The sequence below is a fragment of the Winogradskyella haliclonae genome (assembly GCF_014635865.1).
GTDB lineage: Bacteria > Bacteroidota > Bacteroidia > Flavobacteriales > Flavobacteriaceae > Winogradskyella > Winogradskyella haliclonae.
Genome location: NZ_BMDQ01000001.1, coordinates 173,014 through 230,684, shown reverse-complemented (window position 1 = coordinate 230,684; position 57,671 = coordinate 173,014). Strand labels below are relative to the sequence as shown.

Genomic DNA, 57,671 nt, shown 5'->3' with positions numbered 1-57,671 from the left:
TTAGAGTAAGCTTGACTTAAGAGTTCTGTCATGCCATATTCGCTATGAATATGATTAACGCCAAAACTTTTCTTTAATATAGCATGTAACTCTGCGCGAATCATTTCTTTTCGACGTCCTTTCATGCCGCCAGTTTCCATGATAATGGTGTGCTTTAAATTGAAATTGTAGTTTTCTGCCAAATCCAATAATGCAAAAGAAACACCTATTAAAAGTGTTTTCTGACCTCTTGTTTCTAGACGTTTTATAGTGTTTGCTAATTCATCTAAATTATTTAAGTAAAATCCACTTTCAGTATGCTTTGAAGCTCTGATTAAATCTTCAGCCATGTATATTAGCGAAGATCCATTTCTTTCTAAATAAGATGGTAATAAAGCCAAAACAACATAATCTTCTATGTTTCCGTAAAAATGATTAAAGCCTTTTCTGAAACTGTTTTCGTAAATGCTTAGGTCAGTAACATGATGCTTGCTAGTTGTATTCCCTGTTGTACCAGAACTTGTAAATGTTTTTTCAATAACATGTCTAGAGCTTAAAATTTTATGAGATTTGAAAAACTGAATAGGTAAAAACGGAATATCTTCAATTTCTTTTACATCTGAAGGATGCTTAAAAAGCAAATCGCAAAACGAACGGTAGACAGGATTATTTACAAACTGAAATTTAAAGACGTCTAATGCTAAATCTTTGAATTCTTCATCATATGATATATTAAAAATTCTGTCTGTTTCTATCATGTTGTAAAATTAATCAAAACAAAAAGCGCTACCAATGGGTAGCGCTTTTTAGAATTAAATTTTTTATAGGCTTATCTGATAACAAGTTTCTTAGTACTTGTGGCTCCATCTTGAGTTAATCTCAATAAATAAATACCAGATTTTAAGTTAGAAACGTCTAATCTATTATTAGAAATGGTTTCGTTTTTAATTTGCTTACCTAATACATCAAATACAGTAACGGCTATTGGAGATACATTTACAGAAGAAATGTTTACCTCACCAGTATTAGTTGGGTTAGGAAAGACAGAGAATTCTCTTATCTGAAAATTATCTTCCGCCGAAAGGACTTGCAAAAAAGTTTGTCCAATAAGTAGATTATCAACTAAAACTCCTTCATTTTGCGAAGAATCAGATTGTCTTAACCCAAATTGAGAGATTGATCTAGCATTAGCGTCATCTAAATCAGCGCCCAATATAGAAGTATCTGTATCAGTTGTTGCGTTAATCCAAAGCTGTGAATCATTAGTAGATTGATTATATCTTACTATAGCTCTATATGTTGTTCCAAAAGATAAATCAGTGGCCCAAATAGCGTCTTCATTACTACTATCTGTTGCTATACCAACTGTAAAATCATTTCCAGGAGTATTAGCATCTGTAATACTTAATCTTCCGCTAAACCCAAAAGAATCGTCCTTAAAAAAAGCAAAGTACTCATAATCACCACCAGAAATAACAGCCCCTGGATCGACAACAGTGAAGTCAATACCAAAGTAAATATCACCAGCTACTGGTGTAAATGCAATACTAGCATCTTCACTTGGACTTCCATGTTGTACTAAAGCCTGTCCAGATACTACTTGCAGATCCTCATTTGTACCTGAGAAATTTGACCAATCAGGGTTACTAACTAAAGGCCCATCTGCATATGTGAAATCTTCAGATAGAGGAAGTGTAAGCGCAGGTATACAATCTACTGCGCTAACAGTGGTATCTATATCACATAGTCCACCATCTTCGATTGTAACAATAACATCTACACCCTCATTTACTCCATTTACAGTAATAGTACCTGAAGCATCCATAGAAGGATTGCCCATCGATAAATCAACAGTTCCTGAATCTGCACTCACTGTGTAAGTTGAAGTGCCTCCACCTGTAAATGCTATAGTAGCTGTATATGTGTCAGTGCCAGCTGTAATATTATCACATACTGCATTTACAGCACCAATAGATAAATCACAAACCGCACTATCATTTGAAGCTCTAAAAGTTATATTTTTAACGGTATAAGTTCCATCCATATTTCTTTGTACAGACTGAGTATCTTTAGACATGTTTTCATCCTCGTTGTATTGAATACCTCCAATGGCTGCAAGTAATCCTGAATCGTCTCCGTCATTAGTGTCGTAAACGACACCGCTTAGCAAAGTTGTTCCCATAGGAAGAGGGTCTATAGATGTGCCATTAGGAAAGTCAGTTCCATTACCGCTAAATATAGCTACAGCATCTGCTCCATTTTGTATTGCTCCAGATCCTCCAGGAGGAATTTCTAGGTCACCTGCAGATATTATTGCTGTATTTCCTAGAATAAAAAGACCATTTGCATCTGTAGAAAATCCGTCTAAATCAAAAGACAAATAGCTAGTGTCATTACTTCCATTAAAGAGTACAACAACAAGGCCGTTAAGTGATGTATTAGGAGTCCATAAAATTTCAATAAATTCAGCTGCATCTGTTCCTGGAGTATCTGCGTCAACTTCATTTATCACCTGCCCAAAAGAGGTAGCAGTCATTAAAATTGTAAAAAGTAAAAAGTAAAGTTTTTTCATAATTAATTAATTGTAGTTAAAAGAGTCTCAAATATAAGAAGAATATTGACTTTAATTAAATGATATTAAGCAATTAAGGTTCTATTTTACAATTATTTAAAATTAGCTATTCTTAATCCGATAAACTGTAGTTTTATCCGACAAATGTTAGGTAATTGTTACCAATTTGTAATCAGTAAATTTTATTTAGGAGTTATAATTATATTTACCGTAAGTTATAATTCTACTTTATTTTGAAAAAAAGAGATATTAAAATTTTGCTAGTAGATGATGAGGCTGATATTTTAGAAATCGTAGGCTACAATTTATCATCAGAAGGCTATCAAGTGACTACTGCAAAAAATGGTGTTGAAGCTATAGAAAAAGCAAAAAAGCATAAGCCACATCTAATAATATTAGATGTGATGATGCCAGAGATGGATGGTATAGAAGCTTGTGAGAAGCTCAGGGAAATTCCTGATTTAAGCAATACAGTTATTACATTTTTAACTGCTAGAGGCGAAGATTACTCTCAAGTTGCGGGGTTTGATGCTGGTGCCGACGATTATATTACAAAACCAATAAAACCTAAAGTGTTGGTAAGCAAGGTGAAAGCACTTTTAAGACGTCTTAAAGAATCAGAAAATCCATCAGATACCATTATCAAAATTGGCGAACTAATTATTAATAGAGAGGAATACAAAATCACTAATAAAGGAGAAGAAATTATTTTGCCAAGAAAAGAATTTGAATTACTATCTTTATTAGCAACCAAGCCAGGAAAAGTATTTAAGCGCGAAGAGATTTTAGACAAAGTTTGGGGTAATGAGGTCGTTGTTGGAGGAAGAACCATAGATGTACACATTAGAAAACTCAGAGAAAAAATTGGTGATAAATCTTTTAAAACTGTCAAAGGCGTTGGTTACAAGTTTGTTGACTAATGCAAAAAGCACTAAAAAAATCTTATAAATTTACGATTAGAACAGCAAGCTATGTGACCATAATAGCTACAGTTTTAATGGCTTTGTTTCTCAATGCTTTTCATACGATAGATTGGGAATTTCTAATTTTTCCATTTGCATGTTTTCTGGTTTGTTTTGTGGTTATTCAATACAGAATAGAACGTTTTATATATCGCCGTATAAAAAGAATATACGATGACCTTACACTTCTAGAGTCTACAGATTTGAGACAACAGCCTATCACTACGGATATGACGACACTTACTAAAGAGATTGATAAGTATGCTAGAGACAAAAAACTAGAAATAGAAACACTTAAAGTTAGAGAAGAATACAGGAAGGAGTTTTTAGGTAATGTGTCTCATGAGTTGAAGACACCTTTATTTACCGTTCAAGGTTATATTGAGACACTTCTAGATGGCGCAATGAATGATGAAAAAATTCGTAAAAAATATTTGAGCCGTGCCAGTAAAGGCGTAGAAAGATTGACTTATATCTTGAAAGATTTAGACATGATTACCAAATTAGAAGTTGGAGACTTAAGTTTAAATATCGAGAAATTTGATGTTGTAGAATTAATTCAAAATATATTTGATCTTTTTGAAATGAAAGCTTCAAAAAAGAATATTACATTGACTTTCGATACTGATTATCCTCAACCTATTTATGTTAATGCAGATAGAGAACGTATTCAGCAAATTGTAAGTAATCTAGTTGTAAATTCTATAAAATATGGTTCAGAGCACGGAACTACAGAAGTAAGTATTGAGAACTTAATTAAAAACAAGGTTATTGTTCGAGTAACTGACAACGGAGAAGGTATTGCGCAAGAGCATTTGAGTCGTCTGTTTGAGCGCTTTTATCGTGTGGATAAAAGTGGATCTAGAAAAGAAGGTGGTTCTGGTTTAGGATTGTCTATCGTTAAGCATATTATAGAAGCGCATAACGAAAAAATATATGTAGAAAGTGAACCTGGTGTAGGAAGTGAGTTTTCGTTTACGCTAGAAAAGGCCAAATAGTTTTTTGTAATTACACTCTGCCTCCATAGCCTTAAAGCCTGTGTAAGTAGTATTAAAGTTAAGATCTTTGAAACTAAAATTGTCTTGTTCTATAAAGGGAATACTAGAATTTTCGGATAACTTTTTGGCCAAATACAATTGTTCAAACTGACCAGGAGTTGGGATAAAAATTGCTTTTTTTCCGAGCTTAGCTAAATCCATAATCGTGGTGTATCCAGATCTCGAGACAATTAATTTACTAGAATTTATAGCTGTTTCAAGCTCGTTGCTTGTCATATAATTGTACATTTTAATGTTGTCAATTATGGTCATCTTCTGTTTACCTTCAACCAAGCCTCTTACAAAAACCACAGACTCTTTTTTGTTTTTAAGTTCAAATAATAATTTCTTTTCTAGTTGTGTACGTTGAGGTTCAGGACCAGATAAAATAACAAGAATGTCTATATTTTCTTCACTAGTCTGTTTTTTGAAACGGCTTAATGGACCAATGTATTTTACATTATTTAATTGGCGTTTTGTGTGACCTAACTCACCACTTAAATTAGGACTATGTTCAAAGTCTGGCACCCAACATTCGTCAAATTTCTTAATGATGTCTTGATGCCATTTACTACTCAACCAGGTTGTTTTTCCGCTAAGAACATTTAACTGATGCGTGATATATACAGATGGGATGGCTTTATGTCTAACGCCAAAACGATTATCAGAAATAATACCATCTATGTTTTCAGTTTCAACTAATTGTTCAATACGTTTTCTTTCGCGTTTAATTGTTTTCAAAATATGAGGAGATGCTTTTAAAAATTTCAATTTAAAACCATTACTTTTTTTGGAATACGAAATATTATAAGACGGAAGCTCAAAAGCAGATAATTTAGGAAACTCTTTTTTCAGTAGCTCCAATGCACCACCGTCCGAAGCAATAACAGGCTCAAGGCCTTGAGAAATTAAGGCATTAATAATGGGAATACAACGTGTAGCATGACCTAAACCCCAGCAAAGTGGCGCCACTAAAATTCGCTTTCTATTATGAGCTTGTTTTAGTATCTTTTTATTATACGTTGATGATAACTGAGTAGTAACCGTCATTTATTTTTTAAATGTCTATTATAGACCAAAGATAAACCTAAAATGTTTCCTTAATTTTGCCAAAAGATTAAATAATTGTGGGAAGCAAAAACAAATTAAAGCGCTTTAAGGAAAACGAAACATTCGAAAACGTTTTTCAGCCTAAGCGAGAAGAACTTACCGATGGTAATTTCAAAAATAAAGGCAATTGGAATAAAAATGTTTTCAAAAACGATAATCCAATTGTTTTAGAATTGGGATGTGGAAAAGGCGAGTATACTGTTGGTCTTGCTAAGCGCTACCCTAATAAAAATTTTATCGGTATAGATATCAAAGGTGCACGCTTTTGGAGAGGCGCAAAAACAGCGTTAGAAGAGAATATCCCTAATGCCATGTTTATAAGAACACAAATAGAATTAATTGATTTTGCTTTTACTGATAATGAAGTTGATGAAATCTGGATTACATTTCCTGATCCGCAAATAAAGTACAAGCGCACCAAGCATAGAATGACAAATCTTGAGTTTTTAGAACGCTATAAAAAGGTACTTAAGCCAAATGGGATAATGCATTTAAAAACAGATAGTGAGTTTATGCACGGATATACTTTAGGCTTACTGCATGGAGCAAAACATAAGGTGCTTTATGCCAATCATAATGTATATAAGCAAGAAGGTAGTCCTGAAGAAGTTACAGAAATACAAACCTTTTATGAGCGTCAATATTTAGAACAAGACAAACCAATTACGTATATTAGATTTCAAATCAACTAAATCTTGAGTATAACTATTGTCTTTTTTCTTGGTCTTTTTGTGGCCTTAATTGGTGTAATTCCACCTGGTTTACTTAATATGACAGCTGCAAAAATAAGCCTTAAAGAAGGCGCTGGGCGAGGCGTTATGTTTTCTACAGGAGTATGTTTAGTCGTTTTTATTCAGACGTATATCGCTGCAATTTTTTCAAGATATTTGAGTAATCGACCAGATGTGGTTGAGATTCTTCAACGCGTGGCGTTTGTTATTTTTGTTTTAATTACTATCTATTTTTTGGTTTTAGCGTCAAAACAAAAAGAAGAAACCAAGCCAGTAGAAGAAGATGATATTCGCAGTAAAAAAAGCCGTTTTTTCTATGGGATGTTTTTGTCTGCGCTAAATGTATTCCCCATTCCATATCAGGCTTACATGACAATTACTTTGGCATCTTTTGGTGTTATGGATTTTGAACGGGTGAGCATTATCACATATGTTACTGGAGCTGCAATGGGAACATTTGTAATGCTGTATTTTTATATTTTCTTTTTTGATAAGATAAAAGATAAAACATTTACGTCTCAAAAGAACATGAATTACATTATTGGTAGTGTTACAGGTTTGGTGGCGTTAATTACATTTATAAATATTCTCAGGGAGATTTAAGATGAAGCCAGAAACTGAAAGTTTTTTCGAACGGGTATATGAAGTCGCAAAACGTATCCCTTATGGGAGAGCAACAAGCTATGGGGCTATTGCTAAATACTTAGGAGCTGCAAGAAGTGCGCGAATTGTGGGTTATGCTATGAATGGTTCTTTTGGCAAAGACGTACCAGCGCATCGCGTGGTGAATAGAAAAGGCTTATTGACTGGCAAGCATCATTTTGAAGGCACAAATTTGATGCAACAACTTTTAGAAAACGAAGGCATTGAAGTTGTAGAGAATCAGATTCAGAATTTTGAAACTGTTTTTTGGGACCCTTCGAAGGAATTACAAGCCCATTTATAAAGCTTATCCACTCATTTTTCTTTTCAATTTTCTTAACGAATAATGTTAACTTTTAGCAGTATCTTTGCATTTAGAATTAATCTAGATAAAAAGTGAAATGCGCCGAAAATGAAAGTTTCTAGTTGTCCTAGAGACTAATGGCGAATTCCATCTGACAAACTAGTAACGTTGAATATTAACAGATGAAACTTAATAAACAAGATGTACTAAATGCGCTTAAAACCATAACTGTTCCTGGTGAAGGGCAGAACATGGTTGATAGTGGTGCAGTTACCAATGTGGTGACCTTTGCCGATGAAGTAATTGTGGATTTAACAATAAAAAATCCAAGTCTTCAGGCACGAAAGAAAGCAGAGGTAGAGATACTGCAAACCATTCATCGAGACGTTTACGAAAAAGCTAAAATAAAAGTCAATATAAAAGTTGAAGCACCAGCTAAAGCGCCTAAACAAACCAATGAAATAAAAGGAAAACCTATTCCAGGAATTTCTAATATTGTTGCTGTAGCCTCTGGGAAAGGTGGTGTTGGTAAATCAACTGTTACAGCAAATTTAGCAGTAACCTTAGCTAAAATGGGCTTTAAAGTAGGTGTTTTAGATGCAGATATTTATGGACCATCGATTCCTATAATGTTCGATGTTGCTTCAGAAAGACCATTGTCTGTCAATGTAGATGGAAAATCTAAAATGAAACCTATAGAAAACTACGGCGTAAAGGTTTTGTCAATAGGATTTTTCACAAAACCAGACCAAGCGGTTATTTGGCGTGGTCCAATGGCTTCGAAAGCATTAAATCAAATGATTTTTGATGCGGCTTGGGGCGAACTAGATTTCTTGTTATTAGATTTGCCTCCAGGAACAGGAGATATTCATTTGAGTATTATGCAAGCATTACCAATAACTGGTGCGGTTGTTGTGAGTACACCACAGAATGTCGCTTTAGCAGATGCAAAAAAAGGTGTAGCTATGTTTCAACAAGATAGCATTAATGTTCCTGTTTTAGGAATTATAGAAAACATGGCTTACTTTACACCAGCTGAATTGCCAGAGAATAAATATTATATCTTTGGGAAAGAAGGCGCAAAACATTTAGCAGAAGATTTAGAGGTGCCTTTCTTAGGAGAAGTGCCTTTAGTAAAAAGTATAAGAGAAGCGGGAGATGTTGGTAGGCCAGCTGCTTTGCAAACAGCTACGCCAATAGAAGAAGCTTTTGAAGCGTTAACAAAACGTGTTGTAGAGCAAGTGGTTTATAGAAATGAAGCGCTACCCGAAACAGAAGCAATAAAAATTACAACAATGGCAGGATGTTCTGCTGTTAAAAAGAAATAAAATGAATTCATAGGTTAATCTTGATATTATGAATTCCATTAAATAAAAATTATGACTGGTGAACAATTAAAAGAGAATGTTGAGAAAGCACTAGACGAAATTCGTCCATTTCTACAGAGTGATGGCGGTGATATTTCTTTACTTTCTATAGAGGATGATAAGTTTGTCAAAGTGCAGTTGCAAGGGGCTTGTATTGCCTGTAGTGTTAATCAAATGACTTTAAAGTCTGGTGTAGAAATGACGATTAAAAAGTATGCACCGCAGATAGAAAAAGTAATCAATGTCGAATAATTTAAAATGACTTTTATCACATTCTGAAAAGAAGCATAGTATTAGTTTTGCTTTTAATTATTACAATTCAATGATTACAACAGATATAATTATTATCGGTGCTGGCCCAACAGGGCTTTTTGCCGTTTTTGAGGCAGGTTTACTTAAACTTAAATGTCATCTTATTGATGCATTACCGCAACCAGGAGGACAGTGCTCTGAGATATATCCCAAAAAGCCGATTTACGATATCCCTGCATACCCAGAAATTTTAGCTGGGGATTTAACAGATAAGTTACTAGAGCAGTGCAAGCAGTTTGAGCCAGGATTTACATTAGGAGAACGTGCAGAAACCATAGATAAGCAAGACGACGGAACATTTATTGTTACAACCAATAAAGGGACCAAACATCAAGCACCTGTTGTTGCTATTGCAAGCGGATTGGGAAGTTTTGAGCCTCGCAAACCCTTACTAGATAATATTACAGATTTTGAAGATAAAGGTGTAGAATACATCATCAAAGAACCTGAACTCTATCGTGGTAAAAATGTCATCATTGCTGGTGGTGGCGATTCTGCATTAGATTGGAGTATCTTTTTAGCTGATGTCGCAAAAAGTGTCACTTTGGTACATAGACGTAATGAGTTTAGAGGACATTTAGATTCTGTTGAAAAAGTTCAAGAATTAAAAAATTCTGGAAAGATTAATCTAATTACACCTGCAGAAATCACTGCGATTATTGGTGATGATAAGGTTGAAGCACTAGAAATCACTAAAAAAGATGAAGCGCCATTTACTTTAGAGACAGATCATTTTATTCCACTTTTTGGGTTATCACCTAAATTAGGGCCAATAGCCAATTGGGGATTAGAGATTGAAAAAAATGCTATTAAAGTTAATAATGCGTTAGATTACCAAACTAATATTCCAGGTATTTTTGCCATTGGTGATGGAAATATATATCCTGGAAAATTAAAACTGATTCTTTGTGGTTTTCATGAAGCGACATTAATGTGTCAAGCAGCTTATAAAATTATAAATCCAGGAAAACGCTACGTTTTAAAGTACACAACTGTAGCTGGTATTGATGGTTTTGATGGTACGCGAAAAGAAGCACCTAAAGCTGTGGTAAAAACAATTGATTAATGGATAGTAGTGATATAAATATTACAATTATTGATCGTGATGGTGTAAAACATTATATCGAAGCACCTACAGATATGGCTATGAATTTGATGGAGGTGGTTCGTAGTTATGAGCTTGCTCCAGAAGGTACTATTGGTGTTTGCGGAGGTATGGCCATGTGCGCATCTTGCCAATGTTATGTCAATTCCGAACATAGCTTACCAGAAATGCTGGACGATGAAGAGGCGATGCTTTCTGAAGCGTTCTATGTAAAAGATAATAGTCGTTTAGGATGCCAAATACATATTTCACCAGAACTTGAAGGTTTAGAAGTAGAACTGGCGCCTGAGAGTTAATTACTCAGTTTTATAATCCATTAACTTTGTTGGTCCTTCTAAAAGGATTCGTACAATTTTTAGCGTACCATCATCGGCAGTAGCAATTTGCCATTTTATAAGTGAGATCGCGCCATTTTCGATTTCAAGACCAGTGATGCTTCTCGGATGGACACAGCTACCGTCATTAAAAAAAGCGATATCGCCAGGTTCAGGAAAACGCGGTCTATGTGTATGCCCAGCTATGGTAACTAAGTTGTTATTTTCTGTGATCCACTTTTTAGTACGCCGTTCAACTTTTATAAGTTCCTTATAATTTTTGGCTGGACTTGTAGGGTCTGCAATACCCATAACATTCAATGGTTTCCAGAGCACGCGTACCATAAAACGGCTGACTTTCCAAAACAAATAATTCCACCAATCTGCTTGATGACCATGACATAGAAATAATTCTTGACTAGTTTCAGAATGCTTTAAAACGATACCTTCATGGTATGTAATGTCGCAAAACAAGTCTTTGTTTTCGCCAGTTTTTGCATCAAAATAGGTGTTTAGGTGTTTGTTAACGTAATTCTGATTACGATACACCATATCATGATTCCCCCATATCATATGTAATCTGCCTTCATCATGAAATTGTTTCATGAGCATATAAACATTTTTGTGCGCATGCAGGATAGATTCAAATGAAAGATTTTCCCATAGTTCATCACCGTCACCTAATTCAGCATAATTAAAGCCTTCATTATAGTAATGTTTTAACGCATGAAAATAGATATTTCTGTTATTGGCAAAATCATCAGCAAAGCTATTATCGCCACGATGACAATCACTAAATAAGATATATTTACTAGAGTCATTAAAAAAAATGACTTTCGCTTCATTGTAAGCTTTATCTAATCGTTTTTTTGCTGAAAACATGGTAGTAAATGTAAATAAAAAAATGCTTCATGATGAGATGAAGCATTTTCAATATTATATTTTAAAAAATCGTTTAGAGACTTATTTAAATGCATTTAAACCCGTAACGTCTAAACCGGTAATTAGTAGATGTATATCGTGTGTGCCTTCGTAAGTAATTACACTTTCTAGATTCATCATATGGCGCATAATACTATATTCTCCACTGATGCCCATACCACCTAACATTTGTCTAGCTTCGCGAGCAATTTTAATGGCCATCTCCACATTATTACGCTTTGCCATAGAGATTTGTGCTGATGTGGCTCTATTTTCATTTTTTAATTGCCCTAAACGAAAAGCTAATAATTGCGCTTTGGTAATCTCAGTAATCATCTCGGCCAATTTCTTTTGCTGAAGCTGAAACTGTCCAATAGGTTTGCCAAATTGTATACGTTCTTTACTATATCTTAATGCCGTGTCATAACAATCCATAGCGGCACCAATTGCGCCCCAAGCAATACCATAACGCGCAGAGTCCAAACATCCAAGAGGTGCTCCCAAACCAGATTTGTTTGGCAATAAGTTCTCTTTTGGGACTTTGACATTATCGAAAATAAGCTCTCCAGTTGCAGAAGCTCTTAAAGACCATTTGTTATGTGTCTCAGGCGTAGAAAATCCTTCCATTCCGCGTTCTACAATAAGGCCGTGGATACGACCTTCTTCGTTCTTTGCCCAAACCACAGCTACATTGCAAAATGGCGAATTTGAAATCCACATTTTTGCACCATTTAAAAGATAATGATCTCCCATATCTTTAAAATTGGTGGTCATGCCACCAGGATTACTACCATGGTCAGGTTCTGTTAATCCAAAACTTCCCATCCATTCTCCAGTGGCCAATTTTGGCAGGTATTTTTTGCGTTGCTCTTCAGTGCCATATTTCCAAATAGGATACATGACTAAAGACGATTGTACAGAAGCTGTACTTCTTACACCAGAATCGCCACGCTCAATCTCCTGCATGATTAAGCCATAAGAAATTTGGTCTAATCCTGCGCCACCATATTCTTCGGGAATGTAAGGTCCAAAAGCACCTATTTCGGCCAATCCGCCAATAATGGATTTTGGAAATTCTGCTTTCTGAGCAGCATCTTCAATTATTGGAGATATGTCACGTTTTACCCATTCGCGAGCAGCGTCACGAACTAGTTTATGTTCTTCTGAGAATAAATCATCAAGATTATAATAATCTGGAGCTTCAAATACGTCTGGTTTCATTATAAAATACGTTTAAATACTTAGCTGAAAAATAGTAATGGATACTTAGATTTTTTTTAAATACCTATTATGGGTCAAATGTAACGAAAACGTTTGCAGTGGACAACCAATACATTACATTTTAAGGTAGAAATCTTTGGTAAGATTTATATAACCTTCTGTGTAATTGTGTCTTCCGTTTTCGATAATTAATTCTGAAGTTTCTATAGTTGTGTTTTGAAATGAGAATTCGATTAAACTACGTTTAATATCTGCTTCGGGATTTCCTCTTACATGAAGAATACGTTTTGGAAATAAATTTACTTTAGATGCAAGTTTAATAAAGTCTTTTTCCTCTTTATACGGAATGATAACAGAGAATAATCCACTTATAGATAGCAATTGAGAAGCAGCATATATTAAATGCTCAAAAGGCATAGCGTCTGTAAATCTGGCCAAATCTCTAGAAATAGTTTCTGTTTTATAGTTTTCAGAATAAAATGGCGGATTACAAATAATAGTGTCGTATTTATCATCAACTTCTTCAACATACTCTAATAGTGAAGCATGATAACAAAATAACCTGTCACCCCAAGGTGAATTTTCAAAATTATCTGCACATTGTTCAAATGCATCCGCATCTATTTCTATAGCTTCTATGAGTTGTGCATTGCTTCTTTGTGCCAACATTAATGATAAGATTCCTGTCCCAGTACCAATATCTAAAACTGAAAATGGACGATTCTCAATAGATGTCCATGCACCAAGTAAAACACCATCTGTACCAATTTTCATAGCACAACGGTCTTGATTAACGGTAAATTCTTTGAATTTGAAAGGCTTGGAGCTCACTATTAAGAAAGGTATAAATCTATTAATCCCTCAGGTGTATTTACCATAACAGTTTTATTGTCTTTGTCTATTTTGACGATAAATTCATCATTCATAGGAATAAGAATTTCAATACCGTTTCTGTCAACTTCAAATAAAGCTTGAGCGGTACTGTCATTGACGCCTACAATTTTCCCAACCTCACCAAAATTTTCATCATTCATTGTAAAACCAATAACCTCATGAAAATAAAATTTGTTGCCTTCAAGTTTTGGGAGTAAGTCTAAAGGAAGGTAAAGGTCAGATTTTAAAAGCGCATCTGCATCAGCTTCGTTATCAACATCTTCAAGCTTTAATCGTAATAAATCGGATTTATGTAATTGAGATGTTTCAATAAAAAAAGGCACAAGATTCCCTCTTAGGTCTATAAAAATAGCATCCAGATTATCATATAAATCAGGCTCATCCGTATCGAGTTTAGCTAAAAGCTCACCTTTAAAACTATATTTCTTTACTATTTTCCCTAAGTAAAAACAATCGTCTTTTTTCATAAGAATAATTGAAATAAAAAAACCCAGGCGTTTAAACGTCTGGGTTTAAAAGTATAAAAATAATTTTTTTATTCTTCTTCGTTAGATGCTGTAGTTTCTTCTGCAACTTCTTCTTCAACTACAGGAGTAGCCGCTGCGATACGTGCATCGTTAACTGCTTTTTCAGCTTCTAATGCTTTAGCTCTTGCCTCAGCATCTGCTTTAGATAAGCCATCCGCTTTTGCTTGAACTTTAGCTGCTTTTTCTTCTAACCAAGCATCAAACTTTGCTTGTGCTTGTTCTTCAGTTAAAGCTCCTTTTTTAACACCACCAGCTAAATGCTTCTTTAATAAAGCACCTTTATAAGATAAAATAGCTCTCGCTGTATCTGTTGGTTGTGCTCCGTTATCTAACCATTTAACAGCACCATCAACATCTAATTCGATAGTTGCCGGGTTACTATTTGGATTGTAAATTCCTAATTTCTCTAGGTATCTACCATCTCTTTTTGAGCGAGCATCTGCCGCTACAATCCAATAAAAAGGTTTTCCTTTTTTACCGTGTCTTTGTAATCTGATTTTTACAGGCATAATAATTAATTAGGTGAGGTTCTCGACCTCTGTTATTAATGAGGGCGCAAAGATAGTATATTTTTTTAATTTTCAAGACTTTATATTATATAAAGAAATCTCAAAAAAATAATATACTTTTGACGGCAATCAAACGTTGTAAACATAGATATTTTTAAAGTAATTAAAAATGAATAAGAATCTACTTTTAGTGTTACTGGTTTCTATATTTTTTGGCTGTGCTGATGATGTAGAGTTTAATAACCCTGCTGTACAAGCAAATTTTGAAAGTCAATCATGGAGAGGTGTTGCTTTTAGTGCTGCTACTCAAGATGGCGGATTAGTTATTAGAGCAATTAGAGGTACAGAAACACTTTTGCTTTTTACAACCAGAACAGATGCAGGAGATTATCCTTTAGGAGGCACTAATCAAAGTGAAGCAAGGTATACAGCAGCAGACGGAACAGTATACTCTACATTAAACAATCAAGCGCCAAATCCACCTCCAGTGCAATTTACTTCTGATGGTTTAATAACAATCACGAATGTAGATTTGGTGAATAATACAGCTACGGGAGAATTTTGGTTTAATGCATTTACAGCAGATGGATTAAATTCAGTAAACTTTATTGATGGTGTGTTTTTTCGGGTTCCAATACTTCAAAACATATCTGAAACAACAGGCGGAACAACTTGTGCACTAGCAACAGATGTTGTTGCAATGTTGCAGACCCAAGTTATGGGAGGAGCCCCAAGTACATCTTTATGTTCGCAATTGGAAGCAGCTCTAGAAATACAACTGTTATCATGCGGTGATGCCAGTGGCGATATTCAAGCAATTTTAGATACTATTGATTGTAATGACGATGATGGAGATGGTATACCAAACTCATTTGAAGATGTAGATATGGATGGTAATTTAGATAATGATGATACAGATATGGATGGTACTCCTAATTATTTAGATGATGATGATGACAATGATGGCCTACTAACAATTTTAGATATAGGTGATTCTGATGGTGATGGTATCCCAAATCATTTAGAAAGAGATGATGATAATGATGGTATTTTAACTCAATTTGAAGATCCATTTACACCACTTGATACTGATGGTGATGGCATTATAAATTCTTTAGATAATGACGATGACGGTGATGGTATTCTGACAATTAATGAAAACCCTGACCCAAATGGAGATGGTGACCCTAGTGATGCGCTAGATACAGATATGGATGGTACGCCAGATTATCTTCAGAATTAAAAAAAATAAGTATAGAAAAAGCCACGCATTGCGTGGCTTTTTTTGTTTACAAGTGTTTATAACTTTAGTTTAAAAAAGTAGAAATTCTATGTAAGTTTATATGCTAAATTTCTTTGGATTTTTTTAGAGGTTATAGCTCAATAAAAAACGATTTAACTGCACATGTATTTAATTTTTGATACTGAAACTACAGGTTTGCCCAAGCGTTGGAATGCACCAATAACGGATACAGATAACTGGCCAAGAGCTATACAAATTGCTTGGCAGTTGCATGACGAGCTAGGTAATTGTATTGAACATCAAGATTATTTGATAAAACCTGACGGATTTAATATTCCCTATGATGCCGAGAAAATACATGGTATTTCTACAGAGCTTGCTCAAGAGCAAGGTATCGCTTTAACCGAAGTTTTGGAGAAGTTCAACATTGCGATGTCTAAAACAAAATTTATTGTAGGGCAAAATGTTGGATTTGATATTAATATCATGGGCGCAGAATATGTTCGTGGTGATATAGCAAATCCGCTACAGGAATTACCTGTTTTAGATACCTGTACTGAGCATACAGCAACCTTGTGCCAAATCCCTGGAGGTCGTGGCGGGAAATATAAACTCCCGACCTTAACAGAATTACATCAATTTTTATTCGACACACCATTTGACGAAGCACATAATGCAACTGCAGATGTAGAAGCCACAACACGATGTTTTTTGGAGTTGGTAAGACGAAGAGAATATACCAAAGAGCAACTCGATGTTCAGTCAGATTATTTTGAAGAATTTACACAAGCAAATCCTTCGCGAATAGAAGGTATAAAGCTTAATCATGTTAATCTTAAACGTGAGAGCTCAAAGATTAACGAACGTATTCAGAAAGAACAAGCTGATAGTGTTCCTGTAGAAACTAATAAAGAGAGTGCAGCAAAACTTGCAGATGTAGATTTTGTGCATTTACACAATCACTCCCAGTTTTCTATTCTTCAATCCACAATAAGCATAAAGGATTTAGTAGCAGCTGCGGCTAATGAAAACATGCCAGCAGTAGCTTTGACGGATCACGGAAACATGATGGGCGCATTTCATTTTGTAAGTGCAGTCTCTAATCATAACAAAAGTGTAAAAGCACAACATGCCGAAGCAGAAGAAAAAGGAGAAGTCAAAAAAGGCAATATCATAAAACCAATTATTGGCTGTGAGTTTTTTGTTTGCGAGAATCATGAAGACAAAACCCGAAAAGACAACGGCTACCAAATTGTACTATTAGCCAAAAACAAAAATGGCTATCACAATCTGGCAAAGTTATCTTCAGCTGCATTTACAAATGGCTTTTACTATGTGCCAAGAATAGACAAAGCTCTTATTGAGACCTACAAACAAGATTTAATTTGTTTAACAGGTAATCTTTATGGCGAAGTGCCTAGTAAGGTTTTAAATATTGGAGAAAAACAAGCTGAAGAAGCTTTGATTTGGTGGAAAGAGACCTTTCAAGACGACTTGTATATCGAGTTGATGCGTCACAATCAAGAGGACGAAAATCGTGTCAACCAGGTCTTAATCCAATTTGCAAAAAAGCATGATGTAAAACTCATTGCTACAAATAACACCTATTATGTAGAGCAGGAAAATGCTAATGCCCATGATATTTTACTCTGTGTTAAAGATGGAGAAAAACAAGCCACACCAATAGGACGTGGTCGTGGTTACCGATATGGATTGCCAAATCAAGAATACTATTTTAAGTCTTCTGAAGAGATGAAGGCTTTGTTTAGAGATATACCTGAAGCTATTATCAATATCGACGAGGTTGTAGATAAGGTCGAAGCTTATGAACTCGCAAGAGATGTATTATTACCAGCTTTCGACATTCCGGATGAGTTTAAAGATGAAGAAGATAATTTAGATGGTGGGAAACGAGGAGAAAATGCATACTTAAAACATCTCACATATGAAGGTGCAAAAAAGCGTTATGGAGATATTACTCCAGAAATAAAAGAACGTTTAGACTTTGAGTTGAGTGTTATTCAGAATACAGGTTATCCGGGTTATTTCTTAATCGTAGAAGATTTTATTCGCGAAGCCAGAAATATGGATGTGTCTGTAGGTCCTGGGCGTGGTTCTGCGGCCGGTTCTGTAGTCGCTTATTGTCTTTGGATTACAAATATTGACCCTATTAAATACGATTTACTTTTTGAGCGTTTCTTAAATCCAGATCGTATAAGTATGCCAGATATTGATATCGATTTTGACGATGAAGGTCGTGGCCGGGTTATGCAATATGTTATTGATAAATATGGTGCCAACCAAGTAGCACAGATTATTACTTATGGTACTATGGCAGCTAAATCTTCAATAAGAGATACCGCTCGTGTATTGGACTTACCATTAAATGAAGCTGACCATATCGCAAAGCTGATACCAAATATGTCCAAACTTGGAAAAATATTTGGGAAAAGTGAAAAAGAACTTGCAGGAAAATTTAGAGCGGAAGAACTAGATAAGGTTAATCAACTCCTTAATATTTCTGATGGAGAAGATCTACAAGCCGAAACCGTAAATCAAGCAAGAGTTTTAGAAGGTTCAGTAAGAAATACAGGTATTCATGCCTGTGGCGTTATTATTACACCGGGAGATATTACCAATTACGTTCCTGTATCAGTTGCAAAAGATTCTGATTTATACGTGACGCAGTTTGACAACTCAGTCGTAGAAAGTGCAGGCTTGTTGAAAATGGATTTTTTGGGATTAAAGACCTTGACATTAATTAAAGATACCGTTAAGATTGTAAAAGCAAAACATGGTATTAAACTTGACCCAGAGAATTTTCCCTTAGATGATGAAGAGACTTATGCACTTTTCCAACGCGGAGAAACCGTAGGGATTTTTCAGTATGAATCTCCAGGAATGCAAAAACACATGAAGCATTTAAAACCAACGGTTTTTGATGATTTAATTGCAATGAATGCGCTCTATCGTCCTGGTCCTATGGAATACATTCCAAGTTTTATTAGACGTAAGCATGGTGAAGAAGAGATTATTTACGATTTACCCGAAACTGAAGAATATCTAAAAGAAACTTACGGTATTACGGTGTATCAAGAGCAAGTAATGTTGCTCTCTCAGAAGCTAGCGGATTTTACAAAAGGCGAAGCCGACGTATTGCGTAAAGCCATGGGTAAAAAACAAAAGGCTGTACTTGATAAAATGAAACCCAAGTTTATCTCTCAAGCGGCAGCAAAAGGTATGGATGAGCAAAAACTTGAGAAAATCTGGAAAGATTGGGAAGCTTTTGCAAGTTATGCCTTTAACAAATCGCACTCTACATGTTATGCATGGATTGCCTACCAAACCGCATATCTAAAAGCACATTACCCTGCCGAATATATGGCAGCAGTATTGTCCAATAACATGAATGATATTAAGTCCGTAACTTTCTTTATGGAAGAATGTAAGCGTATGCGATTGCCAGTTTTAGGACCAAGTGTTAATGAAAGCTATTATAAATTCTCAGTAAATAAAGATAATGCCGTTCGTTTTGGGATGGGAGCCATAAAAGGCGTAGGTCATGGCGCGGTAAAAACTATTGTACAGAACAGAAAAGAAGACGGTAACTACAAATCTATTTTTGATTTGGCAAAACGTATAGATTTACGAGCGGCAAACAAAAAATCTTTTGAAGGCTTAGCTAATGCTGGTGGATTTGATTGTTTTGAAGACACACATCGAGCTCAATATTTTGCTCATGATGCTGATGGGATTACTTTCTTAGAAAAAGCCATGAAGTATGGTGTAAAGCATCAAGAAAATGAAAATTCAGCGCAAGTCAGTTTATTCGGCGAGGCTAGTGGTGTTGAGATTGCAGAACCTCAAGTACCTCCATGTGAAGATTGGGGAACCATGGAAAAATTATCTCGTGAAAAAGAAGTTGTAGGGATCTATATTTCTGGTCATCCGTTAGACGATTTTAAAATAGAAATGAAGTCTTTTTGTAATAGTGTTGTTGCCGATTTTAATGATTTAGAAGCTGCCGTAAACCAAAACTTAAAGTTTGGAGGTGTGGTTACAGATGTGCAACATCGTATTAGTAAACAAGGCAAAGGATGGGCTATATTTACGATAGAAGATTATACAGATAGTTTCGATTTTAGAATTTTTGGAGAAGATTATTTAAAGTTTAGACACTTCTTAGTTCAAAATTCGTTTGTGCATGTGCAAGCTTTTGTAAAAGAAGGTTGGGTCAATAGAGATACTGGTAAAAAAGGAGAGCCTCGCATTCAGTTTAATAATTTTCAGTTGCTACATGATGTTATGGATACTTATGCTAAGAAGCTGTCTGTGCAATTAGATATTAATGAATTAAAGGAAAACACAGTTCAAGATTTAGAGGAGATGTTTAAGATGCATCAAGGTACTAATTCATTGAATTTTATAGTGTATGACAGCGAAGACAAGATAAAACTTAGTATGCCTAGTCGAAAACAGAAAGTTAAAATTTCTCAAGAATTATTGAATGCCTTAACTGAAAACGATATTAAGTATAAGTTAAATTGATACAACTAAAAACAATAACTCTAAGCAATAGAATCATAGTCAAATCAAATACTGCAACTGTAAGGTTTGGCAGAATTTTTGACTAATATTGCATATTAAACTGAAGTAGAATACAATTAAAATAAATATTATGGCATTAGAAATAACAGATGCAACTTTTGAAGAGCAAGTATTAAATAGTGATAAGCCAGTAATGGTAGATTTTTGGGCAGCTTGGTGTGGGCCTTGTCGTATGGTTGGACCAATCATTGATGAGATTAGTTCTGAATATGATGGTAAAGCTGTTGTAGGTAAAGTAGATGTAGATGCTAATCAAGAGTTTGCTGCTAAATATGGTGTACGAAACATCCCAACTGTTTTGGTGTTTCAAAACGGAGAGGTTGTTGGTCGCCAAGTTGGCGTAGCGCCAAAAAACGCATATGCTGAAGCACTAGACGCACTTTTATAATAAAGACATCTAAAAGAAATGATAAAAGGTTTGCCAATACGGCAAACCTTTTTTAGTTTCGGTAACTCATGGATTTACAAAAAGAACTTAATAAGGCAGGAGGCTTTAAAAATCTAGAATTGTTAGCTAAACAAGTTGTTGAAGGTTTTATAGCTGGGATGCATAAAAGTCCGTTTCATGGATTTTCGGCCGAATTCGCAGAACATAAAATTTATAACCAAGGCGAAAGCACAAAACATATAGATTGGAAGTTATACGCTAAGACAGATAGATTGTATACGAAGCGCTATGACGAAGAAACAAACCTACGCTGTCATCTTATTATAGATAATAGTCCCTCAATGCATTATCCTGAGTTGTCTCATAATTCGATAAATCATCTTAATAAAATAGGATTTTCGGTATTGGCATCGGCATCATTGATGCATATTCTTAAGAAGCAGAGAGATGCTGTTGGTCTAAGCATTTATAGTGATAAATACGATTTCTATTCACCAGAAAAAGGAAGTGAACGCCATCACCATATGCTATTGTCTAAGTTGAGTGATGTAGTTTCAAATAAGACAGCATCAAAAACAACAGAAACTTATAAATACCTGCATCAAATAGCAGAAAAAATTCATCGCCGCTCTTTAATTTTTGTGTTTACTGATATGTTTCAAACGTCTGAAGATGATGAAAAAATATTTGAAGCATTAAGACATTTAAAACATAATAAGCATGAAGTAGTTGTATTTCATGTTTTTGATAAGCAAAAAGAACTTGCTTTTGATTTTGATAACAGGCCTAAACGATTTGTGGATGTAGAGACAGGAGAGACCATAGATTTATATCCAGATACGATTAAAGAGAACTATGAAAAAGCTGTTTCTGAGTATTTTGATAATCTAAAATTACGTTGTGGTCAATACAGAATTAAGTATGTAGAAGCCGACATCAACAAAGGTTTTGACAAGATACTTACCACATATATGATTGAACGGCAAAAATTTATATAAATAAAGCAATATTTTTTTCCATTTAGTTTGCGGAATTAAAAATGCAATGTATATTTGCCCTCGCAATTAAGCAACGGTCTGGTAGTTCAGTTGGTTAGAATATCTGCCTGTCACGCAGGGGGTCGCGGGTTCGAGTCCCGTCCAGACCGCAAAAATTGCTAAGGCTCTAAGAAATTAGAGCTTTTTTTAGCAATAAAGATGTTGTGTTGTTCTAGGAGAAATCCTAGAGTAGTTGTAAGACTCCTAAGCGATTAGGATTTTACCAATGAGAAGCTTTCCTTTTTTCTTTACAGAAAATTGGGATGCTTTTTTGTTTTATGGTAATACACAGCTTAATAATTAAGAAATATTTACCATCTTTTTTTTAATGTTTTAGTTACTTTAGGAGCATATAGAAAACTTAAAATGAAGCAGCTAATAGTTTTTATAACCGGAATCTATTGTCTTAATATCAGTGGACAATCATTAAGAGAAGTATCATCGACACATTTGCCAGAAATAGCTAAAAAACCCTATAATTCTATGGATGCTAGCATAGCAGATATAGATACTGATGGCGATCTTGATATTGTTATTGCTGTAGAGTTTTATAAAAATATCATTTTGTTGAATGACGGTGAGGGCAACTTCAAAGATGGTTCAAGTAGGCTTCCAGATAAAATTGCAGTAGCAAATACAAAACCTTATCAATACTATCCGTATCACGATTCCGAAGATGTGACGCTAGAAGACATTGATAAAGATGGGTTGTTAGATATGCTTTTCGTTACTGAAGATGATAAAACCAACGAACTCTACCTCCAACAAAAGAATGGCACATTTAAAGATGTTTCAGATCAATTTCCCGTCGCTAATGTATCAAATGCTTTGATTAAAGGCGATTTTGATAGCGACGGTTGGGTAGATTTTATTGTTGGTAATAATGGTCAGAATAATTATCTAAAAAATAACAAAGGTGTTTTAGTGGATGACACTAATAAAAGATTGCCTATTATCTTTGATGTCACTCAAGATGTTGAAGTCGGAGATTATGATAATGATGGTGATTTGGATGTATTAGTTGGTAATGAGGATGATAATCGATTGTTGCAAAATAATGGTAAAGGTGTTTTTACTGATGTCACCGAACAACTTTTTAAGAGTGGTATTTCTGAAGAAACTCGGGAAGCTGATTTTGCAGACATAGATAATGATGGCGATTTAGATATTTATTTTGCAAATGTTATGATGTTTACAAAAAAGAGCCCGATACAACGCTTACTTATTAATGAGAACGGAAAATATACGGATAAAGGCGCTGAGCAATTAAAATTTAATGCTATCAGCGGCTTATTAGATGCTGATTTTTATGATATAGATAATGATGGCGACCAAGATTTATTACTTGGTAAACTAGATGGATTTTCTATAGGCATAAATAATGGCAAAGGCGTTTTTGAAGAGCGAACAAACACATTTCTTCAGCAGCCTATTAATACTATTATTGTAGATATTGAAGTCGCCGATTTTAATAAAGATGGAAAACCAGACATCTATTTGGCTTGTTTTCGAGGTCCGGATAAGTTATTATTAGGCCAATAATAATTGCAATTTTTTAAGTTTTTTGAGTGATTATTCATTAAAAATACGCATTTAATCGATAAAAATACGCATTTAATCGAATAAAAGAGGTTTTGCCATTAGGTTTTCTTTAGCTTGCAGGTTCTTAAGTAAGGCCCTAAATCACTTATTCAAGAAATTTTATTAATCCATTGACACTCTAACAGTTCTGTTAGATGAATTCTTTTTAGTACGGTTGTTTGGAAAATAACCCAAACATGACTGTGTCTTATAAGTTTAAGGCACCATTAAAAAAAGACCAATATTAAACTAAAAAGAATACTTATGAAAACTTTAAAAATTACCTTATTATTAGTTGCTGTTGTAGTACTTACTGTATCTGTAGTTTCAAAAGATGCTGTTGCTCAGGAAGAGAAAATTACATATAAGAAGGACAATTCAAATTATGATTTATTAGTTCTGAATAAAAAGAAGAGACAAGTAGAACAACAAGGATAAAAACAACAAGGATAAATTAATTCCTTAATATCATATTTTAGCTCTTATAATATACATAAGGGCTTAATTTGTAACAGTTAAATAAAATTATTCTAAATTTGAGATTATTAAATTAGTTTAAAATTTTGAATTTAAAATTTTGCTTACTCTTTTTTCTATTAATATATTTTAATGTAATTTCTTCACAAAGTAAATCATCCTATGATAGTATACTTAAATTAAGAAAATTATCTCAGAATAGTAATATTTCGTTTGACGAGCAAATTAAATTTGCTGAAGAGGCAATAAAACTTTCTTATGAATTAAATCAAGATTCAGTAATATTAAAAAGTGGAAGAATATTATCTCTTGCTTATTATAATGGCGGAAAAGATAGTTTATATTTAAGAATTAATTACCAAAATCTAAGTTTAGCTAATAAAATTAAAGACTCATCGTCATTAGAAATAGTTAATTCTAATTTAGGAGCATTTTTTCATAGTAAAGAACAAAACGATAGTGCGTTCTATTATTACTCTAAAGCACTTAAGTTATTTGATAAGTCTAGAAATATTGATGGTAAAGCTAGAACTTTACTTAACATAGCTGACATTCAAGAAACTGAGAAAGATTACATAGGGGCTGAAGAGAATGCTGTAGAAGCTATTCGTCTATTAAACTCTACTGAGATAGATGAAAATGCTAGAGAGCGCCTATGGATACTTAATAACTTAATAGGTATTATATCGTTAAAGCTCAAAAACTATGATAAAGCCATAGAATACCATAACAAGGCACAAAAGATTGCTAAGAAAATGGAATATGGTTATTATAATAATTTATATTCTATCAATAATAAAGCTATTGCTTACAGACATAAAGAAGAAATAGATAAATCTATTGAATTGTATGAGCAAGTTATTTCAGAAGACAGTTTAAATTACTACGACTCTTCTTTTTATGCAATTACATTAGGGAATCTTGCTTATACTAAATCATTTAAACTAGATAGAAATATAGATGAAATTAAGAATATATTCTATTTAGGAAAAAACATGAGTGATACTATAGCTGACCCTTTAACTAAACTAGGTATTGCAATAGATTTGTCAAGATTTTATTTGGATATAAAAGAATCTGATTCTGCTCTATATTATGCAGACAGAAGTTATAAAATTTCTGATGCTATTTCTAATAATGAACTTAAATTAGAATCATTATTGCTACTGTCTGAACTAGATAAAGAGGATAGAGCTAGTAGCTATTTAACAGAATATATTAAGCTTTCTGATAGTTTATTAAATGTAGAAAGAAACAAAAGAAACAAATTCGCTCGTATAGAACTTGAAACTGACCAACTCGAAGCTAAAAACAAACAAATATCTCGAGACAATTTTTACCTACTATTATTATCTGCTGGGCTTTTACTTACGGGGATATTGGTATATGTGGTTATTTCGCAACGTGCCAAAAACAAAGAGCTAAAATTGGTACAAGCACAACAAGAGGCCAATGAAGAGATTTATAATCTTATGCTTAATCAGCAAGACAATGTAGAAGAAGCCAGAGCACAAGAGAAGATTAGAGTGTCTAAAGAGTTGCATGATGGTGTTTTGGGCAGATTGTTTGGCGCAAGATTAAGCTTAGATAGCCTCAATTTTTCCGAAGGGAAAGAGGCCATGATGAACAGGGCTAATTACATTGGCCAGCTTAAAACCATAGAAGATGATATCCGTAAAATATCTCATGAGATGAATACCGATTTTGTTGCGGGTTCTGGGTTTATGGATATTGTCTCCGAACTTATAGATAACCAAACTAAAGCCTACGGTTTTACTTATGATTTTAATTACACAGATGATTTTAGTTGGGAGTTTGTACCCAATAAAACGAAGATAAATATCTATCGAATCATCCAAGAATCCATGCAAAACACCTACAAACACGCTGAGGCTAAGCATGTTAAAATTGATATTTTAAGACAAAAAGATGAAATAAATATCTATATTGTAGATGACGGTAAAGGTTTTGATACATCCAAATCTAAAAAAGGTATCGGTCTAAAAAATATGGCCTCTCGAGTTTCAGAAATCGGAGGTAAGATTTCATTTTCTTCAGAACCAGGAAATGGAACCACTGTCAAAGTAAAAATCCCCTATTCAGTCTAAATCAACCTACTAAACTAAAGATGCAAGAATTTAAAATCTTAATGGTAGACGATCATCCTATTATTATAGAAGGATACATGAACGTCTTAATGGCAACAAAAGCCGAAAATCAGAATCTAGAAATTGATACTGCTAATAATTGTGATATGGCAGAAATAATGATCAATAGAGCAGCAAAAGATGTGCATTATGACATCTGCTTTTTTGACATTAGCTTACCACCATCTCAAGATGGAAGATATACTTCAGGAGAAGATTTGGCAAAATTGGCTAAAAAGATGATGCCAGAAACAAAGGTTATTATTTTAACCATGTTTAATGAATCATTTAGAATACATAATATTATTAGAGAGATTAATCCTGACGGGTTTTTGATTAAGAGTGATTTAACGTCTATGGAATTAGCAGATGCTTTTCAGCACATCATAAAATCACCGCCATATTACAGTAGTACTGTACACAATTATGTAAAACAGACGCTTACAAGTGAAATATATGTCGATGATATTAATAGAAAAATACTGTATCTACTATCGCAAGGCATAAAAACAAAAAGCTTGCTTGACCATATTGCATTATCAATGAGTGCTATTGAAAAACGGAAAAAGCAACTCAAGTTATTGTTTTCTGTTGAAGACGGAAAAGATGAAACTTTGCTAGAAATGGCTAAAGAAAAAGGATTTATCTAAAAAAAATAGCACTTTTTTACAGCTTAAAAAATTTCCACAGCTACTGTCAATGTTGAAAACTACGGTTTTTCCGCATCAAGTCTACGGTTTTTCCGTAACATAAAGACAGAACGCTTCAGTAACTTTGTATGGTCAACAAGAATTAATTAATCCCTCTTAAGCAATTGTTGAATTAATAGCTTAAAAACCTGATAGGAAATCGACCGATGGTTCTTCTGTCAGGTTTTTTATTTGTATTAAACCCAACTTCCTGTGTGGTTTACAACTTTTACGATAAAAAGCCCTAGGTATACTACAGCAACAATAAATTTTAGAAATGTAGAAGTTATAAAGCCTAGAAAAGAACCAAAAGCAGCTTTTGTAGCTCTACTAACATCATTCTTGTGCATCAACTCTCCAATAAGTGCCCCAACAAATGGCCCAATAATTACACCAAAAGGAATTGGCGATAAAAGACCTATAATTAAACCTAGAGTTGTACCAATCATTCCAGATTTACTACCACCAAATCGTTTAGTACCAGCAGCAGGTATAATATAGTCGAGTATAAATATGAGTAAGGCCACAATAAATGTGACGATTAAGAATGCCTTACTTATTGCAATACCATTAGCATAGCTAAGTACAAATAAACCTGCCCAACTAGTTAACGGACCTGGCAGAACTGGTAAAAAGCTTCCTACTAATCCTAAAACCATTAAAAGTAAACCGGCAGTTATAATAATTAGTTCCATATACGTGTAAAAAATATACAGATATGACGCTAGTAGATGTTAAAAGTTACATTTTTTAAACTAAAAAATTAGTTGAAACTAAAATTTTAGTTATATTAGCGCTGTTATTCAACCAAATGCTTAGTTAAAAATGAAACAACTTACCAAAGCCGAGGAAGAAATTATGCAAACTCTTTGGCAGTTAAAAAAAGCCAATGTAAAATCTATTATAGATCTTTTACCAGAGCCAAAGCCTGCATATAACACTGTGTCAACAATTGTTAGAATCTTAGAATCTAAAGGTTTTGTAGATTATGAAAAGCAAGGCAAAGGCCATGTGTATTTTCCTATTGTTGATAAAGAACTGTATAGTAATCAATCGATTAACAAGTTGGTAGACAACTATTTTCAAGGATCATTTAAGAGTATGGTATCGTTTTTTGTTAAGAAGAATGATGTAGATGTTCAAGATATTGAAGCATTGCTTAAAGATATCAATAAACACGATTAGTATGTTACATTATATATTACAAGTAGTAGCGTTTCAGGTTGTATTTCTATTGGTTTACGATATGTTTTTAAAACGCGAAACATTTTTTAATTACAACAGAATGTATTTGTTGGGTACAGCAATACTTTCTTTTGTACTTCCTTTTATAAAGTTAGATACTATAAAAGCAGTAGTTCCAGAAGAGTTTGTAGTGGTATTGCCAGAAGTTATTATTGGTAATAGTAAGCAGCCAAGAGAATTAGATACTCAAATAGCTTTGCAAACAGGTGTTGTTTTAGATGAGCCTACTATGCCTATTTGGCAAATTGTTTTTTATTCAGGTGCGGTTTTAGCGACATTACTTTTTCTTTTTAAGTTTATAAAACTTTACTGGTTAAAATCAAACAATCCAAAGCGTTGGAGTGGTGACATACTTATTGTAAAGTTGCTTCAAAGTAATGCGGCATTTTCATTCTTCAATACCGTTTTTTTAGGCGAAAAAATTTCTGAAGAAGAACAACCTACTATCCTTAAACATGAGTTAGTTCATATAAAGCAATGGCATAGTGTAGACTTATTGTTATTTGAGATTATACGAATTGCATTTTGGTTTAATCCATTAGTTTATATGTATCAAAACAGAATTAGAGCACTACACGAATATATTGCGGATGAAACCGCTGTAAGACAAAACGGAAAAAAGAACTATTATCAGCAATTGCTAAATCAAGTATTTGAAACAAATAATATCTCTTTTACAAATACATTTTATAAAAAATCACTAATTAAAAAACGAATAAATATGTTAAGACAGTCAAAATCAAAACAAATAGCACTTATCAAGTACTCACTTTTAATTCCTGTAATTTTTTCAATGTTACTTTATGTATCATGTGAGAAAGGGGTCTCAGAAATTAATTCCGAACAAACATTAGATTTAGAGCAATATAGCTATACGCTATCTTTAGAAAGTCGTATGGATGCCGAAACAAAAAAAATTCATGATAATTATGAAAACTTTCTATATAACAATAAAGATTATGTGAGTTGGGCAGAAATAAATCATGAATCAGATGAAATTAGTTACTCAGTTCATCATAAAGATGAAAAGTTGCCAGAAGAATTTACTGAAACAGAAGTTGGTAATAAAGACGGTAATACTTATAAAATGTATATGAATGTTAAAAGTCCTTTTGACTTCTTTGCATCAAAGAAAAAGCGTGTTACAGAGATTGAGGAAATAGACCCAAGAGGTTTTGACGGGAAAACCGAAGTGCCATACGCTGTAATAGATAAAGCCCCTACATATGCTCAGTGTTCAAATCTAAGTGATGAAAAAGAAAAGAAAAGATGCACCTCACAAGCTATTGCTAAGTTTGTAAATAAAAACTTTAATATAAAGTTAGCATCCAGTCTTCAATTGGAAGGGCGTCAACGTATATCTGTATTTTTTAAGATAAATCAAGAAGGAGATATTACTGAAGTAAAAGCTAGAGCGCCTCACGAAGAACTTGAGGAAGAAGCAAAGAGAATTATTAATATGTTACCAAAGATGATTCCTGGAGAACATGCAGGTGAAGCTGTGACTGTGCCATATTCATTGCCAATAGTTTTTCAAATTCAGTCTTAATAAATAATCATAATAAATGGTAAAAAGACTTTTAGTACTAATTTTACTAATACAACTTAATGCCGAAGCTCAGTCTTCGGCATTGACTGTTGGAGATAGTTTATATGCCAATGGTAATTATTCAAAGGCAATAAAAGCTTATGAAAAGCATTCAAGTCAAAACCAAGTTTATGGTAAAATAGCAAAAGCATATCTCGCTATAGGTAACAATGGAAAAGCGTTAGAGAATTATAAAAAAGGAGTAGAAGCCAATCCTGAAGATGCTTTAATAAAGTTTGAATACGCAAAGTTGTTATTGCGCTCAAAACAATATAAAAATGCCTCAGACTTATTTGAAGAATTGATTTATATCGATTACAAAAATCCTAATTATCATTACCAAAAAGGTGTGGTATTAGAAAAGTTGAAGGATTCTACGTTTTTAAATCGGTATCTAACAGCATATCAATTAGACCAAACGCATCAAAACGCCATTTTCAAAATTGCAAAGTATTATCTTATAAGGCGTAAGCATCTAGCCTCGCATAAGTACATTGATAAAGGCTTAGAGAGTTATCCCGAAAATGTTGAATTAATTAGTCTTAAAGCTCAAAATTATTATCATCAAGACTACCAGAATGAAGCGAAGCTTTGGTTTAAAAAGTTGTTGGAGCTTGGTGAAGAATCTGAATTTATTCATGAAAAATTGAGCATACTCTTCGCTAAAAATTCTTATTATAAAGAGGCTATTTTTCATCGTAAAAAGGTACTAAACTATAACCCTTACGATGCAACTTCTATGTTTGTGATTGGGACCTATTATGAGCGATTAAATGACTTTAAAACTGCAGAGGAATTCATAAGAAAATCTTTAAAACTTCAGGATGTATCGCTAAATAAGGAATATGCTCAACTGGGCAGAATTCTCAATAGACAAGAAAAATATAAAGAAGCTATTAAAGCCTTTCAAAAAGCAGTAAAAGAAGACCCGACGGACACCTTTACTAGATTTAGCATCATATTTACTAAAGAACAATTTTATGCGGATAAAGAGGCCATAATAAAGCTTTATGAAGATTTTATAGCAAAGTATAAAGACGATAAGATTTCTAGATTTGCAGAAATGCATCTTAAAGAATTAAAAGAAAAAAACTTTTTAAAGAAAGATTAGTAAATACTTAAAACGAAGCCTCTCTAGTATCTTTTAACTAAAAATTGTACTTTTCCGTTTCAGAATTTTGTTGATGAAACGATTACTTGTTCTTATGACTCTGCTATTAATGTCTTGTGATTATTTCGAGAAGAAAAAAGTCAAAACCGAAGATATAGTTACGCAAGAATTAGAAACTATAGATTGGAATGCTGTAGATGAGTATCCAAGCTTTTCGGTATGTGACTCGGTTTCAGAAAAATTGGCTAGAAAATACTGTTTTGAAACCACGGTTTTAAATCACGTTAACAATTACCTCTCAAAACAAAGTATTGTGGTTTCTGAAGATGTGGAAGACACAATCTCAATAAAACTAGCTATTGACAAACTTGGAAACATTTCGGTTTTAGATATTAAAACAAAACCTGAAACTCGAGAAATTATTCCAGAAATAGATACGCTTTTAAGAGGTAGTATTTCTTCTTTACCCAAAATATTTGCCGCTATTAAAAGAAGGCAACATGTCAATACAGAATTTGTGTTACCAGTGATCGTTTCAATAAAATAAAGAATTACCTAAACCGTATCGCAAACTTCTGAAGTAATCTCAATGCTTCAACATATAACCAAATTAGTGTGGCTAATAAGCCCCAAGTGGCTAACCATTCTTTCTGTTTAGGCGCACGATTTTTATAGCGTTCTATATAATCAAAGTCTAAGAGTAAGGCAAAAGAAGCAACCAAAGCGGCAATAATATTAAAGCCAATGGCTAACCATGATGTTCCCCATATAAAAGTTCGTATACCAAAAAAACTAAGAATCCACGATACCAAATAAACCACCATAATACTAATGGTAGCCGTTATAATAACACTTCTCACTTTTTTAGTAACGACTATTATTCGTGTTTGGTAAAGCAATAACATTACAAAAAATGTAATGATAGTCACACCAATAGCTTGATAAGGCAATTCAGGAAAGTTTTTATGCGCATAAGCAGAAAATCCGCCAAGAAAAAATCCTTTAGCAATAATATAAAGAGGTACTAAAAAACCAGCCCACTGTGTCCTTACAGAGATAATAATACTAATGACTATTGATGCTAACATGCCGCCAAGGGTAAACCAACCTGTATCCCAGCCTTCGGTACTTAATTTCCAAATGTAAGATGTAATTGCAGCGATAACCAAAATCCCTAAAAGGGATTTGATAAACACTCCAAAAACAGTCATTTTTTTTGAAGAATCTCTACCATCATCCCAAAAATAGTCGTTAAAAATAGGATTTGAAGTACTCGAATTTCTTAAGCTCATAAATTATAAATTGAATTTGTAGCCTATCATAAAATCAGTTGGAAAGCTATCATTATTATCTAACCCAAAAGCATAAAAGCGGTCGTATAAAATAGAGATATAACTATTGTCCGAAATTTTAATATCTACACCAATTCCAAAAATAAAAGGTACATCAAATTCAGACTCTCTTTGGGTTTCAACTCCGATAGGAGTAGCAACATCATCAGTAAAAATAGGTCTATCCACCGAAAAACTATTTAATGTAGCAAATCGAGTTTGCGCATAAATATTAAACCCTTCTTTTCGTAAAAAACGCACCCGATAGCCTAATGAAAACTCAGTACTTTTATAATCGCCACTTGAGCCAAACGTCTGTCTAGCCTGTAGCATTCCGGAATGTATCGGATTGTCTGTGTCACCAAACAATTCTAATTCAGCAGCCAATTGCAAAGATGATTGGTCATCAATGTCTTCAACCAAAGGGTGGTTGGTTAAACCTCCGAAAAATGCTAGTCTAAAATTAACTTTGGAGTTGGTGTTTCTTACATTATAATCTATATCCACACTTTTGTTGTACTTATCTATAAAGCGTTTTAAGCTACCAGTAGTGAGTTTTACATTTTCAGCAGAAAGAGTACTTCCAGAAGTTAGATTATTTAATGCAGAGATGTATTCTTTGTTAAAAGCTCTTCCCTCACCTCTTGTATTTTTAAGTTCGGTTATTGTACCATCTTTAGTTTTTATAAAGTAGCGATATGTCCCGTTGGTTACTGTCCATAGTAAATCCAATTCACCATCAACTTCGGTTCGTAGTTCTAAGGTTTCTTCACCAACTTTATAGGTTTTTTGCGCATATCCAATAGCTATAAAGACTAAAAATAAACAAGAAAGAATAATCTTTTTCATGACGTTAGGTTTTTGGGACTTTTGTTAAATCTACCAAAAATATCTCTAATTCTTTATTTTTTAAACACTCTTCCCTTCCATTTATAGGATATAAAAGGTGAGATTATTGCAATATAAGACGTAAGGAAAGGATAAATGAGACTTACAAATTCATAAGATAGTAAAACTGGTTCTTGTCTATAAAAACGAGAAGCTTTAAAAACAAGCAATAGGTCAATGCTAAACTTAATTAGAAATAATAGAATAATGGTCTTTAAGGCTAATAGACTAAATAGGTAAAATGGGATTAGACATACCATGACTAGATTAGTAAGTAAAACGAGTAGGCCAATACATTTAGGAAACCAAGAGTTATAATGACTCGATTTTGAAGCCCAACGTATGCGTTGCTGAACATATGATTTAAGATTTTCTGACACTTTAGTGGTTACAATGGCGTTCTCAGATTTTAAAAAATGGACTTTTTCTGGATTCACTTTTATCAACTTTTGAAGTAAAAAGACATCATCTCCACTGGCCATGTTAGTATTGCCATAAAAACCCTTTACTTGGTGAAATGTATTTTTCGAATATGCAAAATTTGCACCATTACACATAAAAGGCTTTTTAATGCCAAAACTGCCAATAGTAACACCTTGCAAGCTCAAAGCATCAATAATTTGAAAGCGGTTAAAGAATGAAGATTGTCCAGCAAATCTAACGGGTCCAGCAATAGCTATTGTATCATTAGTTTGTATAAACTCATCATAGCAGTCTAGCCAGTACTTAGGCAGAATACAATCGGCATCAGTTGTTAAAATCCAATCATGTTTCGCAATCTTTATAGCGCTAGTAATTGCATCTTTTTTTGGAGAATTTGATGTTCTTTTATTTTTAATCACAGTTATAGAGTCAGTTCGAGTGTTTCGGCTTTTTTGCCGAAACGTATCGAGAACTTTAGAAATCACTTCAACAGAATCATCAACAGAATCATCATCAACAAAAATGATTTCGAAATGCGAATTGGGATAATTTAAATTTTGAATTGATTTTAGTATGCTTGGAAGGTTTTCAGCTTCATTCCTAAACGGAATAATCACTGAAAATTTAGTTTTAGGTTTTAAGTCTTGAAGTTTAAAGACTTCAATAGTATTAAAGCCATGGTTCAGCCAAGCAACTAAAATGATGTAGATAATAACAATGATAAAACAGGCTATAAACAGCATTAATCAGTGGCTTTTGGAAGTTTAAAATTGAGAACAAAGTAGCTGCCAAATACACTAGGTAAAATAAAATTAAGTAGCCACATCAAGTTAGATATAGAAAGTATTATTAAGTCATTTATGTCTAGAAAGCTAAATAAATAAACCGCTGCACTAGTTTTAATTAATACATCAAACACGGCCAAAGATGGTACGATAGATGCTAAAAGATACATGCTACTTATTGCAACCATAGCTGTTTTATAATCAATACCTACACCAAAAATTTGTAATAAAACATAAAACTGAAAAGAGAATATACCATACCTAATTAACGATAAACCAAAATTTAGAACATGTATACGTTGTGGTATGTTTTTTACAAAATCGATAACCCGTTCTATAGAAAAGCCTTTGATTTTAAAACGAGATTGTTGTAAACCAAAAGCAGCAAAAGATGTGACTATAACTACAATTATTAAGAAGCTTGAGACCTTGCGATAGTTTAATTCCAAGTCATAAGTCGAATAAAAAACTACCATTCCAATAAAGCCAATTATTGTAGTGATTGTCATTTGACTTACATTACCCATGAGATTCAATAAAACGATTTGCTTTCTATATGGTTTGGTATAATAGATCGCTTTTGCACCATAGTCACCAATGCGATTTGGTGTAATTAAGGATGCTGTTAATCCGCCAAGACTTTGCTCTAAAGCTTCAAAAAATGATATTTTTTTAATTGTACTGACTAAAATCTTCCATTTTGTGATTTCAAAAAACCAATTAAAAATGGTTAAAAAGAGTAAAAAAATGATGTTTTTAGTCGAAAAAGCATCCGTTTTGCTTAAAAATGACGCAAATTCAGAAAAATTAAGATTTTCATTTTTAAGTAATCTGTTGTAGATGTAATAAGACGCACCAACTATTATACTTAGTTTAATTATCGCAATAAAGAATTGCTTAGATTTGTATGGAAGCTGCTCTAGCACATTACAAATTAAACTAATTTATAAGATTATGCGATTACAATTTTTAAAATACATTTTAGCATTTTTTATTTTAGGTAATGCCCACGCACAACGTAAAGAAATTAGTACATGGAGTGCACAGATTTCATTAGGTGTTAATTCTCCTTCAAAATCAGGATTCATCAATTCTGCACCTGCTCAAGGCTTAAATTTCCCTACTGTGAATTTAGGTGTACAACGGATGTTTAGTAGAACTTTAGGCGCAAAGCTAGATTATGGATTTAACCGTTTTAAAAGCGAAAGTGGCATACAAGAATTTAAGGTAAATTATTCTAGGATAAACGCCCAGTTAGTTTATAATCCTTCTGAAGCATTAAATTTTTTACCGCAGCCCATGCAAGTTGTTTTACACACAGGTCCAGGTTTTTCTTTTGCAAGGCCTTTAGGAACACTAGACGATAACAAACAGTCTTATCTTAATTTTAATCTGGGTTTTGAAGTGCATTATGAAATCAATAAGAAAGTAAAACTTTATACCGATTTGTCTTACATCTATGGATTTACGAGTTTAGATAATTATAATCCGGAACTACTAGGTTTAGGTGCATTTAACGGAAGTGTTATGACACTCTCTTTTGGCGTTTCTATTGCCTTAAGTGGCTGCTATTATTGCGAATAATTTATGGCGACAGAAAAAATAATTTTAGGTATTGATCCAGGAACTACCATTATGGGGTTTGGTCTCATAAAAGTGGTAGGTAAAAAGATGGAGTTTTTGCAACTGAATGAGTTGCAACTCAAAAAATACGATGACCATTATCTAAAATTGAAACTCATTTTTGAACGTACCGTTGAGCTTATCGACACGCATCACCCAGATGAGATTGCTATTGAAGCGCCATTCTTTGGTAAAAATGTGCAGAGTATGTTGAAATTGGGTCGTGCACAAGGCGTCGCAATGGCAGCAGGTTTATCTCGCGAAGTGCCTATAACAGAGTATTCCCCTAAAAAAATAAAAATGGCAATTACAGGAAATGGTAATGCCTCTAAAGAGCAAGTGGCAAAAATGCTACAAAGTACTTTAGGATTAAAAACGCTACCAAAAAATTTAGATTCTACAGACGGCTTGGCTGCAGCAGTTTGCCATTTTTACAATCAAGGCCGTGTTAATGTGGGTAAAAGCTATTCTGGATGGGCGAGTTTTGTAAAGCAGAATGAAGACCGCGTTAAGAAATAATAATGTCTGGCATCTACATCCATATCCCATTTTGTAAACAAGCATGTCACTACTGTGATTTTCATTTTTCGACCTCTTTAAAAAAGCGAGACGAGATGCTTGAAGCTTTAGCTAAGGAGATTAGTCTCAGAAAAGAGGAGTTTAGCAATACTACTGTTAAGACTATTTACTTTGGAGGCGGAACACCAAGTATATTAACTACAGAAGAATTACTGTTTTTAATAGATACGGTCTATAAAAATTATAAAGTTTCAGGTAATCCAGAAATTACTATAGAAGCAAATCCAGATGATTTGTCTAAAGATAGAATTGTTGAGTTGTCTAAAAGTCCTGTAAATCGTTTAAGTATTGGCATTCAGTCTTTTTTTGAGGACGATTTAAGACTCATGAATCGCGCGCATAATGCTAAAGAAGCTAAAGAGTGTTTAGAGGAAACTACAAAACACTTCAGTAATATTTCAATCGATTTAATTTATGGGATTCAAAATTCAACCAATGAGAAATGGCTTCAAAATATTGAAACGGCATTGCACTATAACGTACCACATATATCCAGTTATGCGCTAACAGTAGAGCTTAAAACGGCACTAGCGTCTTTTATAGAAAAAGGTATTATCGATGATGTGGATGACGAGCAAGCCCATGAACAATTTCATCTTTTAAAAGACCGATTAGAACGTGAAGGTTTTGTGCATTATGAACTATCTAATTTTGGAAAAGAAGGTTACTTCAGTCGAAATAATACAGCGTATTGGCAAGGCAAAACGTATATAGGTATTGGTCCATCGGCACATTCGTTTAATGGTAAACAACGTGGTTGGAATATTAGGAATAATTCAAAATATATTAAGGCAATTTCAGAAAGTAAACTCCCAATAGAGATTGAAGATTTAACAATCACAGATAGATATAACGAATACGTCATGACAGGGTTGCGTACCATTTGGGGTGTGTCAATACAAAAGATTGAAAATGATTTTGGATTGCTATATAAAGACTACATTTTAAAAATGGCAGAATCATTGTTAAATCAAGATTTGTTGTATCTTGAAGCAGCGCATTTGCACGTGACCAAAAAAGGACAGTTTTTGAGTGATGGCATTGCTTCTGAATTATTTAAAGTCAACTTATCTTGATAGCAACAATACAACTCAAATCCAAAAAAATAAAGATAGACTTATCCCATCCATTGGATATTTCTATTCCAATTCGCCATGGTGAAAAAAATGTCAATGCTTGGTATATTGGACCGCCAAAAATAGAACCAGAACAATTTGATGGAGACATTGTAAGTGTTTCAGAAGGGGCATCAGTAAATTTTAATACCATTACTTTTAACCCGCATTCTCACGGAACACATACCGAAACTGTAGGACATGTTGTTGCAGAAAAACATTCCATAAATAAAGCTTTAAAACAGTTTTTCTTTTTGGCTGAGGTCATTACAGTAGCTCCAGAAAAGTCTAATGAAGATTTTGTAATTTCAGCAAAGCAATTACGCTTTGCCATAGGTAATAAGCTACGTGAAGCTATTGTTATTAGAACAATTCCAAACCAAAAGGATAAAAAAACCAAGCAGTATTCTAATACCAATTGGCCTTATTTAACCCAAGATGCCATAGAGTATTTAGTTAAAAAAGGGGTAAAACATTTATTAATCGATCAGCCTAGTGTAGATAGAGAACGTGATGAAGGTGAGTTGCGCTCGCATCATACATTTTGGAACACAAAGGGAACTATTAGAAAAAATGCTACAATAACAGAGTTTATTTATGTGTCTAATAAGATTGATGATGGGTGTTATATGCTTAATCTTCAAATCGCGCCATTTGAGAACGATGCTACGCCAAGTAAGCCTATTTTATACAAAATAATGGATTAACTAAATGGAAACGTTTTTAATTATAATCATAAGCATTTTAGTGACGCTAGGTGTTGTAACACTAGTCAAGCAATGGCTTAATAAAAAGAAAACAAATGAACAATCGATTATTTTACTTGATAAGATAAAACGCGTTTGTAAATTTATTACAGTCGAAGGCGATTTTGCAGAGATTTATCATTACGAAGATGTTAAAGAGAAGTTTTTAAAACTTATTTCGAGTAAGAAAAAAGCTTTAGTTGTAATTAATGCTAAAGCACATGTTGGGTTTGATTTAAGTAAGCTAAAAATGGATGCTAACGCAACAACTAAACGTGTGGTGTTGACGCATTTTCCTCAACCCGAAGTGTTATCAATTGAAACTAATATTAATTATTATGATAAGCAAGATGGTATGTTTAATAAGTTTGAGGCTTCAGATTTAACAGAGTTGCATACCAATGCCAAGTCTCATATTGAAGAAAAAATACCGGAAAGTGGTTTGTTCAATATTGCTCGAGGAGAAGCTTTAGAAGCCATTCAACTTATAGAATCTATTGTGGAAACTATTGGATGGAAATTAGATTATTCTGCATTGAAAATAGAAGATAATTCACTAAAAAAGTTAAATTAAAATATGGCTAAAACAAAACTATCGCTATCAAAAATTTTAATAAGTAATTGGTTTATTACATTGTTTTCTACAATGCTCGGCGTTATAGGCGGATTGTATTTGTCTAATCATTTTGAAAACAAAAAGCTTATCGATTCCAAACAGAATGCTATATTTATGATTAAGAAAGAGCTTGAAAATAATAATGAGCAATTGCACATTTTTGATTCAATTTCAAGACAAGCATATGATAAAACAAGTTATGTGTTTTCAAAAATGAACCCCAACTACAATATTTTCATCCATAAAGATTCTTTAAATCGATTCAAAGAAAAATCTCTTGGTATGGTTGATAATATCGAAACAAAACCCCACAAAATCAGTCGCGATAGCATTCAAATTAAAGGTGACATGAATTTAGAGATTGGCTCTAAATTAGCCGTTTTAGATTTAAATGATATTGTTTGGAATTCGTATAAGCAAACCAACTACATGGATGTAACAAGTTTTGATTGTGTGACAAGTTTAGAAGAATTATACAAATTACAACATAACAACAACACTGTTAATAATGATTTGATGGATTTATTAACGAAAGCCTATTTTTTAAAAGGTGAGGATCAATTGGCCGATTTTATGCTGCAGTGGCAAAAAGCATTGCAAATGAATTCATTTCTTCTAAACGCCTATTCATCTACTGAGGAAATATTGAGCAACTGTAATTAGAGATTATGAATATTGAAGATTATCGTAACTATTGCATGTCAAAACAACAGGTCACGGAGCACTTTCCTTTCGATGAAGACACTTTAGTTTTTAAAGTCTGTAATAAGATGTTTGCGCTAGCATCACTCTCAAAATGGGAACAAGGTTTAGGTGCAATAAATCTAAAGTGTGATCCAGAATATGCTCTAGAGCTTAGAGCAGAATATGATAGTATCGTTGAAGGCTGGCATATGAGCAAAAAACATTGGAATACGGTCAATGTTTATCAAGGAATTTCACCCAAATTATTATCTAGCTTAATTGACCATTCTTATGATATGGTGGTAAAAGGCTTGCCAAAAAAATTAAGAGATACCTTGCTTTGATTTTCTGAATTCTAAAGGACTCTGTTTTTTTAACTTTTTAAACTGTCTGTTAAAATTAGAGATGTTATTATAACCAGATAATTCTGCGGCTTCAGCCATAGAAAGCTCATTATTGTTTATAATGAGTTGACTTGCATTTTGTATACGCAGCTCATTTAAAAACTCTATGTATGTCTTATTTGTTCGTTTTTTAAAATACTTGCAGAAGGCATTTTTTGTCATATTAGCAATCCTAGCAATGTCATTTAGAGTGATATTATCTTTGTAATTGTCTAGGGTGAACTCAAAAATCTTTCGCATTCGGTCTCCTTCATTTGCACTGTAAGTTTTATGATATGTCAAAGAGGATAAAATTTCTAATTCTGAATTTGAGATAGCTTCAAGAATCTGTAATAGAATGATAAATCTATTTAGCTTTGAAGCATTTTTTAATTGATTAAAATAATTTTTAATCCCACTCGTATCTGAAATCACTTTAAAGCCTTGCTTTGCTTCTTCAAAAAAGCGACTTATGGTATTAAATTCTGGGAATTGAAAAAAATCAGCACCAAATGACGAGCTTGTAAAAAACAGACTTATCATGTGCGAGTTTTTAATGCCGTTATTGTCTGTTTTAAACACGTGAGGAAGGTTGCTTCCAATGACAATAATATCGCCTTGGCGGTATTGTTGTATGGCATCTCCAGCAAAGAGTTTTCCTGAGCCTTGAACGATAAAACTTATTTGTATCTCTTCATGTTGATGAAGCTTGTCATAAAATATAGGGACATCATCTACCTGATATATTAACCTGCTTAAATCAGGTTTAGGAATTACAAAAGGAAGTACTTTCATCGATTATACTACATTAATATTATTCAAATATCTCATTAAAATATAAAAAATGAATAATATAGTATCAATAATGAATAATATCACATTGAAATATTGCGACTGTCTGATTTACTTTTATCGAGTAAAATTTAAATTAATTATGAGTATAAATTGGGAAGGCGTAATGCCTGCAGTAACTACAAAATTTAATGAAAACGATGAGCTTGATTTAAAGGCTTTTAAAATTAATATTCAAGCGCAGTTAGATGCTGGCGTTCATGGAATTGTTCTGGGAGGGACTTTAGGAGAGGCCAGTACATTATCAGATGATGAAAAAAGAACGCTTACAAGAGAGACTGTAGCTTTTGTAAATGATAAAGTTCCTGTAATAATTAATATAGCTGAGCAAACAACTAAAGCCGCTATTGAAGCGGCAAAAAGAGCTGAGGAAGATGGTGCAAAAGGGCTAATGATGTTGCCTCCAATGCGATATAAATCTGGAGACAAAGAAACAGTAGAATACTTTAAAGCGGTTGCCAATAGTACAAAATTGCCAATAATGGTATATAACAATCCTGTAGATTATAAGGTAGAAGTCACACTAGATATGTTTGAAGACTTATTAAAAAATTGCCCAAATATTCAAGCAGTTAAAGAATCTACTAGAGATATTTCTAACATTACACGGATTATAAATAGATTTGGTAATCGCTTAAAAATAATGACGGGCGTAGATACCTTGGCATTAGAGAGTCTTCTTATGGGCGCTAATGGTTGGATTGCCGGTTTAGTTTGTGCGTTTCCCAAAGAGACAGTTGCCATTTATGAGCTACAAAAAGTAGGTAGAATTAAAGAAGCCCTTGAAATTTATCGTTGGTTTTTGCCTTTGTTAGAGTTGGATATTAATCCTAAATTGGTACAAAACATTAAGCTTGCCGAAGTTGCAACAGGTATTGGGACAGAAAATGTAAGAGCACCTCGTTTACCTTTATCAGGAGAAGAGCGTAAACATGTTCTTGATGTAATTGCGCAAGGCATAAAAACAAGACCATCTTTACCAGACTATAAAAATCTTTAGAATGATCACAGGAAAAAATTATATAGGCTTTCAGCAATCTGCAAAAGGTACTACAAGTTATAGGACTTTTAATCCACAATTAAATATTGAGAATCAAACGATATTTACTGAAGCTACTTCAGAAGAGATTGACGAAGCTGTGGCATTGGCAACGGTAGCATTTTCTTCATACAAGTCCATTTCAGGAAAAAAGAAGTCCGCATTTTTAAATGCTATTGCAGATGAGATTATAGCATTAGATGATAAACTGATAAAAACCTACTGTTCAGAAACAGGCTTACCAGAAGGAAGAGCCAAAGGTGAAAGAAGTAGAACGGTTGGTCAATTACGAAGCTTTGCAGATTTAGTAAGAGAAGGGTCTTGGGTTGAAGCAACAATAGATACAGCACAACCAAATAGAGAACCAATACCAAAATCAGATATTAGAAAATTATTAGTGCCATTAGGTCCTGTTGTTGTTTTTGGTGCGAGTAATTTTCCATTAGCATATTCAACAGCTGGAGGCGATACAGCCGCCGCATTAGCATCTGGCTGTCCAGTTATCGTAAAATCTCATCCCATGCATGCAGGTACAGGAGAACTTGTTGCTAGTGCCATAATAAAAGCAGCTAAAGATACTGGAATGCCAAATGGTGTGTTTTCAAATCTTAACAGTAGCGGAATTGAAGTAGGTACACATTTGGTAAAACATTCTCAAGTAAAAGCTGTTGGTTTTACAGGCAGTATTAAGGGTGGTCGTGCACTTTATGATTTAGCTGCTCAACGCGATGAGCCTATTCCCGTTTTTGCGGAAATGGGAAGTATTAACCCAGTAGTTATTTTGCCAAAAGCCTTAGAACATCGAGCTGAGAACCTTGCTAAAACTTATGCAGGTTCTATCACTTTAGGTACAGGACAGTTTTGTACAAACCCAGGATTAATTTTAGGGTTAAAAAGTCAAGCGCTTTCAAGCTTTGTAGAACAACTTTCGTTAGAAATCATGCAACTGGAACCAGCTTGTATGTTGCATCCCAATATTTTTCAAGCTTACAATAACAATAAAGAAAAAGCCCTATCTCATGATAGTATAAAGGTTGTTGCAAATTATAAGGATGAAGCACAGCCAAACTATGCCAGTCAAACTGTAATAAGTGTTAATGGAGATACATTTTTAAATAACACAACCTTACACCAAGAAGTTTTTGGCCCATTTTCTATGGTTATTCAATGTGAGAGCAAAGCACAATTAGAAGAGATCATCTCAAAATTAGAAGGACAATTAACAGGGACTCTAATTGCTGAAAAAAATGAGGCCTCTAACTATTCTGAAGTTGTTTCTGCATTGCAAAATAGAGTAGGAAGATTAATTTATAATGGTGTTCCGACTGGTGTTGAGGTTTGTCCATCGATGGTTCATGGTGGGCCATATCCTTCTTCAACGGATAGCCGTTTTACTGCTGTTGGTATTCACTCTATAAAGCGATGGGTAAGACCATTTAGCTATCAAGATTGGCCTAATAATTTATTACCAGATGAGTTAAAGAATGAAAACCCTTTAGGTCTTTCTAGGTTAGTAAATAATAATCAAACCAAAGCACCAATTGAGTAAATGGCTAAGAACACATTTGTTTGTATAGATGCCCATACTTGTGGCAATCCTGTTAGAGTTATTAAAAGTGGTGGCCCAAAACTTATAGGTAAAAATATGAGTGAAAAGCGTCAGCATTTTCTAAAAGAATTCGATTGGATTAGAAAGGGTTTAATGTTTGAACCTCGTGGGCATGATATGATGAGTGGAAGTATTTTATATCCACCACACAACCCTGAAAATGATTTTGCGATTTTATTTATAGAAACTTCGGGATGCCTGCCTATGTGCGGACATGGTACAATCGGAACGATAACAATAGCTATTGAAGAAGGTTTAGTGCGGCCAAAAACTCCTGGAAAAATACGAATGGAAGCGCCTGCTGGTTTGGTTGAAATAGATTATCAAAAAACAAATGATAAAGTAGATTGGGTAAAGCTAACCAATGTAAAAAGCTACCTCGCAGCAACGGATTTAACAGTTGATTGCCCTGAACTTGGTGAGATTGTTTTTGATGTCGCTTATGGCGGAAATTTTTATGTCATTATTGACCCACAAAAAAACTTTAACGGTATTCAAGATTATACTGCAAGCAAAATTGTTAGCTATTCACAGGTGTTAAGAGCGCGAATAAATGCCAAATACCCTAATCAATTTATTCATCCAGAAAATGAAACTATAAAGGATGTATCACACATGCTTTGGACAGGCAGCACAATTGATAAAAATTCATCAGGAAGAAATGCTGTATTCTATGGTGATAAAGCTATTGATAGAAGTCCATGTGGCACAGGAACATCTGCAAGATTAGCACAACTATACACTAAAGGGCAATTAAAAATTGGAGAACCTTTTGTTCATGAAAGTGTTATAGGTAGTACCTTTATTGGACGAGTTGAAAAGGAAGCGACCTTGGATGGTAAGCTAGCCATAGTGCCAAGTATTCAAGGTTGGGCAAAAATTTATGGACATAATACTATTACTATTGATGATGAAGATGACCCTTATGCATTTGGATTTCAAGTTATATAAAAATGAGTAAAAACGTAGTCATTATTGGAGGAGGAATAATAGGTCTAAGTTCGGCGTATTATTTATATAAATCAGGATGTAAAGTGACTGTTGTAGATAAATCTAACTTTAGCTCTGGTGCTTCTTATGTAAATTCGGGTTATATCACACCAAGCCATTTTGTACCATTATCTCAACCAGGAATTATCACAAAAGGCTTAAAATGGATGTTAAATCCTGCAAGTCCATTTTATGTTAAGCCAAGATTAGATATGGATTTTTTAAAATGGGTATACGCTTTTAAGAAATCTGCTAAAGCATCTAAAGTAGAAAAGGCTACACCAATACTTATAGACTTTAATGTTTTAAGTAGAGAACTTTACAAAGAGATGAATGGTTCTGGGGATTTTGATTTCCATTATGAGAGAAAAGGCTTATTGATGTGTTATCAATCTGATAAAGCAGGTGAAGAAGAATGGAAAGTTGGCCAACGCGCTATTAAAGAAGGTTTAAAAGTTGAAAACCTTTCGCCTTCAGAAGTAAAATCATTAGAGCCAAATGTAGATTTAAATATAAAAGGGGCTATTTATTTTCATTCTGATGCACATATGACACCTAATGATTTTATGAAGGATATGATAAAGTTTTTAAAATCTGAAGGTGTAGCGTTCTTTGCTAATGAAGAAGTTTTAGATATTGAAATCGCTGGGAATTCAATTTCAAAAATTATAACCAATAAACAAGAGTTAATTGCTGATGAAATAGTTATGGCAGCCGGAAGTTGGAGCCAAAAGTTGTCAAAAAAGTTAGGAATTAAAATTCCGCTTCAAGCAGGGAAAGGGTATTCTATTAATGTTGAAGAACCTACAGGAATTACCATTCCGGCAATATTGAGTGAAGCAAAAGTTGCGGTTACGCCAATGGATGGGTTTACCAGATTTGGAGGTACAATGGAGATAGCTGGTATCAACAATGCTATTAATCCGGTTAGAGTTAATGCCATTGCCAAAGCTGCTAAAAACTATTACTCTAGCCTTGATGATATAAAGCTAGAAACATTAAACAGCGCCAAGTGCGGACTAAGACCATGTTCGCCAGATGGATTGCCATACGTTGGAAAATCTTCAAAATGTAAAAATTTGACGATTGCTACTGGTCATGCTATGATGGGTTGGAGTTTAGGACCAGCAACTGGGAAAATAGTGTCCGAAATTATTCAAGATAAAAAGACAAGCTTAGATATGGATTTATTTCATCCTGATAGGAGGTTTTAGTTCATTCAATTTATGTAATAAAATTATCTTTGAGCTTTCAATATTAGATATGATTTCAGAAAAAGAAATAAAGCAACGTAGTAATAATCAATGCGAATTATGTGGCTCAGTAGAAAACTTATCCGTTTATAATGTGCCAAATGCCAAAGAAATGGCACTCTATGGTTGTAATACTTGTGTCGAACAAATGGAAGCTTCAGAAAAGATTGAAGCCAACCATTGGCGTTGCTTAAATGCTAGTATGTGGAGTGAACATGATGCTGTAAAAGTTATGGCTTGGCGTATGCTTAATAGAGTTAATCAAAGCTGGACAGAGGATATGTTGGGTATGATGTATATGGAAGATGATGTCTTAGAAATAGCCAAAGCTGCTGGAGATGGAGAAGTTGATGAGAACCAAATTATTCATCGTGATGTTAATGGCGTTGTATTGGATACAGGTGATTCTGTGGTTTTGATTAAAGATTTAAAAATTAAAGGTTCAAGCATGGTGGCAAAACAAGGGACTGCCGTTAGAAATATTCGATTAGATAGAAACAACTCCGAATATATTGAAGGTAAAGTTGGACCAACGCTTACAGTAATTGTAACTAAATATGTAAAGAAGTTATAATGCTACAAATTAGACCTACATGCGAGAATTGTAATAAAGCATTGCCTTTTGATGCTGAGGATGCAATGATATGTACTTTTGAATGTACGTTTTGCAAAGATTGTGTTGAGAAATTAAAAGAAGTTTGTCCCAATTGCGGTGGCGGTTTTGAGAAACGACCTATAAGATCTGAACATTTGCTGGAAAAATATCCTGTATCAAAAGTGATAGTGCACAAACCTGTCGATTTTGAGACGCATTATAGAGATATGAAGAAAGGAGATTAAATAAAGATTTCAACTTCTAAAAGGTTATCAATTTCGAGATTTAGTTTCTTTCTAATTACAGCTTTTATAGGAAGTAAATAGGTTTTTGTTTTAGTATCAAACCAGATAGCTGTTTCCCATTGTAAATTTTTAATTTTAGCATTGGCTTTAAGTCTTCCCCAACCTTCTTCTTGCCATTGAAGGTGAGTTCTAATTTCTTTAGACATTAATTCTGGCAGCGACATAAAATACCACCCTCCATTACCATTACTTTTCCAAAGTTTACTTGAGAATGTATATTTAATCTTAGCTTCGATAGTTGCAGTTTTAGTTATTTATGTTAACAACTCATATCAGCTACAATTTTCCATTCGCCATCAATACGTTTAAAGATGATGATAAAAACACCATCGGCATCACCAGCGTCACGTTTTAGATGATACTCTCCCATTACCCAGTAATTATCACCTTCAATATTAGAGATATCATTAATCACAAAGTTTAAAGTGCCTGTTTGCGCTTTTGTTGGGTAACCACGCTTATAATTGTCTAATGTGTTTTGCCAACCTTTAGTTAAGCCATTACTGCCATAGAACTTAAGTGAATCACTTCTCCAATACCCTTGCATAAAACCCTCAAGGTCTCCATTATTCCATGCGGTTTCTTGGTCTTTCATAACTTTAAGAATAGCTGATTTTGCAGTGTTGTAGTCAGTAGATTCTACAACATTGACGTCGCCAACATCAGCTCTAACACTAATACAATTGTAAGTAATCAAGCCTACGCTAAGGATAAATAAATACTTTTTCATCTGTTTAAATCTATTATTTTATATCGGGCAGATGTAATTCGCCATTAACATTTCCATGAATGTCAAGAATTGTTATGGCTCATTTCATAAGGTTAAATTTTATTCAACCTAAAAGTACTAACTAATTATTAAAGCGCACCTTTCTGATTCTTAAAAAAGGCATCAGCTTGTAGTTGCATAAGTTCTCGAGCTTTTTTGTGCTTGTAATTAATGACTTCTTCTTCATCAGCAATGTCATTGTAAACTCTGTTGTTGACATCGTTATCAGTTTTTAATAATAGTTTACGCTCATTAACTTTTTGCATCGTCCATGTTTTAATGTTAGTTTCTTGGTCTTGCAAACGGAAATCAAACTCGCCTTTAGGCGATAATAACTTTGCAAATATTGGAGAAGTTTCAATTGCTAAGAATAATAAGAATATAAAAAACGAAGGTAACCATGGTAATTTACCTAAGGCGTTGACACGCGCCATTAAGCCATCAAAGTTGTCTATCACCGGTTGTGAGTTTGCAACATTGGTTTTTTGAGTGGCCTGCAACTCAGCTATTTCAGATTCTAAACCTGTAATTTTTGCTTTATTATCTGTTTTTAGCTGTTGCAATTCTGCTAAAGCAACATCATGTTTTTCACGTTTTTCTTTATAAACAGGACCTTTGCCAAGTTTGTTGGTGCCAGAAGTACCTTCGGCTTCACCAATGTATACATCGTACAGCGCATTAACCTCAGCCTCTTTAGTATCAATTTCTGACTGATAAGCAGCAATATCATTCTGTAATTCTGTAATCTTTGGCGTAAATTGTTCTGCAATTTGATTTTGATTAGCAAGTGTTAAATCATTTTTTTGCTCTAACAAAACTTGATTGATTTCTTTTTCAAAAATCTTAAGCTCTAAAGGTTTTGAAATTACTACGGCTATGATTACTGCTAATAAAATTCGTGGAGACGCCTGAATAATTTCATCGATAACATTATCTCTCTTTTTTATTGTTGAAACAATATAACGGTCTAAGTTAAAAATAAGAAGGCCCCAAATCAATCCAAAAAAGATAGCAGAATACAGGGTGTCAAAAACAGTGTAAAGTGCATAGCTAGCAGCTATAGTTGCCATAACAGCTGTAAAAAATACAGTGGCACCTATACCAGCATATTTGTTTTGTTCGCCTATAGAACATTCTTTAAGAATATCGGTGTCAGCTCCAGAGCAGATGATAAAAAATTGCTTTAGCATAATGATTTGTTTTTTGATTGCGGTGGTTGTTGGTTTATTAGAACGCTAAATATTTGGTTTTGTTACAGTTTGAAGCTAAAAAAACCTCGAGAGGCTCGAGGTTTTGATTTTAGAATACAGTAATTAAAGTGTTGTATTAATCTCTTTATATTTTTTAAAGACTGTAGCAAGTTTTTGCAAATAAGGCTTTAGTTCACCAATACCATTATCATTTGCTAGTTGAAATATAGTATTACTTTTAGGGAAACTAATGTCTTTGACGATACTCCCATTTTTGAGCTCTGCTTTTACCAGCCATATTTCAATATCATTTTGATATTCTAGAGTTGAAGAAGGTTTATTACGATATTTTTTTAGATCGCTATAACTTGAAAATATAAAAGTGTTTTTTAGTTCTTCATCAGATAATTTAGATAATAGATGTTCTATCTCTGAGAGTGTTGTTGCCTCAAATAAGGTGTTATTAAACTCATTTTTTACAATGGCGAATTCTCCTGTTTTAGAAATTGAAATGTAAACTTTACGAGGTCCAGTATTATAGTATCTAAAATTTATATCATCTGCATTAGGGCCGCCTTTACTTTTGTTAACCTTTATACTTACGGGAGTTGGTGCAGGCACTGGAGGCGGAGGCGGTGGTATGACATTTCCTTTATCATCAGTAATATAACCGTCTTTGTTATAATAGATTTTTTTGCCTTTATTGATGATGTAATAATGCGATTCACCATTATCTAAAACTTCGTAACCAGACTCTACATTTTTAGGTGTTTCTTTTATAATCTGACTTAGTGTTTTCTTGCTACCTTTTTTGTATTGCTCTATCTTTATTGGCGGCGGTGGAGGTGGCGGTGGAATATTTGGAAATGCCTCCGATTTAGTACGCTGTGCTTCCGTCATTCTTTGATAGATAGACTTATACTTTTCTATTTCAACTTTTTTAATAATCGGATATGCAACATTTGTATTTGCCTTAGCATTGTTAATTTGAGTATTCATCTTTTTAGCCCAAGTATTGTATGAGGCAATTTCTTTTACTGTTGCTGGGCTTTGCTGGTATGTATTTGGCTCGATAGAAATTGATGTTTCAGTTCCTTTAATATTTTCAAATCCAGGAAATGGCATTTGCTCTGCATTTTTTTTCTGCTGTGCTGACATTCTGTTATAAATACCAGCATATTTTATTAATTTCTTTTCATCTACAATAGGAAGATGTTTTGTATTGCCAGAAATAATTTTTGTATCACTATTTATTTTTTTAGCCCAAATATTAAATTCTGCAACTTCTTTTGCTGTAGGTAGTTTTTGTTGGATTTTAGATTTTTTATTACTTCTAAAAGGTGTGTTTCCTTTACTTTTAATAACCTCTTGGTTTTTGGTTACCAATCGGTGAAAGCCATAATTCTTTAAGGCATTGTAGATAAACCAAACTTCATCTTCGGTTTCTTTGTCCGCAAAAGTGAGATGAATATTAATAATCTTATTCCGTACTTCTGATGTAACATCTTGATGTAATTGATTAACAGTAGAGACCAATGATTTTTTGCTGGCCTTCTTTCCATCAACTAAGTAACTACCATCATCTAAAACCTTTATGCTAATACTTCTTGCTGTATGCGAGATTTTTTTAGCAGGTACTGGAGGAGCGGTTCTTATATTATTAGTTTTTATTTCAGTGGAAGAAAACGTCTTATAAATATCGTCTGCTTTTGCTTTTAGGATTATTAACTCTGAATTATCTGTTTGATTTCCTTTCAAATAAGTCTTAATAGCATTAGAATATGTAGTTGTTGCTTCTTTATATCTTTTTAGTTGAGAATCTTGATATATAGCTTTAAATCCAGCTTTTGTATACAAATGATATTGGTTAGGTTGTGGAAATTTTTCACTACGAGCATTTTTATAAACATGTGATCCAGAAACATGTACAAAATCTTTAGATGTGTAATTGTCTAACTCTGTATTTGGTACATATTTCCCATCTATCCATATTGCATATTCTTTCCTGTTTTTAAAAGCTTCGAATTGTGAGGCTGTAGGGTTTTTAGCTTTTACTTTCGAAAGATTTGGCTTAGGAATTATCCGATCTGGATATTTCTCAACCGAGGCTCTCTGTTCATCAGACATTAATTGATTATAGATAATTATAGCACGTTCATATGCATCTCCATAAATAATCCTTGTCTCATTAAATTCTTTAATGAAATTTTTGTACTCATTCATCAGAGTTTCGGAGGCTCTATCATTCTCAGAAGATAAGGTTTGGGTTACTGTTTGCGCAGTTAAATTTTTTTCTGTAGTTTTTTCAATTTCAATGATTTCGCTATCACTAAAGCTGTAAAACAAGATGCCTAAGATAGAAAGAATGAAAAGGCTTAAAAGCCACTTTTTGTGTTTTGATGTTTGTGTTTTCATAACTGTAAATCGTTTTTTGATGGATGAATAATGTATAGCACTAGATAAGCTATAGTCTTGATTTGTTGAATAGGATAATAAGGTGTTTTGATAATTAGAAGGTTCAAAACCTTTGTCAACTACAGCTTGATCTGCTAAAAATTCATGATTAAGTTTTATACGTTTCTTATATAACCAAATAAAAGGTTGAAACCAAAAGATCATTTGCATTAACTCTATAAACAAGATGTCCAAACTGTGTTTTTGTTTAGCGTGCGTCTCTTCGTGAACTAGTACTTCTTTTGGTACATCATTGTTTTCAAACTTTGATTTATTCAGAAAAATATAGTTGAAAAAAGTATGTGGGCTAATCAATTGTTTGAGTAAGACCAAAGTGATGAAAGATTGCTTCTCTTTTTCGTTAACCTGAATCGTTTTTATAATCTTAAATAAGTTGCTTAAAAAGCGTATTCCAAAAACTAATACACCTAATGCGTAAACTGACCAGAGTAGGCGTTCTAAGGTCCAAAATTGAGTTTCAGTAATCTGTGACGAATCATCGATTATAAAAGGAATTATCTTTTTGCTGAAGTTAATACCATCAATAGGTTCTACATAAACATATTGTGTGATACTTAAAAGTGGAATGTAAAATGCAGCAACTATTGAGGTTAACAAATAAAAACGCTTAAAACGATGCATGTTTTCTTTTTCTAAAAGCAAAACATAGAGCACCCATAATATGGCTAGTATGGCTGTTGATTTTAAAAGATAGATGTCCATGATTACTTTTTCTTTATTTCGTTATCAATCAGCTTTTTTAGAGCTTCTAATTCAGACTTTGATAAATCTGTTTTAGTGGTAAAGAATGATGCAAATTGTGATGCGCTATCATTAAAAAAGTTTTTAATTAAACCATTTACATGCTTAGAGAAATAATCTTCTTTCTTTACAAGCGGGTAATATTCTCTCGATTTACCATAAGTTTTATAAGCAACAAAACCTTTGTCAATCATTCGTTTTAATAATGTAGCGACAGTTGTTGTGGCAGGTTTTGGCTCTGGATAGACCTCTAATAAATCCTTCATAAAGGCTTTGTTAAGCTTCCAAAGGTGTTGCATTAATTGTTCTTCGGTTTTTGAAAGTTGCATCTTCTACGTTTTTAGAATTAACTCTACAAATGTAGAATTAAAATTTGTATATTCAAAATAAAATTTAAAATCTACCTAACATTATTACTATATTTGAAAGCAATTACCCCAAAAAAGTCAATGATGAAAAGAATCTACGCACCCTTTTTAATTTTAATATTTACGTCCTTTTTTGCCAATGCCCAGTTTGTACAAGATGTGGTTAATGGCATTAGAATGGATAGTTTAGAACGAAAAGTTTCTGAACTTTCTGGAGAAACATCGTCATCAATTAATGGATCTAATGCGCTTATAACTACTCGGGTTCAAAGCAATAATGATTTAGCAGCAGAGTATATTAAGGACCATTTTGAAGCTTTAAGTAATATTACAATCAACGAACAAGCATTTAATACTAATGGTATTAATGTTATAGCAACACAATTAGGAACTGTAAATCCAGACGATATTTATATCATATGTGCGCATTACGATTCTGTAACAACATTTTGTGCAGATGACAATACTACCGGAACTTCTGCGGTATTAGAAATAGCAAGAATACTTTCTAGATATGAGATAGAAAATACAGTAGTATATGCTTTGTGGGATGAAGAAGAAATAGGTTTGAGAGGATCTAATTATTATGCAGAACTAGCCTCTGATGTCGCTAATGGAGGTGCAAATAGAGCAAATATTATTGGTGTTATAAATATGGATATGATGGGCTATCAAAACCAAATTGCTAACGATAACAACTTTGATATCGATTTGCGTAATATTGGGACCTCAGTACAAATTAAGGATGATTTATTGTTGCTTCAACCAACGTATGCGCCGAATTTGAATCCTATTGTTGTAAATCCAGGAACACCTGCAAGTGACCATAAACCTTTTTGGGACGAAGGTTATGGCGCAGTATTAGTAGGAGAATCTTGGCAAACTAGTGACCAGACTCCAAATTATCATCAAAATACGGATAGACTAGCAACTTTAGATATGGCTTATTTTCATGAGATTGCTAAATTAGTTGCTGCTTATACAGCGACTAAAGCTGGTATTGTTAGGTTGTTATCCGTAGATGCTTTTACAGATGACGAATTAAAGATTTTTCCCAATCCGGTTAAGTCTATATTAAATATAGAAACGGTGTTAAGTACTGACTTTAATTTAGAGTTTTTTGACGTTAAGGGTAAACTTATTAAGCAAGTAAAAATGGATGCAAATGCAAGTAGTATTGACCTTTCAGAATTTTCTAATGGCATCTATTTCTTAGAAATTACCAATAAAGAAAAGTCAAGAACTTTTAAATTTGTAAAGGAGTAATAACTTATTTGTTATAAGGGCGCTCATTTATCCATCGGAATCCTCTAGATTTTAAAGGAAACTTATTTACATCTTTTTTTGTCAGTGTAATAACAAGACTGTCATTTTCTAGAATACCAAACAGTTTTAAGTATTTAGAATTCTCTAAAGTATACTTAAAGTTAAGACTATCCTTAATACCATATTGACTGTATATTGAAATTTTATTTTGGGTAGTATCTGTAATAAAAGTATGCTTCACTAAATTATCTGTCATCGTTTTAACAATAGCATTTCCTTTTCGTTCAATTAAGAGATAACGCCAACGATATGAGTCAGTCACTAAAGGAGGAATGGTGTCATTGTTTCTAACAAAAGATTTAGTTTCCCATATGCCATAAAGTTTTGGTCTATGGTTAATATCACTTATGTTTAGTTGACCTAAATAACTTAATACGCAACCAGCAATAAGCACTATAGGAAGTAGTATTATTTTACTATTACGTATAATTTTATGATAGCTTTTTGAAGTAATTGGATGGTAAAAATTATAACTTTCGGTAGATGTATTTTTTATAAAAACAGAAGTAAAACGCTTAGTGTCTGTCATAAAGATTACGCCAGCCATAAGAATTAGGTGAATTGAAAAAAGCTTAACAGGAATATCAAACATTAAATTCATCATGGCAACTTGGGTCATTACACCTATGACAATAAAAGCACCTAAAGTGGCTGTTCGTCTCCAAATGAGTAACACACCCCCAATAATCTCCATTATGCCAGCAAACATTCCAAAACCTTTGGAGTAACCCATGTATGTCCAAGCTAATCCCATAGGAGAAAACTCTCCCAATGGTTGAAGTAACCTAACAAATGATGGTGGTTGAAACTGAATCTGAAATACCTTCACAAAACCATACAATAACATAGCGGCGATAATAAAAAATCGAAGCACAACTAAAAACCAATAGAAAAATTTATTGTATTCTTCTTTTTTACCTTGTAATAGTGACCAGAGAATAGTCACAGCTAATGCAAGTATTATATTTACAAAAAGTGTGATGTATGCATAAGTATTGTCACCACTTCCGTAACCACTAACATCAAACTCATAATTAAACCCTAAAATAGTTTTCCCAACCCATCTAAAAGGAGCTTCAAACAAACCGCTTGAAAACATTAAAAAAATGTACAATAAAAAATAAGAGCAGATAAATCTGAAAAACAGTTTACTCTTATTAGACCATTTAGGGATGTACGTTTGACTTAGTATCATTTATTTTTTAAATTCTGTAAAGTATTTATAAAAATATGGAATTGTTTCTATGCCTTTGAAGTAATTCCATATCCCAAAATGTTCATTTGGAGAGTGGATAGCATCACTGTCTAAGCCAAAGCCCATAAGTATAGTTTTACTCTTTAATTCTTCTTCAAATAATGATACAATAGGAATACTTCCACCACTACGTTGAGGTATTGGTGTCTTTCCAAACGTCTGCTTATATGCTTTTGCGGCAGCTTTATAGCCTAAACTATCAATAGGTGTTACATAGCCTTGACCGCCATGATGAGGTGTAACCTTAACGCGTACACCTTTTGGTGCGATATTCTCAAAATGTGTTTTAAATAAATCTGTAACTTCCTCCCAATCTTGATTTGGGACTAAACGCATAGAGATTTTTGCATAGGCTTTACTAGCAATTACGGTTTTGGCACCTTCTCCTGTGTAACCGCCCCAAATTCCATTGACATCTAGAGTTGGTCTAATAGAGTTACGCTCGTTCGTCGTATAGCCTTCTTCACCATATACGGCATCGATGTCCAAGGCTTTTTTATAGTTTTCTAATGAGAAAGGTGCTTTAGCCATTTCTGTGCGTTCTGCATCTGATAAGTTTTCAACCTTATCATAAAAACCTGGAATAGTAATATGGTTGTTTTTGTCATGAAGCGAAGCAATCATCTTTGTTAAAACATTTATTGGATTTGCAACTGCGCCTCCATATAACCCAGAATGTAAATCGCGATTTGGGCCAGTCACTTCAACTTCTACATAACTTAAGCCTCTTAAACCTGTTGTAATTGACGGAACATCTTTTGCAATCATTCCCGTGTCAGAAATTAAAATCACATCATTCTTTAATTTTTCACGATTGGCTTTTACAAAATGACCTAAATTTTCACTACCTACTTCTTCTTCTCCTTCAATCATAAACTTTAAGTTACATGGCAATTCACCATTCGAAGTCATATATTCTAAAGCTTTTACATGCATATACATCTGGCCTTTATCATCACAAGCACCACGAGCAAAAATTGCACCTTCAGGATGCAACTCAGTAGTTTTAATTACAGGCTCAAAAGGAGGTGAGTCCCACAAATCTAATGGATCTGGTGGTTGTACATCATAGTGACCATAAACCAAAACAGTAGGTAGATTAGGATTAATAATTTTCTCGCCATATACAATTGGATAACCATCTGTTTGGCATACTTCTACATGGTCACAGCCAGCATTAGCTAAGCTGTCTTTAATGACTTTAGCCGTCTTTAAAACATCATCTTTATATGCTGAATCTGCACTGATTGATGGAATTTTGAGAAGCTCTATAAGTTCATTAAGAAAACGACTTTTATGTGCTGTTATGTAAGATTGAATTTTGGACATATTATGAGTTTTATTAGTAACAAAAATAAGAAAAGCGATATGATTTTTTATTGTTTTAAATCGGTTTGATTATTGAAAACATTGTTTATATTTGCATCCCGATTTAAATACAAATCGGTCGTATTGCGGGCGTGGTGGAATTGGTAGACACGCTAGACTTAGGATCTAGTGCCGCGAGGTGTGGGAGTTCGAGTCTCCCCGCCCGCACAAAAAAAGCTTCTCATTATGAGAAGCTTTTTTTATTGAAACTAATTCAAAGTTTAATCTCTAACGAAATTATAGCTTTATCAGTTTTGAAGTACTAGTTTGGTTATTTTGGTTTTTAGCTCTAAGAATATAGATTCCAGATTTTAAACTAGAAATATCAAAGATATCAGTAGTGGTAAAACTTCCTTTATACCCTTTGACTAACTTTCCAGTAATGTCATAGACTTCTACATCAGATATATTTGCATTAACTTGAAAAGAAGTATTTGCAGGATTAGGGTATATACTAAAAGTATTTAACAACACATCATTTGTACTTAATGCTGCTACAGATTGATTACCAAAAATCCTGAATTCACCTGCAGGAATACTAATAGAAGTGGTAGAACCGGTAACTGTTGTACTTCCTGTTTCATCCATTAAATCGTACCATGTACCTACTCCAGCTGTAAATTGAGGATTTACATTTTGAGCAATAACATCAAAGTTTGCGATTACAATAACATCATTTAATTCAGTATTTGATATGCTTGTATCAAATACACGAATTCTTGGAGTAATACTCGTATTAATGGTATAATCGCCTTCAAAAACATCTTCAGTTATTTTTAAAGCATTTAGGCGTGACCAATCATGATAAACTTGGCCTCTATTAGCATCTGATAGCCAGTTATTAGCCCATTGAGGTTGGGGTTTTGTGTCAAGTTTACTATCTCCAGGAATTGCACCTCCATCCTCAAACGCACAAGAACCATCAGGAGAATTTACGACACCATCTTGTCTTGTGAAAATTGAGTTTTCCATTGCTAAGTCTCCAAAATGCCAAATCATTTTTGGACCAGGGATGGTTAGTAGTATAGCTCCTATTGATGACATCGTTCTTGCTCTAGATTCAAAAGTGGTAGCATCTGTTCCAGAAGTATTACCATTAACCATGGCTTGATAAAGTATACGTTCTTCATCATGACTTTCTGCATAGCCTATGAGACGTTTCCCTTGAAAAGAAGGTCTGCTTTTGTGTCCAACACCTGAAATATTACCATTACCCATATCACAACCCGTTGCAGGGTTTGTTGGATCATCATAATAACCACGTGCTAGAACAGAATATGGACTTGTCATTTTTCCCCACATCATAACACCTTTTCCTTCACCAAGGCGATAGTTTGCCCATTCTTTTTCTTCGTTTTCATTACCTAGATGCTCAAAAATTGAATAGTGATCAGGGTCTATTGCCCATACATGGTCAATATATTCTTTTAATACATCTATTCGGTCTTGTTGATAGTTTTGAGTACAGCCAAAATCTCCGCCATCTGTTCCATTACCGCAGTTTTGAGTGAAACCTTTAGTGAGATCCCATCGGTAACCATCTATTTTATACTCTTCAACCCAGTATTCAATTACATGTTTTACATAATCTCTTGTCAACGATGAGCTGTGGTCAAAATCACTACCAACATTGAAAGCATGTTGTGGTGTTGTATTAAAAAATGGATTTTCTGTAGAAGGGCCACCCCATCCATCTCCATCTGGGTCATCCATCCACATACGTACAAGCGGATTTCTTCCGA

57 protein-coding genes and 2 tRNA genes (2 of these 59 only partly in view) are annotated in these 57,671 nt (G+C 33.7%); 37 read left to right on the top strand and 22 right to left on the bottom strand.

Going from position 1 to position 57,671, the window contains the following annotated elements; translation table 11 throughout:
- A protein-coding gene (locus tag IEV10_RS01035; protein ID WP_188372836.1) for a LuxE/PaaK family acyltransferase crosses the window boundary here: on the bottom strand, window positions 1–737 show its 5' portion. It extends 244 nt beyond the left edge of the window; 737 of the gene's 981 nt are visible here — the first part of the coding sequence; the start codon lies at window positions 735–737; its stop codon lies off the left edge, out of view.
- A 71-nt stretch (window positions 738–808) separates the two neighbouring features.
- On the bottom strand, window positions 809–2,551 hold the full coding sequence (locus tag IEV10_RS01030) for a T9SS type A sorting domain-containing protein (RefSeq protein ID WP_188372835.1): 1,743 nt from the start codon (window positions 2,549–2,551) through the stop codon (window positions 809–811).
- 233 nt (window positions 2,552–2,784) lie between these two features.
- Between IEV10_RS01030 and IEV10_RS01025 the strand changes: the two genes are divergently transcribed.
- On the top strand, window positions 2,785–3,471 hold the full coding sequence (locus IEV10_RS01025) for a response regulator transcription factor (RefSeq protein WP_188372834.1): 687 nt from the start codon (window positions 2,785–2,787) through the stop codon (window positions 3,469–3,471).
- Entirely contained in the window at window positions 3,471–4,511 is a 1,041-nt protein-coding gene (locus IEV10_RS01020; RefSeq protein WP_188372833.1) for a sensor histidine kinase, read from the top strand. The genes IEV10_RS01025 and IEV10_RS01020 overlap by 1 nt, the downstream gene beginning before the upstream one ends.
- On the opposite strand, the gene IEV10_RS01015 is transcribed toward IEV10_RS01020, so the two are convergent.
- On the bottom strand, window positions 4,494–5,600 hold the full coding sequence (locus tag IEV10_RS01015) for a glycosyltransferase (RefSeq protein ID WP_188372832.1): 1,107 nt from the start codon (window positions 5,598–5,600) through the stop codon (window positions 4,494–4,496). The genes IEV10_RS01020 and IEV10_RS01015 overlap by 18 nt on opposite strands.
- Before the next feature lie 77 nt (window positions 5,601–5,677).
- On the opposite strand from IEV10_RS01015, the gene trmB reads away from it, so the two are divergent.
- The 7 genes from trmB (at window position 5,678) to IEV10_RS00980 (ending at window position 10,417) form a co-directional block, all read left to right on the top strand.
- Window positions 5,678–6,352, top strand: a complete 675-nt coding sequence (gene trmB / locus IEV10_RS01010) for a tRNA (guanosine(46)-N7)-methyltransferase TrmB (RefSeq protein WP_188372831.1) — start codon at window positions 5,678–5,680, stop codon at window positions 6,350–6,352.
- 3 nt (window positions 6,353–6,355) lie between these two features.
- A complete protein-coding gene (locus tag IEV10_RS01005) occupies window positions 6,356–6,994 on the top strand; it encodes a LysE family transporter (protein WP_188372830.1) in 639 nt (212 codons plus the stop codon).
- A 1-nt stretch (window position 6,995) separates the two neighbouring features.
- Window positions 6,996–7,337, top strand: a complete 342-nt coding sequence (locus IEV10_RS01000; protein WP_188372829.1) for an MGMT family protein — start codon at window positions 6,996–6,998, stop codon at window positions 7,335–7,337.
- Window positions 7,338–7,519: 182 nt separating this feature from the next.
- Window positions 7,520–8,665 (top strand): Mrp/NBP35 family ATP-binding protein, encoded by a 1,146-nt coding sequence (locus IEV10_RS00995; RefSeq protein ID WP_188372828.1) that lies wholly within the window; start codon window positions 7,520–7,522, stop codon window positions 8,663–8,665.
- Window positions 8,666–8,716: 51 nt separating this feature from the next.
- A complete protein-coding gene (locus tag IEV10_RS00990; RefSeq protein WP_188372827.1) occupies window positions 8,717–8,956 on the top strand; it encodes a NifU family protein in 240 nt (79 codons plus the stop codon).
- A gap of 70 nt (window positions 8,957–9,026) precedes the next feature.
- Window positions 9,027–10,082, top strand: coding sequence for an NAD(P)/FAD-dependent oxidoreductase (locus tag IEV10_RS00985; protein ID WP_188372826.1), 1,056 nt, complete (start codon window positions 9,027–9,029; stop codon window positions 10,080–10,082).
- Window positions 10,082–10,417 (top strand): 2Fe-2S iron-sulfur cluster-binding family protein, encoded by a 336-nt coding sequence (locus IEV10_RS00980; protein ID WP_188372825.1) that lies wholly within the window; start codon window positions 10,082–10,084, stop codon window positions 10,415–10,417. The genes IEV10_RS00985 and IEV10_RS00980 overlap by 1 nt, the downstream gene beginning before the upstream one ends.
- Here the strand turns inward: IEV10_RS00980 and IEV10_RS00975 are convergent, their stop codons facing one another.
- From IEV10_RS00975 to IEV10_RS00955, 5 genes are all read right to left on the bottom strand, one after another.
- A complete protein-coding gene (locus tag IEV10_RS00975) occupies window positions 10,418–11,317 on the bottom strand; it encodes a metallophosphoesterase family protein (RefSeq protein ID WP_188372824.1) in 900 nt (299 codons plus the stop codon).
- 81 nt (window positions 11,318–11,398) lie between these two features.
- A complete protein-coding gene (locus tag IEV10_RS00970; protein ID WP_188372823.1) occupies window positions 11,399–12,577 on the bottom strand; it encodes an acyl-CoA dehydrogenase family protein in 1,179 nt (392 codons plus the stop codon).
- Window positions 12,578–12,691: 114 nt separating this feature from the next.
- Entirely contained in the window at window positions 12,692–13,351 is a 660-nt protein-coding gene (locus IEV10_RS00965) for a tRNA1(Val) (adenine(37)-N6)-methyltransferase (RefSeq protein ID WP_188372822.1), read from the bottom strand.
- Window positions 13,352–13,410: 59 nt separating this feature from the next.
- Window positions 13,411–13,938 (bottom strand): ribosome maturation factor RimM, encoded by a 528-nt coding sequence (gene rimM, locus IEV10_RS00960; protein ID WP_188372821.1) that lies wholly within the window; start codon window positions 13,936–13,938, stop codon window positions 13,411–13,413.
- A gap of 68 nt (window positions 13,939–14,006) precedes the next feature.
- The gene (locus IEV10_RS00955) at window positions 14,007–14,507 is read right to left on the bottom strand and encodes a 30S ribosomal protein S16 (protein WP_188372820.1); all 501 of its coding nucleotides are present in this window, start codon (window positions 14,505–14,507) and stop codon (window positions 14,007–14,009) included.
- Window positions 14,508–14,676: 169 nt separating this feature from the next.
- Between IEV10_RS00955 and IEV10_RS00950 the strand changes: the two genes are divergently transcribed.
- The 9 genes from IEV10_RS00950 (at window position 14,677) to IEV10_RS00910 (ending at window position 26,638) form a co-directional block, all read left to right on the top strand.
- Window positions 14,677–15,750 carry a DUF6252 domain-containing protein gene (locus IEV10_RS00950; protein WP_188372819.1) on the top strand — a complete coding sequence of 358 codons (1,074 nt, stop codon included), beginning with the start codon at window positions 14,677–14,679 and terminating at the stop codon, window positions 15,748–15,750.
- 162 nt (window positions 15,751–15,912) lie between these two features.
- Window positions 15,913–20,298 (top strand): DNA polymerase III subunit alpha, encoded by a 4,386-nt coding sequence (gene dnaE, locus IEV10_RS00945; protein ID WP_188372818.1) that lies wholly within the window; start codon window positions 15,913–15,915, stop codon window positions 20,296–20,298.
- Window positions 20,299–20,428: 130 nt separating this feature from the next.
- Window positions 20,429–20,746 (top strand): thioredoxin, encoded by a 318-nt coding sequence (trxA, locus tag IEV10_RS00940; RefSeq protein WP_188372817.1) that lies wholly within the window; start codon window positions 20,429–20,431, stop codon window positions 20,744–20,746.
- Window positions 20,747–20,814: 68 nt separating this feature from the next.
- Complete coding sequence (locus tag IEV10_RS00935) at window positions 20,815–21,744, top strand: DUF58 domain-containing protein (RefSeq protein WP_188372816.1); 930 nt, start codon at window positions 20,815–20,817, stop codon at window positions 21,742–21,744.
- Window positions 21,745–21,819: 75 nt separating this feature from the next.
- Window positions 21,820–21,893, top strand: a tRNA-Asp gene (locus tag IEV10_RS00930).
- Window positions 21,894–22,149: 256 nt separating this feature from the next.
- The gene (locus IEV10_RS00925) at window positions 22,150–23,325 is read left to right on the top strand and encodes an FG-GAP repeat domain-containing protein (RefSeq protein ID WP_188372815.1); all 1,176 of its coding nucleotides are present in this window, start codon (window positions 22,150–22,152) and stop codon (window positions 23,323–23,325) included.
- A 303-nt stretch (window positions 23,326–23,628) separates the two neighbouring features.
- The gene (locus IEV10_RS00920) at window positions 23,629–23,802 is read left to right on the top strand and encodes a hypothetical protein (protein ID WP_188372814.1); all 174 of its coding nucleotides are present in this window, start codon (window positions 23,629–23,631) and stop codon (window positions 23,800–23,802) included.
- Window positions 23,803–23,927: 125 nt separating this feature from the next.
- Window positions 23,928–25,949, top strand: coding sequence for a tetratricopeptide repeat-containing sensor histidine kinase (locus IEV10_RS00915; RefSeq protein ID WP_188372813.1), 2,022 nt, complete (start codon window positions 23,928–23,930; stop codon window positions 25,947–25,949).
- A gap of 20 nt (window positions 25,950–25,969) precedes the next feature.
- Window positions 25,970–26,638: a response regulator gene (locus IEV10_RS00910; protein ID WP_188372812.1), complete on the top strand. Its 669-nt coding sequence runs from the start codon at window positions 25,970–25,972 to the stop codon at window positions 26,636–26,638.
- A 236-nt stretch (window positions 26,639–26,874) separates the two neighbouring features.
- On the opposite strand, the gene IEV10_RS00905 is transcribed toward IEV10_RS00910, so the two are convergent.
- A complete protein-coding gene (locus tag IEV10_RS00905) occupies window positions 26,875–27,372 on the bottom strand; it encodes a DUF456 domain-containing protein (RefSeq protein WP_188372811.1) in 498 nt (165 codons plus the stop codon).
- Window positions 27,373–27,502: 130 nt separating this feature from the next.
- Between IEV10_RS00905 and IEV10_RS00900 the strand changes: the two genes are divergently transcribed.
- The 4 genes from IEV10_RS00900 (at window position 27,503) to IEV10_RS00885 (ending at window position 31,168) form a co-directional block, all read left to right on the top strand.
- Complete coding sequence (locus tag IEV10_RS00900; protein ID WP_188372810.1) at window positions 27,503–27,862, top strand: BlaI/MecI/CopY family transcriptional regulator; 360 nt, start codon at window positions 27,503–27,505, stop codon at window positions 27,860–27,862.
- 1 nt (window position 27,863) lies between these two features.
- Window positions 27,864–29,471 (top strand): M56 family metallopeptidase, encoded by a 1,608-nt coding sequence (locus IEV10_RS00895; RefSeq protein WP_188372809.1) that lies wholly within the window; start codon window positions 27,864–27,866, stop codon window positions 29,469–29,471.
- A gap of 16 nt (window positions 29,472–29,487) precedes the next feature.
- Window positions 29,488–30,621: a tetratricopeptide repeat protein gene (locus IEV10_RS00890; protein WP_188372808.1), complete on the top strand. Its 1,134-nt coding sequence runs from the start codon at window positions 29,488–29,490 to the stop codon at window positions 30,619–30,621.
- A 73-nt stretch (window positions 30,622–30,694) separates the two neighbouring features.
- Complete coding sequence (locus IEV10_RS00885) at window positions 30,695–31,168, top strand: hypothetical protein (RefSeq protein WP_188372807.1); 474 nt, start codon at window positions 30,695–30,697, stop codon at window positions 31,166–31,168.
- A 4-nt stretch (window positions 31,169–31,172) separates the two neighbouring features.
- Here IEV10_RS00885 and IEV10_RS00880 read toward each other — a convergent pair whose 3' ends face one another.
- The 4 genes from IEV10_RS00880 to IEV10_RS00865 are packed head-to-tail and all read right to left on the bottom strand — an operon-like array spanning window position 31,173 to window position 34,974.
- On the bottom strand, window positions 31,173–31,913 hold the full coding sequence (locus IEV10_RS00880) for a Bax inhibitor-1/YccA family protein (RefSeq protein ID WP_188372806.1): 741 nt from the start codon (window positions 31,911–31,913) through the stop codon (window positions 31,173–31,175).
- Between the two features lie 3 nt (window positions 31,914–31,916).
- Complete coding sequence (locus IEV10_RS00875) at window positions 31,917–32,801, bottom strand: hypothetical protein (RefSeq protein WP_188372805.1); 885 nt, start codon at window positions 32,799–32,801, stop codon at window positions 31,917–31,919.
- Between the two features lie 53 nt (window positions 32,802–32,854).
- The gene (locus IEV10_RS00870; RefSeq protein ID WP_188372804.1) at window positions 32,855–34,006 is read right to left on the bottom strand and encodes a glycosyltransferase; all 1,152 of its coding nucleotides are present in this window, start codon (window positions 34,004–34,006) and stop codon (window positions 32,855–32,857) included.
- A complete protein-coding gene (locus tag IEV10_RS00865; protein WP_188372803.1) occupies window positions 34,006–34,974 on the bottom strand; it encodes a lysylphosphatidylglycerol synthase transmembrane domain-containing protein in 969 nt (322 codons plus the stop codon). The genes IEV10_RS00870 and IEV10_RS00865 overlap by 1 nt, the downstream gene beginning before the upstream one ends.
- A gap of 28 nt (window positions 34,975–35,002) precedes the next feature.
- On the opposite strand from IEV10_RS00865, the gene IEV10_RS00860 reads away from it, so the two are divergent.
- The 7 genes from IEV10_RS00860 to IEV10_RS00830 are packed head-to-tail and all read left to right on the top strand — an operon-like array spanning window position 35,003 to window position 39,755.
- Window positions 35,003–35,632, top strand: coding sequence for an outer membrane beta-barrel protein (locus IEV10_RS00860; protein WP_188372802.1), 630 nt, complete (start codon window positions 35,003–35,005; stop codon window positions 35,630–35,632).
- A 3-nt stretch (window positions 35,633–35,635) separates the two neighbouring features.
- Complete coding sequence (ruvC, locus tag IEV10_RS00855; protein ID WP_188372801.1) at window positions 35,636–36,190, top strand: crossover junction endodeoxyribonuclease RuvC; 555 nt, start codon at window positions 35,636–35,638, stop codon at window positions 36,188–36,190.
- Between the two features lie 2 nt (window positions 36,191–36,192).
- Window positions 36,193–37,326 carry a radical SAM family heme chaperone HemW gene (gene hemW / locus IEV10_RS00850; protein ID WP_188372800.1) on the top strand — a complete coding sequence of 378 codons (1,134 nt, stop codon included), beginning with the start codon at window positions 36,193–36,195 and terminating at the stop codon, window positions 37,324–37,326.
- Window positions 37,323–38,072 (top strand): cyclase family protein, encoded by a 750-nt coding sequence (locus IEV10_RS00845; protein WP_188372799.1) that lies wholly within the window; start codon window positions 37,323–37,325, stop codon window positions 38,070–38,072. Before hemW ends, IEV10_RS00845 begins: the two co-directional genes overlap by 4 nt.
- Before the next feature lie 4 nt (window positions 38,073–38,076).
- Window positions 38,077–38,685, top strand: coding sequence for a DUF4230 domain-containing protein (locus tag IEV10_RS00840; RefSeq protein ID WP_188372798.1), 609 nt, complete (start codon window positions 38,077–38,079; stop codon window positions 38,683–38,685).
- A gap of 3 nt (window positions 38,686–38,688) precedes the next feature.
- The gene (locus IEV10_RS00835; protein WP_188372797.1) at window positions 38,689–39,390 is read left to right on the top strand and encodes a hypothetical protein; all 702 of its coding nucleotides are present in this window, start codon (window positions 38,689–38,691) and stop codon (window positions 39,388–39,390) included.
- 5 nt (window positions 39,391–39,395) lie between these two features.
- Window positions 39,396–39,755 (top strand): MmcQ/YjbR family DNA-binding protein, encoded by a 360-nt coding sequence (locus IEV10_RS00830; RefSeq protein WP_188372796.1) that lies wholly within the window; start codon window positions 39,396–39,398, stop codon window positions 39,753–39,755.
- Here IEV10_RS00830 and IEV10_RS00825 read toward each other — a convergent pair.
- Entirely contained in the window at window positions 39,735–40,589 is an 855-nt protein-coding gene (locus tag IEV10_RS00825; protein ID WP_188372795.1) for an AraC family transcriptional regulator, read from the bottom strand. The two genes, IEV10_RS00830 and IEV10_RS00825, sit on opposite strands and share 21 nt — an antisense overlap.
- Before the next feature lie 139 nt (window positions 40,590–40,728).
- On the opposite strand from IEV10_RS00825, the gene IEV10_RS00820 reads away from it, so the two are divergent.
- The 6 genes from IEV10_RS00820 to IEV10_RS00795 are packed head-to-tail and all read left to right on the top strand — an operon-like array spanning window position 40,729 to window position 46,377.
- Entirely contained in the window at window positions 40,729–41,646 is a 918-nt protein-coding gene (locus tag IEV10_RS00820) for a dihydrodipicolinate synthase family protein (protein WP_188372794.1), read from the top strand.
- A gap of 1 nt (window position 41,647) precedes the next feature.
- A complete protein-coding gene (locus IEV10_RS00815) occupies window positions 41,648–43,234 on the top strand; it encodes an aldehyde dehydrogenase (NADP(+)) (RefSeq protein ID WP_188372793.1) in 1,587 nt (528 codons plus the stop codon).
- Window positions 43,235–44,245, top strand: a complete 1,011-nt coding sequence (locus IEV10_RS00810) for a 4-hydroxyproline epimerase (protein WP_188372792.1) — start codon at window positions 43,235–43,237, stop codon at window positions 44,243–44,245.
- 2 nt (window positions 44,246–44,247) lie between these two features.
- Complete coding sequence (locus IEV10_RS00805) at window positions 44,248–45,498, top strand: NAD(P)/FAD-dependent oxidoreductase (RefSeq protein WP_188372791.1); 1,251 nt, start codon at window positions 44,248–44,250, stop codon at window positions 45,496–45,498.
- A 49-nt stretch (window positions 45,499–45,547) separates the two neighbouring features.
- The gene (locus IEV10_RS00800) at window positions 45,548–46,111 is read left to right on the top strand and encodes a PhnA domain-containing protein (protein ID WP_188372790.1); all 564 of its coding nucleotides are present in this window, start codon (window positions 45,548–45,550) and stop codon (window positions 46,109–46,111) included.
- The gene (locus IEV10_RS00795; protein WP_188372789.1) at window positions 46,111–46,377 is read left to right on the top strand and encodes a DUF1272 domain-containing protein; all 267 of its coding nucleotides are present in this window, start codon (window positions 46,111–46,113) and stop codon (window positions 46,375–46,377) included. Before IEV10_RS00800 ends, IEV10_RS00795 begins: the two co-directional genes overlap by 1 nt.
- Here IEV10_RS00795 and IEV10_RS00790 read toward each other — a convergent pair.
- The 5 genes from IEV10_RS00790 to IEV10_RS00770 all read right to left on the bottom strand — a co-directional run bounded on the left by IEV10_RS00790 (window position 46,374) and on the right by IEV10_RS00770 (window position 51,941).
- Window positions 46,374–46,661 carry a DUF1905 domain-containing protein gene (locus IEV10_RS00790; RefSeq protein ID WP_188374164.1) on the bottom strand — a complete coding sequence of 96 codons (288 nt, stop codon included), beginning with the start codon at window positions 46,659–46,661 and terminating at the stop codon, window positions 46,374–46,376. The genes IEV10_RS00795 and IEV10_RS00790 overlap by 4 nt on opposite strands.
- A 35-nt stretch (window positions 46,662–46,696) precedes the next feature.
- Window positions 46,697–47,167, bottom strand: coding sequence for a YybH family protein (locus tag IEV10_RS00785; protein ID WP_188372788.1), 471 nt, complete (start codon window positions 47,165–47,167; stop codon window positions 46,697–46,699).
- Between the two features lie 128 nt (window positions 47,168–47,295).
- Window positions 47,296–48,396 carry a DUF4407 domain-containing protein gene (locus IEV10_RS00780; protein WP_188372787.1) on the bottom strand — a complete coding sequence of 367 codons (1,101 nt, stop codon included), beginning with the start codon at window positions 48,394–48,396 and terminating at the stop codon, window positions 47,296–47,298.
- Window positions 48,397–48,519: 123 nt separating this feature from the next.
- Window positions 48,520–51,573, bottom strand: coding sequence for a M56 family metallopeptidase (locus tag IEV10_RS00775; protein WP_188372786.1), 3,054 nt, complete (start codon window positions 51,571–51,573; stop codon window positions 48,520–48,522).
- Between the two features lie 2 nt (window positions 51,574–51,575).
- Entirely contained in the window at window positions 51,576–51,941 is a 366-nt protein-coding gene (locus IEV10_RS00770; RefSeq protein WP_188372785.1) for a BlaI/MecI/CopY family transcriptional regulator, read from the bottom strand.
- 123 nt (window positions 51,942–52,064) lie between these two features.
- Here IEV10_RS00770 and IEV10_RS00765 point away from each other — a divergent pair, with 123 nt between their 5' ends.
- On the top strand, window positions 52,065–53,246 hold the full coding sequence (locus IEV10_RS00765) for a M28 family peptidase (protein ID WP_188372784.1): 1,182 nt from the start codon (window positions 52,065–52,067) through the stop codon (window positions 53,244–53,246).
- Between the two features lie 4 nt (window positions 53,247–53,250).
- Here IEV10_RS00765 and IEV10_RS00760 read toward each other — a convergent pair whose 3' ends face one another.
- Window positions 53,251–54,405: a DoxX family protein gene (locus tag IEV10_RS00760; protein WP_188372783.1), complete on the bottom strand. Its 1,155-nt coding sequence runs from the start codon at window positions 54,403–54,405 to the stop codon at window positions 53,251–53,253.
- A gap of 96 nt (window positions 54,406–54,501) precedes the next feature.
- On the bottom strand, window positions 54,502–55,890 hold the full coding sequence (locus tag IEV10_RS00755) for a dipeptidase (RefSeq protein WP_188372782.1): 1,389 nt from the start codon (window positions 55,888–55,890) through the stop codon (window positions 54,502–54,504).
- Between the two features lie 125 nt (window positions 55,891–56,015).
- Here IEV10_RS00755 and IEV10_RS00750 point away from each other — a divergent pair.
- A tRNA-Leu gene (locus IEV10_RS00750) sits at window positions 56,016–56,097 on the top strand.
- A gap of 69 nt (window positions 56,098–56,166) precedes the next feature.
- Here the strand turns inward: IEV10_RS00750 and IEV10_RS00745 are convergent.
- A protein-coding gene (locus tag IEV10_RS00745) for an alpha-amylase family glycosyl hydrolase (RefSeq protein ID WP_188372781.1) crosses the window boundary here: on the bottom strand, window positions 56,167–57,671 show its 3' portion. It continues 1,465 nt past the right edge of the window; only the last 1,505 of its 2,970 coding nucleotides appear in the window; the start codon falls outside the window, past its right edge; it ends in the stop codon at window positions 56,167–56,169.

Bases quoted from the DNA above. Each gene is read 5' to 3' on its own strand.
- IEV10_RS01030 (WP_188372835.1), bottom strand. From the start codon at position 2,551: ATGAAAAAACTTTACTTTTTACTTTTTACAATTTTAATGACTGCTACC.
- IEV10_RS01020 (WP_188372833.1), top strand. From the start codon at position 3,471: ATGCAAAAAGCACTAAAAAAATCTTATAAATTTACGATTAGAACAGCA.
- IEV10_RS01015 (WP_188372832.1), bottom strand. From the start codon at position 5,600: ATGACGGTTACTACTCAGTTATCATCAACGTATAATAAAAAGATACTA.
- IEV10_RS01000 (WP_188372829.1), top strand. From the start codon at position 6,996: ATGAAGCCAGAAACTGAAAGTTTTTTCGAACGGGTATATGAAGTCGCA.
- IEV10_RS00995 (WP_188372828.1), top strand. From the start codon at position 7,520: ATGAAACTTAATAAACAAGATGTACTAAATGCGCTTAAAACCATAACT.
- IEV10_RS00990 (WP_188372827.1), top strand. From the start codon at position 8,717: ATGACTGGTGAACAATTAAAAGAGAATGTTGAGAAAGCACTAGACGAA.
- IEV10_RS00985 (WP_188372826.1), top strand. From the start codon at position 9,027: ATGATTACAACAGATATAATTATTATCGGTGCTGGCCCAACAGGGCTT.
- IEV10_RS00980 (WP_188372825.1), top strand. From the start codon at position 10,082: ATGGATAGTAGTGATATAAATATTACAATTATTGATCGTGATGGTGTA.
- IEV10_RS00975 (WP_188372824.1), bottom strand. From the start codon at position 11,317: ATGTTTTCAGCAAAAAAACGATTAGATAAAGCTTACAATGAAGCGAAA.
- IEV10_RS00970 (WP_188372823.1), bottom strand. From the start codon at position 12,577: ATGAAACCAGACGTATTTGAAGCTCCAGATTATTATAATCTTGATGAT.
- IEV10_RS00965 (WP_188372822.1), bottom strand. From the start codon at position 13,351: ATGAAAATTGGTACAGATGGTGTTTTACTTGGTGCATGGACATCTATT.
- rimM (WP_188372821.1), bottom strand. From the start codon at position 13,938: ATGAAAAAAGACGATTGTTTTTACTTAGGGAAAATAGTAAAGAAATAT.
- IEV10_RS00955 (WP_188372820.1), bottom strand. From the start codon at position 14,507: ATGCCTGTAAAAATCAGATTACAAAGACACGGTAAAAAAGGAAAACCT.
- IEV10_RS00950 (WP_188372819.1), top strand. From the start codon at position 14,677: ATGAATAAGAATCTACTTTTAGTGTTACTGGTTTCTATATTTTTTGGC.
- dnaE (WP_188372818.1), top strand. From the start codon at position 15,913: ATGTATTTAATTTTTGATACTGAAACTACAGGTTTGCCCAAGCGTTGG.
- trxA (WP_188372817.1), top strand. From the start codon at position 20,429: ATGGCATTAGAAATAACAGATGCAACTTTTGAAGAGCAAGTATTAAAT.
- IEV10_RS00935 (WP_188372816.1), top strand. From the start codon at position 20,815: ATGGATTTACAAAAAGAACTTAATAAGGCAGGAGGCTTTAAAAATCTA.
- IEV10_RS00925 (WP_188372815.1), top strand. From the start codon at position 22,150: ATGAAGCAGCTAATAGTTTTTATAACCGGAATCTATTGTCTTAATATC.
- IEV10_RS00920 (WP_188372814.1), top strand. From the start codon at position 23,629: ATGAAAACTTTAAAAATTACCTTATTATTAGTTGCTGTTGTAGTACTT.
- IEV10_RS00910 (WP_188372812.1), top strand. From the start codon at position 25,970: ATGCAAGAATTTAAAATCTTAATGGTAGACGATCATCCTATTATTATA.
- IEV10_RS00905 (WP_188372811.1), bottom strand. From the start codon at position 27,372: ATGGAACTAATTATTATAACTGCCGGTTTACTTTTAATGGTTTTAGGA.
- IEV10_RS00900 (WP_188372810.1), top strand. From the start codon at position 27,503: ATGAAACAACTTACCAAAGCCGAGGAAGAAATTATGCAAACTCTTTGG.
- IEV10_RS00895 (WP_188372809.1), top strand. From the start codon at position 27,864: ATGTTACATTATATATTACAAGTAGTAGCGTTTCAGGTTGTATTTCTA.
- IEV10_RS00890 (WP_188372808.1), top strand. From the start codon at position 29,488: ATGGTAAAAAGACTTTTAGTACTAATTTTACTAATACAACTTAATGCC.
- IEV10_RS00885 (WP_188372807.1), top strand. From the start codon at position 30,695: ATGAAACGATTACTTGTTCTTATGACTCTGCTATTAATGTCTTGTGAT.
- IEV10_RS00880 (WP_188372806.1), bottom strand. From the start codon at position 31,913: ATGAGCTTAAGAAATTCGAGTACTTCAAATCCTATTTTTAACGACTAT.
- IEV10_RS00875 (WP_188372805.1), bottom strand. From the start codon at position 32,801: ATGAAAAAGATTATTCTTTCTTGTTTATTTTTAGTCTTTATAGCTATT.
- IEV10_RS00870 (WP_188372804.1), bottom strand. From the start codon at position 34,006: ATGCTGTTTATAGCCTGTTTTATCATTGTTATTATCTACATCATTTTA.
- IEV10_RS00860 (WP_188372802.1), top strand. From the start codon at position 35,003: ATGCGATTACAATTTTTAAAATACATTTTAGCATTTTTTATTTTAGGT.
- ruvC (WP_188372801.1), top strand. From the start codon at position 35,636: ATGGCGACAGAAAAAATAATTTTAGGTATTGATCCAGGAACTACCATT.
- hemW (WP_188372800.1), top strand. From the start codon at position 36,193: ATGTCTGGCATCTACATCCATATCCCATTTTGTAAACAAGCATGTCAC.
- IEV10_RS00840 (WP_188372798.1), top strand. From the start codon at position 38,077: ATGGAAACGTTTTTAATTATAATCATAAGCATTTTAGTGACGCTAGGT.
- IEV10_RS00835 (WP_188372797.1), top strand. From the start codon at position 38,689: ATGGCTAAAACAAAACTATCGCTATCAAAAATTTTAATAAGTAATTGG.
- IEV10_RS00830 (WP_188372796.1), top strand. From the start codon at position 39,396: ATGAATATTGAAGATTATCGTAACTATTGCATGTCAAAACAACAGGTC.
- IEV10_RS00825 (WP_188372795.1), bottom strand. From the start codon at position 40,589: ATGAAAGTACTTCCTTTTGTAATTCCTAAACCTGATTTAAGCAGGTTA.
- IEV10_RS00820 (WP_188372794.1), top strand. From the start codon at position 40,729: ATGAGTATAAATTGGGAAGGCGTAATGCCTGCAGTAACTACAAAATTT.
- IEV10_RS00815 (WP_188372793.1), top strand. From the start codon at position 41,648: ATGATCACAGGAAAAAATTATATAGGCTTTCAGCAATCTGCAAAAGGT.
- IEV10_RS00810 (WP_188372792.1), top strand. From the start codon at position 43,235: ATGGCTAAGAACACATTTGTTTGTATAGATGCCCATACTTGTGGCAAT.
- IEV10_RS00805 (WP_188372791.1), top strand. From the start codon at position 44,248: ATGAGTAAAAACGTAGTCATTATTGGAGGAGGAATAATAGGTCTAAGT.
- IEV10_RS00800 (WP_188372790.1), top strand. From the start codon at position 45,548: ATGATTTCAGAAAAAGAAATAAAGCAACGTAGTAATAATCAATGCGAA.
- IEV10_RS00795 (WP_188372789.1), top strand. From the start codon at position 46,111: ATGCTACAAATTAGACCTACATGCGAGAATTGTAATAAAGCATTGCCT.
- IEV10_RS00785 (WP_188372788.1), bottom strand. From the start codon at position 47,167: ATGAAAAAGTATTTATTTATCCTTAGCGTAGGCTTGATTACTTACAAT.
- IEV10_RS00780 (WP_188372787.1), bottom strand. From the start codon at position 48,396: ATGCTAAAGCAATTTTTTATCATCTGCTCTGGAGCTGACACCGATATT.
- IEV10_RS00775 (WP_188372786.1), bottom strand. From the start codon at position 51,573: ATGGACATCTATCTTTTAAAATCAACAGCCATACTAGCCATATTATGG.
- IEV10_RS00770 (WP_188372785.1), bottom strand. From the start codon at position 51,941: ATGCAACTTTCAAAAACCGAAGAACAATTAATGCAACACCTTTGGAAG.
- IEV10_RS00765 (WP_188372784.1), top strand. From the start codon at position 52,065: ATGAAAAGAATCTACGCACCCTTTTTAATTTTAATATTTACGTCCTTT.
- IEV10_RS00760 (WP_188372783.1), bottom strand. From the start codon at position 54,405: ATGTTTTCAAGCGGTTTGTTTGAAGCTCCTTTTAGATGGGTTGGGAAA.
- IEV10_RS00755 (WP_188372782.1), bottom strand. From the start codon at position 55,890: ATGTCCAAAATTCAATCTTACATAACAGCACATAAAAGTCGTTTTCTT.